Origin of the sequence: Mucilaginibacter sp. OK283 (assembly GCF_900110415.1) — a bacterium.
Classification (GTDB): Bacteria; Bacteroidota; Bacteroidia; order Sphingobacteriales; family Sphingobacteriaceae; genus Mucilaginibacter.
This window is the reverse complement of the sequence record NZ_FODR01000004.1, coordinates 346,029-403,699: the sequence shown is the minus strand read 5'-3', so window position 1 is coordinate 403,699 and position 57,671 is coordinate 346,029. Positions and strand designations below refer to the sequence as shown.

Annotated in this window: 59 protein-coding genes and 1 pseudogene (1 of these 60 only partly in view); 37 read left to right on the top strand and 23 right to left on the bottom strand. The window is 42.7% G+C overall.

All coding sequences use genetic code 11. The features are described 5' to 3' along the window. From BMX56_RS12610 to BMX56_RS12555, 13 genes and pseudogenes are all read left to right on the top strand, one after another. Nucleotides 1-1,215 carry the 3' portion of a hypothetical protein gene (locus tag BMX56_RS12610; RefSeq protein ID WP_090647529.1) on the top strand. It extends 315 nt beyond the left edge of the window, so only the last 1,215 of its 1,530 coding nucleotides appear in the window; its start codon lies beyond the left edge, outside the window; its stop codon occupies nt 1,213-1,215. 341 nt (nt 1,216-1,556) lie between these two features. Further along, a complete protein-coding gene (gene hisG / locus BMX56_RS12605; RefSeq protein WP_090647526.1) occupies nt 1,557-2,408 on the top strand; it encodes an ATP phosphoribosyltransferase in 852 nt (283 codons plus the stop codon). Between the two features lie 88 nt (nt 2,409-2,496). Continuing rightward, nucleotides 2,497-3,792, top strand: coding sequence for a histidinol dehydrogenase (gene hisD / locus BMX56_RS12600; RefSeq protein WP_090647522.1), 1,296 nt, complete (start codon nt 2,497-2,499; stop codon nt 3,790-3,792). Between the two features lie 50 nt (nt 3,793-3,842). Then, on the top strand, nt 3,843-4,955 hold the full coding sequence (gene hisC, locus BMX56_RS12595; RefSeq protein WP_090647519.1) for a histidinol-phosphate transaminase: 1,113 nt from the start codon (nt 3,843-3,845) through the stop codon (nt 4,953-4,955). 19 nt (nt 4,956-4,974) lie between these two features. After that, complete coding sequence (locus BMX56_RS12590) at nt 4,975-6,255, top strand: hypothetical protein (protein ID WP_143065435.1); 1,281 nt, start codon at nt 4,975-4,977, stop codon at nt 6,253-6,255. Then, entirely contained in the window at nt 6,248-7,390 is a 1,143-nt protein-coding gene (gene hisB, locus BMX56_RS12585) for a bifunctional histidinol-phosphatase/imidazoleglycerol-phosphate dehydratase HisB (RefSeq protein WP_090647512.1), read from the top strand. The genes BMX56_RS12590 and hisB overlap by 8 nt, the downstream gene beginning before the upstream one ends. Nucleotides 7,391-7,477: 87 nt before the next feature. Next, on the top strand, nt 7,478-8,068 hold the full coding sequence (gene hisH, locus BMX56_RS12580; protein ID WP_090647509.1) for an imidazole glycerol phosphate synthase subunit HisH: 591 nt from the start codon (nt 7,478-7,480) through the stop codon (nt 8,066-8,068). Nucleotides 8,069-8,073: 5 nt separating this feature from the next. Then, nucleotides 8,074-8,823: a 1-(5-phosphoribosyl)-5-[(5-phosphoribosylamino)methylideneamino]imidazole-4-carboxamide isomerase gene (locus BMX56_RS12575; protein ID WP_090647506.1), complete on the top strand. Its 750-nt coding sequence runs from the start codon at nt 8,074-8,076 to the stop codon at nt 8,821-8,823. A 42-nt stretch (nt 8,824-8,865) separates the two neighbouring features. Then, a pseudogene (locus tag BMX56_RS30510) lies at nt 8,866-9,213 on the top strand (endonuclease domain-containing protein); the annotation flags it as partial. Between the two features lie 9 nt (nt 9,214-9,222). Continuing rightward, on the top strand, nt 9,223-10,008 hold the full coding sequence (hisF, locus tag BMX56_RS12570) for an imidazole glycerol phosphate synthase subunit HisF (RefSeq protein ID WP_255369840.1): 786 nt from the start codon (nt 9,223-9,225) through the stop codon (nt 10,006-10,008). 352 nt (nt 10,009-10,360) lie between these two features. Beyond that, nucleotides 10,361-10,948: a bifunctional phosphoribosyl-AMP cyclohydrolase/phosphoribosyl-ATP diphosphatase HisIE gene (gene hisIE, locus BMX56_RS12565; RefSeq protein WP_090647499.1), complete on the top strand. Its 588-nt coding sequence runs from the start codon at nt 10,361-10,363 to the stop codon at nt 10,946-10,948. A gap of 92 nt (nt 10,949-11,040) precedes the next feature. Beyond that, nucleotides 11,041-11,931 carry a class A beta-lactamase gene (bla, locus tag BMX56_RS12560; protein WP_090647495.1) on the top strand — a complete coding sequence of 297 codons (891 nt, stop codon included), beginning with the start codon at nt 11,041-11,043 and terminating at the stop codon, nt 11,929-11,931. 124 nt (nt 11,932-12,055) lie between these two features. Beyond that, a complete protein-coding gene (locus BMX56_RS12555; protein ID WP_255369828.1) occupies nt 12,056-12,958 on the top strand; it encodes a WD40 repeat domain-containing protein in 903 nt (300 codons plus the stop codon). Between the two features lie 13 nt (nt 12,959-12,971). Here the strand turns inward: BMX56_RS12555 and BMX56_RS12550 are convergent, their stop codons facing one another. Both BMX56_RS12550 and BMX56_RS12545 read right to left on the bottom strand, forming a co-directional pair. Then, nucleotides 12,972-13,733, bottom strand: coding sequence for a C40 family peptidase (locus BMX56_RS12550; protein ID WP_090647491.1), 762 nt, complete (start codon nt 13,731-13,733; stop codon nt 12,972-12,974). Nucleotides 13,734-13,961: 228 nt separating this feature from the next. Then, nucleotides 13,962-14,315, bottom strand: coding sequence for a 4Fe-4S dicluster domain-containing protein (locus BMX56_RS12545; protein WP_090647487.1), 354 nt, complete (start codon nt 14,313-14,315; stop codon nt 13,962-13,964). A gap of 101 nt (nt 14,316-14,416) precedes the next feature. Here BMX56_RS12545 and BMX56_RS12540 point away from each other — a divergent pair, with 101 nt between their 5' ends. The 13 genes from BMX56_RS12540 to BMX56_RS12475 all read left to right on the top strand — a co-directional run bounded on the left by BMX56_RS12540 (nt 14,417) and on the right by BMX56_RS12475 (nt 26,477). Continuing rightward, entirely contained in the window at nt 14,417-15,442 is a 1,026-nt protein-coding gene (locus BMX56_RS12540; RefSeq protein WP_090647482.1) for an acyl-CoA reductase, read from the top strand. 109 nt (nt 15,443-15,551) lie between these two features. After that, on the top strand, nt 15,552-15,755 hold the full coding sequence (locus BMX56_RS12535; protein WP_090647478.1) for a fructose-6-phosphate aldolase: 204 nt from the start codon (nt 15,552-15,554) through the stop codon (nt 15,753-15,755). A 5-nt stretch (nt 15,756-15,760) separates the two neighbouring features. Next, the gene (locus BMX56_RS12530) at nt 15,761-16,441 is read left to right on the top strand and encodes a cell division ATP-binding protein FtsE (protein ID WP_090647474.1); all 681 of its coding nucleotides are present in this window, start codon (nt 15,761-15,763) and stop codon (nt 16,439-16,441) included. A 239-nt stretch (nt 16,442-16,680) separates the two neighbouring features. Continuing rightward, nucleotides 16,681-17,292 carry a nucleotide exchange factor GrpE gene (locus BMX56_RS12525; protein ID WP_255369827.1) on the top strand — a complete coding sequence of 204 codons (612 nt, stop codon included), beginning with the start codon at nt 16,681-16,683 and terminating at the stop codon, nt 17,290-17,292. A gap of 129 nt (nt 17,293-17,421) precedes the next feature. Continuing rightward, nucleotides 17,422-18,591, top strand: a complete 1,170-nt coding sequence (gene dnaJ / locus BMX56_RS12520; protein ID WP_090647470.1) for a molecular chaperone DnaJ — start codon at nt 17,422-17,424, stop codon at nt 18,589-18,591. 152 nt (nt 18,592-18,743) lie between these two features. After that, nucleotides 18,744-19,892 carry a DmpA family aminopeptidase gene (locus BMX56_RS12515; RefSeq protein WP_090647466.1) on the top strand — a complete coding sequence of 383 codons (1,149 nt, stop codon included), beginning with the start codon at nt 18,744-18,746 and terminating at the stop codon, nt 19,890-19,892. Nucleotides 19,893-19,938: 46 nt separating this feature from the next. Continuing rightward, nucleotides 19,939-20,589 carry a hypothetical protein gene (locus BMX56_RS12510; protein WP_090647460.1) on the top strand — a complete coding sequence of 217 codons (651 nt, stop codon included), beginning with the start codon at nt 19,939-19,941 and terminating at the stop codon, nt 20,587-20,589. Then, nucleotides 20,586-21,158 (top strand): hypothetical protein, encoded by a 573-nt coding sequence (locus tag BMX56_RS12505; protein WP_090647454.1) that lies wholly within the window; start codon nt 20,586-20,588, stop codon nt 21,156-21,158. The genes BMX56_RS12510 and BMX56_RS12505 overlap by 4 nt, the downstream gene beginning before the upstream one ends. After that, the gene (locus BMX56_RS12500) at nt 21,155-21,751 is read left to right on the top strand and encodes a hypothetical protein (protein WP_090647450.1); all 597 of its coding nucleotides are present in this window, start codon (nt 21,155-21,157) and stop codon (nt 21,749-21,751) included. Before BMX56_RS12505 ends, BMX56_RS12500 begins: the two co-directional genes overlap by 4 nt. Before the next feature lie 81 nt (nt 21,752-21,832). Beyond that, nucleotides 21,833-22,933, top strand: a complete 1,101-nt coding sequence (locus tag BMX56_RS12495; protein WP_177183795.1) for an exo-alpha-sialidase — start codon at nt 21,833-21,835, stop codon at nt 22,931-22,933. A 201-nt stretch (nt 22,934-23,134) separates the two neighbouring features. Continuing rightward, nucleotides 23,135-24,055: an ABC transporter ATP-binding protein gene (locus BMX56_RS12490; RefSeq protein WP_090647443.1), complete on the top strand. Its 921-nt coding sequence runs from the start codon at nt 23,135-23,137 to the stop codon at nt 24,053-24,055. Next, complete coding sequence (locus tag BMX56_RS12485; RefSeq protein WP_090647438.1) at nt 24,048-25,286, top strand: ABC transporter permease; 1,239 nt, start codon at nt 24,048-24,050, stop codon at nt 25,284-25,286. The genes BMX56_RS12490 and BMX56_RS12485 overlap by 8 nt, the downstream gene beginning before the upstream one ends. 261 nt (nt 25,287-25,547) lie before the next feature. Continuing rightward, nucleotides 25,548-26,477: a Ppx/GppA phosphatase family protein gene (locus tag BMX56_RS12475; protein ID WP_090647433.1), complete on the top strand. Its 930-nt coding sequence runs from the start codon at nt 25,548-25,550 to the stop codon at nt 26,475-26,477. Between the two features lie 258 nt (nt 26,478-26,735). Here BMX56_RS12475 and BMX56_RS12470 read toward each other — a convergent pair whose 3' ends face one another. The 7 genes from BMX56_RS12470 to BMX56_RS12440 form a co-directional block, all read right to left on the bottom strand. After that, a complete protein-coding gene (locus tag BMX56_RS12470) occupies nt 26,736-27,005 on the bottom strand; it encodes a hypothetical protein (protein ID WP_090647432.1) in 270 nt (89 codons plus the stop codon). A gap of 24 nt (nt 27,006-27,029) precedes the next feature. Next, complete coding sequence (locus BMX56_RS12465; RefSeq protein ID WP_090647431.1) at nt 27,030-27,344, bottom strand: hypothetical protein; 315 nt, start codon at nt 27,342-27,344, stop codon at nt 27,030-27,032. Further along, complete coding sequence (locus BMX56_RS12460) at nt 27,341-28,738, bottom strand: radical SAM protein (protein WP_090647424.1); 1,398 nt, start codon at nt 28,736-28,738, stop codon at nt 27,341-27,343. Before BMX56_RS12460 ends, BMX56_RS12465 begins: the two co-directional genes overlap by 4 nt. Beyond that, complete coding sequence (locus tag BMX56_RS12455; RefSeq protein ID WP_090647420.1) at nt 28,731-29,480, bottom strand: prolipoprotein diacylglyceryl transferase; 750 nt, start codon at nt 29,478-29,480, stop codon at nt 28,731-28,733. The genes BMX56_RS12460 and BMX56_RS12455 overlap by 8 nt, the downstream gene beginning before the upstream one ends. 17 nt (nt 29,481-29,497) lie before the next feature. Beyond that, on the bottom strand, nt 29,498-30,217 hold the full coding sequence (locus BMX56_RS12450) for a carboxypeptidase-like regulatory domain-containing protein (protein WP_090647415.1): 720 nt from the start codon (nt 30,215-30,217) through the stop codon (nt 29,498-29,500). A 77-nt stretch (nt 30,218-30,294) separates the two neighbouring features. After that, nucleotides 30,295-31,038 (bottom strand): carboxypeptidase-like regulatory domain-containing protein, encoded by a 744-nt coding sequence (locus BMX56_RS12445; protein ID WP_177183794.1) that lies wholly within the window; start codon nt 31,036-31,038, stop codon nt 30,295-30,297. 62 nt (nt 31,039-31,100) lie between these two features. Next, nucleotides 31,101-31,742: a hypothetical protein gene (locus BMX56_RS12440; RefSeq protein ID WP_090647406.1), complete on the bottom strand. Its 642-nt coding sequence runs from the start codon at nt 31,740-31,742 to the stop codon at nt 31,101-31,103. 64 nt (nt 31,743-31,806) lie between these two features. Here BMX56_RS12440 and BMX56_RS12435 point away from each other — a divergent pair, with 64 nt between their 5' ends. From BMX56_RS12435 to BMX56_RS12415, 5 genes are all read left to right on the top strand, one after another. Then, nucleotides 31,807-33,804, top strand: a complete 1,998-nt coding sequence (locus tag BMX56_RS12435; protein ID WP_090647401.1) for a M1 family metallopeptidase — start codon at nt 31,807-31,809, stop codon at nt 33,802-33,804. 133 nt (nt 33,805-33,937) lie between these two features. Continuing rightward, complete coding sequence (gene mqnC / locus BMX56_RS12430; RefSeq protein WP_090647397.1) at nt 33,938-35,062, top strand: cyclic dehypoxanthinyl futalosine synthase; 1,125 nt, start codon at nt 33,938-33,940, stop codon at nt 35,060-35,062. 95 nt (nt 35,063-35,157) lie between these two features. Then, entirely contained in the window at nt 35,158-35,709 is a 552-nt protein-coding gene (gene scpB, locus BMX56_RS12425) for an SMC-Scp complex subunit ScpB (protein ID WP_090647393.1), read from the top strand. Between the two features lie 140 nt (nt 35,710-35,849). Beyond that, nucleotides 35,850-36,044, top strand: a complete 195-nt coding sequence (locus tag BMX56_RS12420; protein WP_090647388.1) for a hypothetical protein — start codon at nt 35,850-35,852, stop codon at nt 36,042-36,044. 77 nt (nt 36,045-36,121) lie between these two features. Beyond that, a complete protein-coding gene (locus BMX56_RS12415) occupies nt 36,122-37,240 on the top strand; it encodes an N-acetyltransferase (RefSeq protein WP_090647383.1) in 1,119 nt (372 codons plus the stop codon). 28 nt (nt 37,241-37,268) lie between these two features. Here BMX56_RS12415 and BMX56_RS12410 read toward each other — a convergent pair whose 3' ends face one another. Then, nucleotides 37,269-37,610, bottom strand: a complete 342-nt coding sequence (locus BMX56_RS12410; RefSeq protein ID WP_076378169.1) for a helix-turn-helix domain-containing protein — start codon at nt 37,608-37,610, stop codon at nt 37,269-37,271. A gap of 521 nt (nt 37,611-38,131) precedes the next feature. Here BMX56_RS12410 and BMX56_RS12405 point away from each other — a divergent pair. Both BMX56_RS12405 and BMX56_RS12400 read left to right on the top strand, forming a co-directional pair. Then, nucleotides 38,132-38,539, top strand: coding sequence for an Rrf2 family transcriptional regulator (locus BMX56_RS12405; protein ID WP_090647379.1), 408 nt, complete (start codon nt 38,132-38,134; stop codon nt 38,537-38,539). A 54-nt stretch (nt 38,540-38,593) separates the two neighbouring features. Beyond that, the gene (locus BMX56_RS12400; protein ID WP_177183793.1) at nt 38,594-39,238 is read left to right on the top strand and encodes an NAD(P)-dependent oxidoreductase; all 645 of its coding nucleotides are present in this window, start codon (nt 38,594-38,596) and stop codon (nt 39,236-39,238) included. Nucleotides 39,239-39,290: 52 nt separating this feature from the next. Here BMX56_RS12400 and BMX56_RS12395 read toward each other — a convergent pair whose 3' ends face one another. The 3 genes from BMX56_RS12395 to BMX56_RS12385 form a co-directional block, all read right to left on the bottom strand. Next, nucleotides 39,291-40,643: a 3-keto-disaccharide hydrolase gene (locus BMX56_RS12395; RefSeq protein ID WP_090647371.1), complete on the bottom strand. Its 1,353-nt coding sequence runs from the start codon at nt 40,641-40,643 to the stop codon at nt 39,291-39,293. A 117-nt stretch (nt 40,644-40,760) separates the two neighbouring features. After that, a complete protein-coding gene (locus BMX56_RS12390; protein WP_090647367.1) occupies nt 40,761-42,092 on the bottom strand; it encodes a Gfo/Idh/MocA family protein in 1,332 nt (443 codons plus the stop codon). Between the two features lie 408 nt (nt 42,093-42,500). Then, the gene (locus BMX56_RS12385; RefSeq protein WP_090647363.1) at nt 42,501-43,532 is read right to left on the bottom strand and encodes an aldo/keto reductase; all 1,032 of its coding nucleotides are present in this window, start codon (nt 43,530-43,532) and stop codon (nt 42,501-42,503) included. A 272-nt stretch (nt 43,533-43,804) separates the two neighbouring features. On the opposite strand from BMX56_RS12385, the gene BMX56_RS12380 reads away from it, so the two are divergent. The 3 genes from BMX56_RS12380 to BMX56_RS12370 all read left to right on the top strand — a co-directional run bounded on the left by BMX56_RS12380 (nt 43,805) and on the right by BMX56_RS12370 (nt 46,332). Beyond that, complete coding sequence (locus BMX56_RS12380; RefSeq protein ID WP_090647357.1) at nt 43,805-44,029, top strand: CDGSH iron-sulfur domain-containing protein; 225 nt, start codon at nt 43,805-43,807, stop codon at nt 44,027-44,029. A gap of 125 nt (nt 44,030-44,154) precedes the next feature. Further along, nucleotides 44,155-45,408 (top strand): serine hydrolase, encoded by a 1,254-nt coding sequence (locus BMX56_RS12375; protein WP_090647354.1) that lies wholly within the window; start codon nt 44,155-44,157, stop codon nt 45,406-45,408. A 180-nt stretch (nt 45,409-45,588) separates the two neighbouring features. After that, nucleotides 45,589-46,332: an SRPBCC family protein gene (locus BMX56_RS12370; protein WP_090647351.1), complete on the top strand. Its 744-nt coding sequence runs from the start codon at nt 45,589-45,591 to the stop codon at nt 46,330-46,332. A gap of 321 nt (nt 46,333-46,653) precedes the next feature. Here BMX56_RS12370 and rplT read toward each other — a convergent pair whose 3' ends face one another. From rplT to thrS, 4 genes are all read right to left on the bottom strand, one after another. Beyond that, a complete protein-coding gene (gene rplT, locus BMX56_RS12365) occupies nt 46,654-46,998 on the bottom strand; it encodes a 50S ribosomal protein L20 (protein ID WP_076369188.1) in 345 nt (114 codons plus the stop codon). A 79-nt stretch (nt 46,999-47,077) separates the two neighbouring features. Beyond that, entirely contained in the window at nt 47,078-47,278 is a 201-nt protein-coding gene (rpmI, locus tag BMX56_RS12360; RefSeq protein WP_090647347.1) for a 50S ribosomal protein L35, read from the bottom strand. A 124-nt stretch (nt 47,279-47,402) separates the two neighbouring features. Further along, the gene (infC, locus tag BMX56_RS12355) at nt 47,403-47,969 is read right to left on the bottom strand and encodes a translation initiation factor IF-3 (RefSeq protein WP_090647343.1); all 567 of its coding nucleotides are present in this window, start codon (nt 47,967-47,969) and stop codon (nt 47,403-47,405) included. A gap of 1 nt (nt 47,970) precedes the next feature. Next, the gene (gene thrS, locus BMX56_RS12350; RefSeq protein WP_090647338.1) at nt 47,971-49,896 is read right to left on the bottom strand and encodes a threonine--tRNA ligase; all 1,926 of its coding nucleotides are present in this window, start codon (nt 49,894-49,896) and stop codon (nt 47,971-47,973) included. Nucleotides 49,897-50,158: 262 nt separating this feature from the next. Between thrS and BMX56_RS12345 the strand changes: the two genes are divergently transcribed. Continuing rightward, nucleotides 50,159-50,758 carry a hypothetical protein gene (locus BMX56_RS12345; RefSeq protein ID WP_090647333.1) on the top strand — a complete coding sequence of 200 codons (600 nt, stop codon included), beginning with the start codon at nt 50,159-50,161 and terminating at the stop codon, nt 50,756-50,758. Here BMX56_RS12345 and BMX56_RS12340 read toward each other — a convergent pair. From BMX56_RS12340 to BMX56_RS12315, 6 genes are all read right to left on the bottom strand, one after another. Next, nucleotides 50,755-51,294, bottom strand: a complete 540-nt coding sequence (locus tag BMX56_RS12340) for a DinB family protein (protein WP_090647329.1) — start codon at nt 51,292-51,294, stop codon at nt 50,755-50,757. The two genes, BMX56_RS12345 and BMX56_RS12340, sit on opposite strands and share 4 nt — an antisense overlap. A gap of 45 nt (nt 51,295-51,339) precedes the next feature. Beyond that, nucleotides 51,340-52,068 (bottom strand): (Fe-S)-binding protein, encoded by a 729-nt coding sequence (locus BMX56_RS12335; RefSeq protein WP_090647326.1) that lies wholly within the window; start codon nt 52,066-52,068, stop codon nt 51,340-51,342. A gap of 9 nt (nt 52,069-52,077) precedes the next feature. Further along, a complete protein-coding gene (locus tag BMX56_RS12330) occupies nt 52,078-53,400 on the bottom strand; it encodes an MFS transporter (RefSeq protein ID WP_177183792.1) in 1,323 nt (440 codons plus the stop codon). Nucleotides 53,401-53,878: 478 nt separating this feature from the next. Continuing rightward, entirely contained in the window at nt 53,879-56,347 is a 2,469-nt protein-coding gene (locus BMX56_RS12325; protein ID WP_090647317.1) for a glutaminase family protein, read from the bottom strand. 393 nt (nt 56,348-56,740) lie between these two features. Then, entirely contained in the window at nt 56,741-57,202 is a 462-nt protein-coding gene (locus tag BMX56_RS12320) for a DUF4268 domain-containing protein (RefSeq protein WP_090647312.1), read from the bottom strand. 35 nt (nt 57,203-57,237) lie between these two features. Next, nucleotides 57,238-57,579: a hypothetical protein gene (locus tag BMX56_RS12315; protein ID WP_090647309.1), complete on the bottom strand. Its 342-nt coding sequence runs from the start codon at nt 57,577-57,579 to the stop codon at nt 57,238-57,240. Nucleotides 57,580-57,671: the final 92 nt, after the last annotated feature.

The following is a 57,671-nucleotide window of genomic DNA, read 5'->3' as shown; positions in this document are numbered from 1 at the left end:
ATCATGCAGCGTTTTGTGCCCGCAAACTGCGTTTACAAGTGGCTGATGCTGGTAGCCATTATATTAAGTCCGGCGTTATTGCAGGTATACTCCTACTTATGGTCCGAAACGTTATTTATAGTAGAAACCTTGTTTTTCCTGGTGGCTTTCAGGCAGTATTTGCTGAAGCATACGGTTAAAGCTTTGATAGTAGCGGCTTTAATTGCTGCAATAAGCTGCGTTACCCGTTATGCCGCAGTTACCATTGTTGGCACCGGCGGCTTACTTTTATTGCTGGACAGGGTTTTGCCGCTTAAAAAGAAGATCATACATATTATTATATACGGGTGTGTTTGCATTTCGCTATTGGTAAGTAATTTGGTTTTTAATGCTTTTATGTCGGGCACTACTACCGGGCCGCGGGAGCCTTCAATAACCTCATTTGGCAAAAACCTGTATTACTTTGGCAACGTGGTTTGCGACTGGATGGGGCTTACACCTAACCAATACTGGTTATCTGTGCCATTGGCTATTTTAATATTCGGTGGTTTTATAGCTGCCCTGGCTTACAACTATTACCGCAGGCACCTGGATAGTTTTGAAAACCTGGCCATAACTTTTGCTTTGGTGTATGGCTTATTTATAGTGGTGTCGTCAACCTTTTCGCGGTACGAGCGTATTAACCATCGCCTGCTGGCACCTATATACATCCCCGCGCTTTGGGGTTATACCAGCTGGGGACTGCTGCTGCTTAAAAAAATAGTTAATGATAATACCCGCAAAATAGTGGGCGCTATTATGATCGTCCTGATGCTGGGTTTTGTAACCAAAGAGTTTTTTATTGATAAAAACCGCTACGACGACCAGGTAAGGGACGAATACGGCAACCCGGGATATACTGACGAAAGCTGGATGGATTCGCCGTTTGCGGCTTATCTTAAAACCATGGATAAAAGCCAGTTCGACCCGAAGGTTACCATTTATACCGATGCGCATGAGGCGGTTTACTTTTTCTCGGGCATGTCATCCTACCTGGTGCCTCATCGGTTTTTTAAAAAGGATATAGCCAAATTTTACACTTTTAAGCATTATTACCTTATCTGGTTTAAAAGCCTCGAAAACCCGGAACTGATTAACATAAAAGATATCCAAAAGGTAAAACAGCTGAGGCTGATTAAGGATTTTGGGGACGAGGGTGCAATTTATGAGTATGATGAAAGTCAGAACCGGAATTAAACGAATTTGTCGAATTAACAGAATTTCAAAACCAATTCGGTCGTTTTCCAGGTGTAGTTAATAAGTTATCCTCGAAAAGCCACTTTTCAAATTCAATAAATTCCATTAATTCGTTTAATTCCGGTTCTGACACAAATTCACTTTTAATTTTGATTTAAAAAACATCTGTCTATATTTGCGCCAGACTTACCCGTATACTATAAAAAAATGAACGGTATCGCATTACATCATCTTCATCTGCATCACCACCATGTGGTGATCAGCTAAATATGTATGTTTCTACGCGAAATAACAACCTCCGTTTGTACTCTTTTTTATTATAGTTCATAAATTCAATTCTTTTGAAAACACTTAAAATAGCGATCCAGAAATCTGGTCGTCTCAACGAAAAATCTGTCGAATTATTAAAAAATTGCGGCTTAAACTTCGAAAACTACAAAAGTTCACTAATCTCGCCTGTTTCCAATTTCCCTTTAGAGATTCTTTTTCTGCGCGATGATGATATCCCCGAATATGTTCAGGATGGCATTGCCGACCTGGGTATAGTAGGCGAAAATGTGATAGAAGAAACCGAAGTTGAAGTAAGCTATCTGCAGCGTCTTGGCTTTGGCAAATGCTCGCTTAAAATAGCGGTACCAAACAATAATGATATTGCTACCCTTGCCGATTTAAATGGTAAAGCTATAGCTACTACCTACCCTGTGATATTGGGCAAATTCCTGAAAGCCCAGGGTATCGAATCAGATATCCGTACCATTTCGGGCTCGGTTGAAATCTCTCCCGGCCTGGGCTTGTCTGATGCTATTTGCGATTTGGTATCAACCGGCGGTACGCTAAAAAGCAATGGTTTAAAAGCATTTGCCGATGTAATGTCATCAGAAGCCATCCTGATTAGCAGTAAAGCCACTGAAAGCAATGACCTTGTTCAGGAATTGATACAACGCATCCAATCGGTTTTGCGCGCCAAAGAGACTAAGTACGTGGTACTTAACGTTCATAAAGATAACCTTGATACAGTGATTGCTTTATTGCCGGGGGTTAAAAGCCCGTCGGTAGTGCCATTGGCCGAAGCTGATTGGGTTGCAGTACACACCGTTATCCCGGAGCGCGATTTTTGGGACAGGATAAGCCAGCTAAAACAAGCCGGCGCGCAAGGCATTGTAGTAATGCCGATTGAGAAGATAATTCTTTAAGCCCCCCAGCCCCCTAAAGGGGGAGCGAAAGTGGCTGCAACATAAATATTAACCTTTTAAATTCCTCCTTTAGGGGGTTAGGGGCTCTATGAAACTATTTAAGTATTCAGAACTTACTGCAAAAGATATCCAGAAACTGGTTCAGCGTAATGTTGACCCGGCAAATGAGATTCGTGCTGTTGTGGAGGAAGTGATTGCCAACGTGCAGCAGCACGGCGACAGCGCCCTGATTGACTATGCCCAAAAGTTTGATAAGGTAGCGCTAACTAAGCTTTTTTTGGATAAGGCCGAGTTGGAGGAACTGGCTGAAGCTATTACGCCAGAGCAAAAAAATGCCCTGGAAACCGCTTACAGCAATATTTACAAATTCCACCAAACACAGCTAAAAACCGAGGATAAGGTAGAAACCATGCCCGGCGTTACATGCTGGCGCGAGTTAAGGCCGATTGAAAAAGTTGGTTTATATATCCCCGGCGGATCTGCTGTTTTGCCAAGCACATTTTTAATGCTGGGCATCCCGGCGCGCATTGCAGGCTGCCATGAAATTGTTGTTTGCTCGCCTCCGCAAAAAAGCGGCAAGGTAAATGCTTTTATAGCCTATGTGGCGCTATTGTTAGGAATCGATAAAATTTATTTAGTTGGTGGCTCACAGGCCATAGCAGCAATGGCTTACGGTACAGAAAGCATTGCTAAGGTTGATAAGATATTTGGCCCCGGCAACCAGTTTGTAACCAAAGCTAAAACGCTTATTCAGTCTACTACTACTACGGCTATCGATATGCCGGCAGGCCCGTCAGAAGTATTGGTTATTGCAGATGATACCGCTATTCCGGCTTATATAGCTGCCGATTTATTGGCGCAGGCCGAGCATGGTATTGACAGTCAATCGGTGTTGGTTTGCACATCGGCTACCATTGCGGAAGCGACTTTGGCAGAAATAGAAAAACAATTACCCGTATTACCAAGGGCCGAAATTGCCGGTTTAGCGTTGGATAACTCCTACATTGTAGTAACATCCAGCCTGGCCGAAGCCATGGATTTCAGTAACCGGTATGCGCCTGAACACTTAATATTGGCAACACACAGCTGGGAGCAGATAACCGGAAGTATCATTAATGCGGGCTCGGTTTTCCTGGGCAATTTAACGCCAGAGAGCGCCGGAGATTATGCATCGGGTACCAACCATACTTTGCCAACCAGCAGTTACGCAAGGGCTTACTCGGGCGTATCGGTAGATTCTTTTGTAAAAAAAATCACGTTCCAGCACATCACCCGCGAGGGAATTCAAAATATTGGCCACACGGTTGAAATTTTGGCCGAGATGGAAGGATTGCATGCGCACAGGAATGCGGTAAGTGTTAGAAAAAGCCCCCAAACCCCCTAAAGGGGGATTACGTCCTAAAGCTTTAGGTACGCAAATTAAGATTTATTAAAATGAGTGAAGAATTAAAACAACAATACTATAGTGGCCCCGATGGAAACTCCCCCTTTAGGGGGCTGGGGGGCCTACTCAGAGAGAACATCAAAAAGCTTGTCCCCTATTCATCGGCACGTGATGAGTACCAGGGCGAGGCCAGTGTTTTTTTAGATGCAAATGAAAATGCCTACGGTTCACCATTAGCAAAGCAATTTAACCGCTACCCTGATCCTATGCAATACGCCATTAAAATGCGGTTAAGCGAGATCAAGGGCGTACCTGCGCGTAACATATTTATAGGAAACGGCAGCGATGAAGCTATCGATATCCTTTTCCGCAGCTTTTGCAACCCAGGTGTTGATAACGTGATCCTGGTGCCCCCTACGTATGGTATGTACGAGGTATCGGCCAACATCAATGATGTGGAGGCCCGCAAGGTTTTGCTGACCGAAGATTATCAGCTGAACTTAGAAGGCATTGCCGAAGCTATCGACGAGCATACCAAACTGATATTTATATGTTCGCCAAATAACCCAACGGGCAATTCCATTAACCGCGCGGATGTTGAAACATTGCTGGCAAACTTTAATGGTATTGTAGTGGTTGATGAAGCCTACATCAATTTCAGCCGTCAAAAAACTTTTATTCAGGAACTTACCGAATATGCCAATTTAGTGGTGATGCAAACCTTATCCAAAGCATGGGGCCTGGCTGGCCTTCGTGTTGGGATGGCCTTTGCCAGCGAAGAGATTATCGAGGTGATGAATAAAGTTAAACCACCTTACAACGTTAACGAGTCATCGCAGCAACTGGCATTAGAAGCCCTGACAAACGTTGACCAGGTAAATGGCTGGATAAAAGAAACCCTTTTACAACGCGACAGGCTGGTACTCGCTTTAAAGGAATTTGATTTTGTGGTAGATATTTATCCATCAGATGCCAACTTCATTTTGGTGAAAACTACTGATGCCAACGGTATTTATAAATTTTTAGTGGGTAAAGGCATCATCGTACGCAACCGCTCAAAAATTGATTTGTGCGAGGGCAGCTTACGCATTACCGTGGGCACCCCCGAAGAAAACACCATATTATTGGACACCCTACAGAATTTTGGCCCCTCGTTACTTTAATTGAATGAAGATTTATTTAATGCCAAGTACAGCTGGACGATATGGAGGAGGATTAAAAGGAAACCTCGAATATCTTGTTGCGATCATCCAAAACAGATTGGATAGTTCTGGGTTCGCATCTTCGTTCAATGAATTTTGGTTAACATTCTTTTATTCCCCACTATATGTTTTGCCTGGTGTTGTTGGAATTGAGAATGATTTTAAAAAAGTGTTCGAAACTCTTCCATCTTCCTTTTTAAACAGACGTTATAAAAAGATCGATGTTAGTTTAAAAGCGTTTGAGTTTTCCGAGCATTTAGATAAGGCCGATCAAAAAAAATATGAACATCAGTTTGAGGTTGACAACCAATATAAAAACCTATCTGAAATTGATTTAGCACACGTGTTGATTGACAAATATCTTGAAGCGGGCTCAATTGTTAAATCAAAGCTAAAAAAAGACGACCTTTTTGATTTTGAGACATTTAAAAATGTATTACTCTTATTAAAAAGTCAAATCAGCACTAATTTTCTTGAATCAGAAAATATTAAACTTGCAGCAAAATCCAAAGCGGATACCTTAAAGCACGCAATTGATTTAAGAGAGGAAAGATCGGGATCAAATAAGGTTAAAGACAAAAGGATTAGGGATTTCAGGGTATATGATTTCGATTTGGGAGCAAAAGCTCTTTACCCATATGCATATCAGTATTGCGAGATCTTTTTGAACATTTTAAGAAGTAAAAATTTGTTATGCCCTGTGTATCACCATTTATATATCCAGGTTTGCAAAACGATGGATGTATGCCTGGAGCGATCATTTACTCTTGATCATTGGTATATAAATGGCCTTTCAGTGATAGACTATGATAGGTACTTACAGCAAAGTGACGCTGAAAAAGAACAGACTGTATTCGATGTTATTGTAAATGGCTTAAGGGATATTGCTCACATCGATAAACTTGACAGCGAGATCATTGAAAGTACTATACAAGAGATAAAACAAAAGGGCCTGGACACGGAATTAGTATATGAAGTGATTGAAAATAAACGATACAAATTAATAGTCAGCTATTTTTCCCGTAGCATGGAAGAAGAGAGCCCTATTTATTTTACGGTATTAGATAAAACCTCGGGCAAATCGGGAAAGGTACAAATAGGCAAAGCAGAAAACTCCCAAATATACCTTTGGCTGCAGAAGATCACGCTAAGTGGCAGCCAAATTAAAGTTAAATCCAGCAATTCAATTACGGCCGATGTTTATTTAAAAAATAAACTCCGAAGTATGGAATTCAACATAAAAGATATCTTAAATGGATAAATCAAAAAAAATACTCTTTGTTGATCGTGATGGTACCATGATTAACGAAACGCCGGACGAGCAAATCGATTCGTTCGAAAAACTTACTTTTTACCCCGGGGCGTTAACTTACCTGCCCAAAATAGCCAAAGAACTTGATTTTGAACTGGTAATGGTTACCAACCAGGATGGTTTAGGTACCGCCGTTTATCCCGAAGATACTTTTTGGCCGGTGCATAACTTTATCCTCAAAACATTTGAAAGCGAGGGCGTAAAGTTTGCCAACCAAATTATCGACCGCACCTTTGCGGCCGACAAAGCCCCTACCCGTAAACCGGGAACTGCCTTGCTTACGCAATACCTTAACACAGAGAAATACGACCTTAAAAATTCTTTCACCATCGGCGATAGGAAAAACGATGTGCTGCTTGCTAAAAACCTGGGTGCCAAAGCAATCTGGTTAAATAACCAATCTAACTTAGGTGGTGGCGAATTTACCGAAGCAGATCATATTGGCGATACCATCGCATTGGAAACTACCGACTGGCAAAAAATCTACGAATTTCTAAAACTGGGAGAACGCGTGGTTGAGCATCGCCGCAGCACCAAAGAAACTGATATCTACATCAAAATAAACCTGGATGGTACCGGCGAAGCCAAAGTATCAACCGGCCTGCATTTTTTTGACCACATGCTGGATCAGATTGCCCGCCATGGCAGCATCGACCTGGAAGTGATTGCCAAAGGCGATCTGCATATTGATGAACACCACACTGTTGAAGATACGGGCATCGCTTTAGGCGAGATTTTCGCCACTGCTTTAGGCAACAAAATGGGTATTGAACGCTATGGTTTTTGCCTGCCTATGGACGATTGCCTGGCGCAGGCAGCTATTGATTTTGGCGGCCGTAACTGGATAGTTTGGGATGCCGAATTTAAACGCGAAAAAGTTGGAGATGTGCCCACCGAAATGTTTTACCATTTCTTCAAATCATTTAGCGACGCGGCAAAATGCAATTTGAATATAAAAGCCGAAGGACAGAACGAACATCATAAAATAGAAGCTATATTTAAAGCCTTTGCGAAGGCAATAAAAATGGCCGTTAAACGTGATGTAAATAAGATGGTTTTACCATCGACCAAAGGATTACTTTAAGTTGGCAGCAGGCAGTTTTCAGTAGGCAGTGAAAAAGCATTGTCAATTAAAACTGCAGCTCAATGCAAACTAATAACTGCAAACTAAATGATTGGTATAATAAGATACGGCGCCGGTAATATTTTTTCGCTTACAGCGGCGTTGGAGCGGTTGAGCATACCTTACGGCATGATCAATAGCGAAGAAGATTTTGATAAGTACGACCGATATATCATCCCTGGTGTTGGACATGCGGGCGCAGCCATGAGCAAATTGGAGTCGACAGGATTGGTTCCCACGATTAAAGCGCTAAAAAAGCCCACTTTGGGCATTTGTGTGGGAATGCAGTTACTCACCTCCTACTCGGAAGAGGGAGATTCTACCCTGCTTGGCCTGTTCCCTATTAAAACTTTAAGGTTTAAGGACAGCAATTTATACAAGGTACCGCATACCGGCTGGAACCAGGTTTATCCCGAAAAGGAAAACCCATTATTTGAAAATATACCGTCAGGATCACATTTTTACTTTGTACATTCATACTTTATTGAGTATGATAAAGCGTACACTTTACTATCGGCCAATTATAACAATGAATTTTCGGCATCAATTTGGCGGGATAATTTTTATGGCGTACAATTTCACCCCGAAAAATCGGGAGTGTACGGCGAAACACTTTTAACAAACTTTTCAAAAATATAAAAGACATGTACATAATTCCCGCTATCGATATTCTGAATAAAAAAGTAGTTAGGCTACGTGAGGGTGATTACCAACAGGTAACAGAATATGATGTAACGCTCGAAGAAATGATTGAGCGTTACCAAAGCAATGGCACCAACTTTATCCATATTATTGACCTGAACGGCGCTAAAAACGATTTCAGCAACCAGCAATACCTGTTTGATGTGATCCGTAAAACCGACATGAAGGTGCAATACGGTGGCGGTATCCGCAGCATCGAAAAAGTAAAAGAGTTGATTGATTCGGGCGTTCACCGGGTTATTGTGGGCACACAGGCATTAACCAACCCCGAATTTTTGCCCCAATTAGGCAAAGAGATTTGCGGCCGCGACAAGTGTTCCGACCAGGTGGTTATCGCAATAGATGTGTTGGACGAAGTGATCAAATACTCAGGCTGGATGGAAAGCTCACCTATTAAACTGATGGACTACGTTGATAAATGCCTTGCCTTAGGATTTTTCCGTTTTTTATGTACCGATATCAACAAAGACGGCAAACTGGGCGGCGCGGGTATTGAGCTTTACGAAAAACTGCTCGACCATTCGCCTTTCATTAAACTGATAGCATCCGGAGGTGTAAGCTCGATGGATGACGTAGAGAAACTGAGCCGTTTGAAGGTAGAATCGGTAGTTGTAGGTAAAGCGATCTATGAGAACAGGGTAACTATCGAAGATGTAAAAAACTGGAATTTAGAGGCATTGATTTCAATTTAAGCCCCCTAACCCCCTAAAGGGGGAACCATAGTTGCATAAAACATGAAGAAAAAGATGTTTTTGGGCGCTGGTGCTCCTATCTTTAGGAATGCAGAGGAACTTCGTTATCGGATGACTGCTACTGAGGAACTACTTTGGGGATATCTGAAAGGCAAACAATTAGGCGTAAAATTTAGACGCCAACACCCTCTTGGTATTTACGTAGCTGATTTTTATTGCCATCAACATAAGTTGTTAGTTATCGAACTAGACGGCGGCATCCATTTGCAACCAGAGGTAGCTCAAAACGATATTGAACGGCAGCGCAATTTAGAACTTGACGGCCTAAAGGTAATACGATTTACAAATGATCAAATCTTTAATAATCTTAATAAAGTATTGGAACAAATAACCACGCAAATCAAAGGCTCCCCCTTCAGGGGGCGGGGGGGGCTCGCCAAGCGAATTATCCCTTGTTTAGACGTTAAAGACGGTCGCACCGTAAAAGGCGTAAACTTTGTTGACCTGCGCGACGCTGGCGACCCAGTTGAACTGGCCTGGAACTATTCGCGCCAGGGAGCCGACGAACTGGTATTCCTGGATATTACCGCAACTGTTGAGCGCCGTAAAACTATGGTGGACCTGGTGAAAGCCGTGGCCAGGCAAATAAATATCCCTTTTACCATTGGTGGCGGTATTAACGAAATTGCCGATGCCGATGCACTTTTAAACGCCGGTGCAGATAAGATCTCGATCAACTCGGCAGCGGTACGTAATCCGGCTTTAATTGATGAACTGGCCAAGGCATTTGGCGTTCAGTTTGTGGTAATTGCTGTAGACACCCGCGGCATTGGCGACAAAAACATTGTACACCTGAATGGCGGCAGATTACCTACTGAACGCGAAACGTTAGAGTGGATCATGGAAGCCGAAAGCCGTGGTGCCGGCGAAATTTTGCTTACATCAATGGATCATGATGGTACAAAAGCTGGTTTTGATAACAAGCTATTAAAAATTGTGAACGATGCGGTACACATCCCTGTAATAGCCTCGGGCGGGGCAGGTTCGGTACAGCACTTTGTTGACGTATTTGAAAAAACAAATATTGATGCAGCTTTAGCAGCGTCGGTATTTCACTATGGCGAGATATTGATTCCGGATTTGAAAGCGGTATTGAAGAGCAATAATATAGAGGTGAGGATATAGGGTGGCGGGGTTCAGGTGGCGAGGCTCGGGCGTTGTTAGTTTTAAAACAAACGTTTTACCCGAACCACGAACCTGGCAACCGGCAATAACTCTTCTACCCGCGTTAGGGATTGCAGCGGATACCGGCCCGTGATTAAGGCCTGTGCAGTATGAGCGTAAAGCCCGGGCCAAAGGTAACGCCCTTACACTCACACGTGAGGTAGCTGCCTGTGAGGACACAGTCAGCGGGAGAGACGTAGATGCATGGTGTAGAACACACCCCGGCCAGCGCTCAGGGCTCACACGCCCCCGAATTTGATTGAATATAACACGAACCTGGCAACCTGGAGCAGGAACCAGAACAACAGATACAATGAATATAGATTTCAACAAAACAGACGGTTTAGTACCGGTTATTATACAGGACGAGCAAACCTTAGAGGTGCTGATGCTGGGCTACATGAACCAGGAGGCTTATGATAAAACCGTACAGGAAAATATAGTTACATTTTTCTCCCGCTCAAAAAACCGCCTGTGGACCAAGGGCGAAACCAGCAGCAACTTTTTGCATGTAAAAAACATCAGCATTGATTGCGATAATGATACTTTGCTGATTAAAGTTAAAGCTGATGGCCCTACCTGCCATACCGGCTCGCGCAGTTGTTTTAACACCGGCTATAATCAAAACTTTATTTTGGAGCTGGAAAACATTATTGCCGATAGATACGAAAATCCGGTGGAAGGATCATATGTAAATAAGCTGCGGAATAAGGGACTCAACAAAATAGCTCAAAAGGTTGGTGAAGAAGGCGTTGAAACCGTTATAGCCGCTTTGGCCGAAACAGAAACCGACTTGATTAATGAGTCGTCTGACCTGGTTTTTCACCTGTTGGTTTTGCTTCGCGAAAAGGGACTGACGTTGGAAACGATAGCTAAGAACCTGGAAAACAGGCATAAATAGTCATTAGTCATTAGTCATTAGTCATTAGTCATTAGTCATTAGTCATTAGTCATTAGTCATTAGTCATTAGTCATTAGTCATTAGGGAAACTTATGGTGAGGTCTGTTGTTTTTTATATTTTGCTGTTTTGTTTCTTTTTTATTGGCAATGCCAATGCGCAACAAGATAGGCTTAGGGAGAAGATTGCCGAAATTGCGAAGGATGCAAAAGGTACTATTGGGGTTTCGGTATTAAACCTTGAAACGGGTGATACGTTAACATATAACGGCTACCTGCGCCAGCCAATGCAGAGTGTGATGAAGTTCCCGATTGCCATTACCGTTTTGCACGAGATTGACGAAGGGAAATTCACATTAGATCAGCTGGTTCGCCTGGATAAAAGCGATTTATTTAAAACATACAGCCCCTTGCAGGATAAATATCCGGCGGCAAATGTGGATGTTTCGATAAGGGAGTTGCTTAGCTATATGGTATCGTTAAGTGACAATGTTGCCTGCGACAAGCTTTTAAAAGTTTTAGGCGGAACGGATGCGGTAGAGGCCTATATTCACCATATCGGGATCAAAAACTTCTCGATAAAAGCCTCCGAATATCAAATGGCGCAGGCCTGGGATGTGCAGTTTACCGATTGGGTGATGGCCTCCGAGCTTACGCATTTATTGAACGTAGCATTTAAGCCTAATTTCCTTTCGGCGGCCAGCCACACCTATTTATGGAAAATCATGCAGGAAACCTCAACCGGCCCCAACCAGATTAAAGGCTTGCTGCCTGTTGGTACAATAGTATACCATAAAACCGGCCGCTCGGGCACCAACGAAAAAGGGATTTCGGCAGCTACCAACGATACCGGTATTATTACACTACCTAACGGTAATCACCTGGCTATTGCCATTTTGGTTACCAATTCGCCCGTTGATTTAAAAGCCCGCGAATTGGTTATTGCCCGCATAGCAAAGGCCGCCTATGACGAAGCCATAAAATAGATTACGTCAAGGCTAATATCAAAACAACTCATCTCCGTCAAAAATCTTACTTTTGCTTATAGCCCAATATCAACTGCAAATTAAAAATCTTGCTACTTGATACTTGCTACTTGATACTAACATAATGATTGCAGAAAAAATAGCCGAACTTACCGGGCATGGCAACCCCATTTTCACTTTGGAGCTATCACAAAAACCGGGAATACTATTTACCGGCGGCAATGATAAAGGATTGGTGGAGTGGAGCCTGAAAACAAACGCCTTCATTAAAGTGATGTTCCCGGTTAATGCATCAATTTACGCCATTCATTGCCCGGCGGGTTACCCGTTAATGTTTGCGGGCCTGCGCAGCGGCCAGGTGCTGGTTTTTGATTTTATACAGCAAAAGGTTATCAAGTCACTTAATTATCATCTAAAACCGGTGTTTGATATCAAGTCTGTCAATGGTAAAAAAGAGCTGCTGATAGCTTCTGAGGATGGCACAGTGTCGGTATGGGGCCTTGCCACATTGGATATGGTGCACAGCATCAAAGTATCCGCCGATACAGTACGTTGTATAGCGGTTTCGCCCGATGAAAAACAGGTTGCTTTTGGCTGCAGGGATAACGTGGTTAAAATTTACGATTTAGAGGATTACACTTTAGTTAAAGCACTGCATGGGCATACCATGTCGGTTTTTGCCTTGGCTTACAGCACCGATGGCGCTTACTTAGTATCCGGCGGCCGTGATGCACAGGTTAAAATCTGGGATACAATATCGTACCAGCTGGTTAAAAACATCCCGGCACATTTGTTTGCTGTTAACCATATTCTCTTCCACCCTACCCAGCCTTATTTTGCTACAGCCAGCATGGATAAAAGCATTAAAATTTGGGGAGCCGATGATTTTAAACTGTACAAGATCATCAGCCGCGAAAAAGGATACCCAAGCCATCCGCTGTCAATAAATAAACTGGCATGGAATGGAGATCAGCTATTATCAGTAAGTGATGATAAAAATATTTTTATTTGGGATATAAAATTTTAACGTACGCTCCTGCTTAAAAAAACCTCCGGATGCTATGCAAATTGTGTGTGTGACGCTTTAACTCTTCCGAATAAATGCCGTCGTTATCAATAGGGTCTATTTTCACCTTTCCTGAAGCATGAATTATTTGTCCGCCGTTTAATAAAATACCCACATGGGTTACACGTCCTTCGGTATTATTAAAAAAAGCCAGATCGCCCAGACGGGCGTTGTTTAAACTGTCAACTTTTTCGCCTTCAAGGGCTTGTTGACTTGCATCGCGTTTTATTTTTATTTTATTAAGATTAAATACCACCTGTGTAAAGCCCGAGCAATCGATGCCAAAATGAGTACGCCCCCCCCATAAATAAGGCGCGTTTAAAAACGATTTGGCCGTAGTTGCAATATCTTCCTTTTCGCCTATTTCGCCAATGATCTCGAATTTATCATTCCCTATTTTGCAGGTTGTTCCCTTTAAACCGGCAAGTGAGCTGCCTGCAGGCAAATAAAGTATTGAGTTATCAATAATTTTCCAGGCCTGGGTAACCGCCCGGTAAGTTAAAGGCGGAGGCATATTTTGTTGGCTTTTATAGGCTACATGCCCGAACATGGCAAATTGCAGCCTGCCTATCCAGCCCGTATAATTATCAGTTGTTGTAACAATTTTAACCCAGCGTTCGGCCCACTCCTTAATTTCAAAAGTTTCGCCAAATAACACCTGCGATACCTGTTCGCTCCTGTCATCAGGCAAAGCGCGAAGCGGGATTACAGCAAGGTTACAAATACCATATTCCATAGATCAGATTAAATGCAAAAATTAATGTAACTAAGATGCAATAAGCGATCAATAATTACACCGTTTTAATTGGTTTTCAAGATATATTTTAGCTGTGGAGGAGATTAAAGCTAAAATTTACAAGGCTAATTTATTAAATTATTAAACGCCAAATAATTTTATTTAAAAAACAAGCAAAAAAAAGGGATCAGCAAGCTAATCCCTTTTCAAAATATTTTTTTTATAAAATTATTCATTCATATGCAGCCAATCTTTCTTGGCTAACAACTCTTCCTGTGTTTCGCGGATATCTTCATCATCTACGCAGCAATCAACCGGGCATACAGCAGCACATTGTGGTTCGTCATGAAAACCAACGCACTCGGTACACTTATCAGGCACTATATAATATATCTCGTCGGACAGGGCAGCCTGAGTTTCCTCGGCATTTAAAGTATTGCCATCTCCAAAATCAATAATTCCTTTAAGGCCGGTACCGTCGCTAAAGCGCCATGCCGCACCAGCATCATAAATTGCATTATTGGGGCACTCCGGCTCGCAGGCTCCGCAGTTTATGCATTCATCGGTGATTTTAATCGCCATATTTCTAAATATATAATAATCTCAATTAACTTTGCCCGTAATTTACAAGCGCACAAATATAACAAAAAAAGGCTTTAGGGGTTTAAATCCTCACCATATATATGTCAAAATTTAACATAAAAAATTCCATAAACTCATTTTCGACCTTAGGAAAGCAGTTAATTGCACCCGATGCGCAATTAATGGCCATCATTGAAGACGAACGCTACCATAACGCCTGGTTTACGCCCGAAAGTGTTTTGCAAGCCGTAACCGCCATAGGTAAAATGCTTAACGAGGACGATTTGAAAACCTGGCTCGCAAAATACAATCTTGAAAATGACGCCCCGGGCAAAAAAGTGGGCCTTATTTTGGCAGGAAATATCCCGCTGGTTGGTTTTCATGATGTGTTGTGCGTGCTGGCATCCGGCAATCATGCGCTAATCAAAGCATCATCACAGGATGCCCGCCTGATAAAAACTGTTTTAGAACGGTTAGTGGCCATTGATGGCACCTTTGCCAGCCAATTTAGTTTTATAGAGCGTTTGGCGGATTTTGATGCTGTTATAGCCACCGGAAGCAATAATAGCTCGCGCTATTTTGATTACTACTTTGGCAAAGTGCCTAACATCATCCGTAAAAACAGGAATAGTATTGCCCTGCTAACCGGCGATGAAACGGCAGAACAACTGTTTAACCTTGGCCATGACATTTTTGATTATTATGGCTTGGGTTGCCGCAATGTGAGTAAGTTGCTGGTGCCGAAGGATTATAATTTCAATTTCTTTTTTGAATCGATTGAAGATCATAAGGCCATCATCCATCACCACAAGTACAACAACAATTACGATTATAACAAATCCATCTACCTGGTAAACAGCGACAAGCATCTTGATAACGGTTTTTTGATGGTAAAGGAGGATGACAGACTGGCATCGCCACTGGCCGTGCTGTATTTTAGCTATTACGACGATCTTGCCCAGGCGCAGGAACTATTACAAAAACAAAGCGACAATATTCAGTGTATTGTTACCAATGCCACCATTAATGTAGCCAGCCAGGTGGTAAGCTTCGGCCAAAGCCAGCACCCCGCATTATGGGATTATGCCGATGGGATTGATACAATGGAATTTTTGTCAAATCTTTAAAATAACAATACCTTTGGTTTTTGAGGCGAAAGCCGAAAGGTAAAAGGCAAAAGGTTGTACCGGGTGCTTTTACCTTTCTCCTTTTACCTTTAACCTTTCACCTTAAAAAATGTATATTATAAAAGTTAAAGGCGTTGCCAAAATACCCGATTATGTACAGCTGCGGGATGATAAGTTTACGTTGCTGGCTTATTTCAGGGTAGACAGGCCCGATAAATCGTTGGATAAGGTTGGGTTGGCGGATAAGTCGGAATATATTATGAATATTATTAAGGATTTACCTTTCGGGCAGATCCTGAAATTAGAGCTATAAAAAAGATGATTGGGAACTCTATTATAAAGCTAAATGGTGTTGATATTTTTCAGCAGGCACACCTGGTACTGTCAAACGTAAACCTGCATGTTGATAAAGGTGATTTTGTATGGCTTATAGGCTCTACCGGATCGGGCAAAAGCAGCCTGCTTAAAGTTATTTACGGCGACCTGGGCATAAAAGCTGGTACCGGGCATGCCTGCGGGTACGAGTTAAGCAAGCTATCGGGCCGGGATGTGCCCTATTTACGCCGCAAGCTGGGTATAGTTTTCCAGGATTTTCAATTATTGACAGATCGCTCCATAGAGCAAAACCTGCTTTTTGTTATGCGCGCCACCGGCTGGAAAGACAAAAAGTTGATAGCCGAACGTACCCTTGACGTACTGGAAAAAGTTGGCCTGCGTTCTAAACTTAAAAAGATGCCGCATGAGCTATCCGGCGGCGAGCAGCAACGCGTGGTAATTGCCCGCGCCCTGCTTAACAACCCCGAAATTATATTGGCCGACGAACCAACCGGTAACCTTGACCCCGAAACTTCTGAAGAGATTGTACTGCTCCTAAAACAGATCAGCCAATCGGGTACCGCAGTGTTAATTGCCACCCACGATTATCATATCATCCGCACTTTCCCATCGCGCATTATTAAGTGCGAGAATGGTAAGGTTTTGGAGGATGCGGTGATATAGTCTTTTTTTCTGAACCGGAATTAAACGAATTAAAGAATGGCCGGAATTTTAAAATTCTATTAATTCAACAAATTCGTTTAATTCCGGTTCAGATAACCTCCGCTTCAGACAAAAAGAATCAGACAAATAATCCTGTCAGCCTTGCGCATATTGCGCCACTCCTGCCTGTTATAAAACATACCACTGACACCTTGTCGGCTTTACGGCTATGGCAGGATACTTGATTGGCACTATCAGCTATGAAATTTAACGACATGTTGAAGAAAAAGAAGAAAGAAAATATGGATACCCCTGAAAATATTAATGAGCCTACGCAGGAAAATTTAGCCGAAGAACAACAACTGAAAGACCAACAGGCAGAAACTGTTGAGGCTGTTGAAACCGAGGAAATACCAGGCCCTACTGCAGAAGATAAATTAAAGGCCGAACTGGCACAGGCCAATGATAAATATTTACGTTTGTATGCCGAATTTGACAACTTCCGCAGGCGCACCCAAAAAGAACGCGCCGAAGCCCGTGAAACTGAAGGCAAGGACTTAATTATTGCCCTGTTACCCGTTTTAGACGATTTTGAGCGTGCACAACGCTCTATGGAAAAAGCTGTAGACGTGGCCCCGGTTAAAGAAGGTGTAACCCTGATACAAAACAAATTAAAAAACATACTTGCCCAAAAAGGTTTAAAAGAAATGGAATCAATAGGTGCTCCGTTTGATGCCGACCTACAGGAAGCAATTACTAATATACCCGCCCCTACCGATGACCTTAAAGGCAAGGTTATCGACGAAATGGAAAAAGGCTACACCCTTAAAGACAGGGTTATACGCTTTGCCAAAGTAATTGTAGGAGCGTAAATGCATTTCGGATTTGAGATGTTGGATTTCGGATTTATTTATTCGTATCGAACACTCCACTGAAATCAAATCATAATTAAAAAACATTAAATCCGAAATCGAAAATTCGAAATCCGAAATAAAAAAATCATGGCTAAAAGAGATTATTACGATATCCTGGGCGTTTCAAAAGGATCAGATGCTGATGAGATAAAGAAGGCATATCGTAAAATGGCTATTAAATATCACCCGGATAAAAATCAGGGTGACAAAGAGGCGGAAGAAAAATTTAAGGAAGCTGCTGAAGCTTATGAAGTTTTAAGCAGTCCCGAAAAACGCCAGCGTTATGACCAGTTTGGTCATGCGGCCAATGCTTCATCGCCAAATGGCGGCGGTTATGGCGGCGGAGGCATGGATATGAACGACATATTCAGCCAGTTTGGCGATATATTTGGTGGTGGCAGTCCGTTTGAAGGTTTCTTTGGTGGCGGTGGCCGCCAGGGTGGCGGTGCCGGTGGCAGGCGTGTAGCCCGTGGCAGCAACCTGCGTATTAAAGTACGTTTAACACTTGAAGAAATTGCCAACGGCGCCGAAAAGAAAATAAAGGTTAATAAACAAATAGTCTGCAAAACCTGCGATGGCAGCGGCGCAAAAGATAAAGCATCGTTTCAAACCTGTAAAACATGTGGCGGCTCGGGCGCGGTGCGCAGGGTAACCAATACTATTTTGGGCCAGATGCAAACAACCAGCACCTGCCCTACCTGTAACGGCGAAGGCTCAACCATACTGTCAAAATGTAATGTTTGTCATGGTGATGGCGTAGTGCGTGGTGAAGAGTTGATCACAATCAACGTACCTGCCGGTGTAAGCGAAGGCATGCAGTTAAGCATGAGCGGCAAAGGTAACGCGGCCCCACGCGGCGGTGTACCGGGCGATCTGATCATTTTGATCGAGGAGATTCCGCACGAAACTTTAAAACGCGATGGTAACAACGTGATATACGATTTACATGTAAACTTTGTTGATGCAACATTGGGCACCACTGTTGAAGTACCTACCATCGACGGTAAAGCCAAAATAAAAATTGACCCCGGAACTCAAGGTGGCAAAATATTGCGACTGAAAGGCAAAGGCGTACCCGAAGTAAACTCATACCACCGTGGCGACCAACTGGTGCACATCAACATCTGGACACCAAAAATTGTAAGCCGCGAAGAGCGCGAGATACTGGAAAAACTACAAGCAAGCCCCAACTTTAAACCCAATCCGGGCAAAAACGAGAAAAGCTTTTTTGAGCGGATGAAGGAATATTTTGAGTAGTTGATAGTCGGAAAGTCAGTAAAGACGGAAAGTCCGAAAGATTTTGAGAGCCCGGAGTTTTATGACTTCGGGCTTTTTTGTTATTGGCGATTTCTGCTATCGTTTTTTGATGAGTATATTAGAATTTTGGTTCCTGCTTAACAAACATCAAAATGAGATCCCTTGCTCTAACCGTATTTTTTATAACATCCATTGCTACTGCTACCGCCCAGCAACGCGCCCGCGATCTGGGTATCAAATTTAACGGCACTACCGGCCAGTACAATGCTATTACCGATGTTAAAGGTGTTTTGGTGGGCTACAAGACATTAATAAGCGGCGACGGGCCCTTGGTTACCGGCAAAGGCCCGGTGCGCACTGGCGTTACGGTTATTATGCCAAACGGCAAATCTATCGACCCGCTGCCGGCCGGATGGTTTAGTCTTAATGGGGACGGTGAAATGACCGGCACTACCGTAATTGAAGAATATGGGCTTAACTACGGCCCCATCGGCATTACCAATACCAATAGCGTTGGTGTGGTAAGGGATGCTATAGGCGAGTGGAATGTAAAAAACTTCAGCAAAGGCTCGTTGGTTGATTTCTCTTTTGGCTTGCCCGTTGCTGCCGAAACTTTCGATGGCGTATTAAATGATATTAACGGATTTCACGTAAAAAAAGAAGATGTGTTCGAGGCGCTGAATACTGCCCATGGAGGCAAAGTAGAAGAAGGAAACGTTGGCGGCGGCACGGGTATGTCGTTATTCCAGTTTAAGGGCGGTAGTGGAACATCGTCGAGGGTGATTAGTATCGATACGGCTACCTATACCGTTGGGGCCTTTGTACAGGGCAATTTTGGCAGGCGGACAGACTTGATTATATCCGGAGTACCTGTTGGTAGGGAATGGAAAGGCGACTTGCCTGTTATCAATTCCAAACCCAAAGATGGCTCTATCATCATCATCATTGGCACCGATGCCCCTTTATTACCGGCACAGTTAAAACTTGTAGCCAAACGCGCATCATTAGGTGTTGCCCGCTGCGGCGGCGTGGGTCGCAATAGCTCGGGCGATATTTTCCTGGCATTTAGCACAGTACCACCCAAAGATAACGCTAAAGGCACCCTGCAAACCTGGGCCGTATTACCCAAAGAACAAATGGATAAAGTTTTCCAGGCTACCGTTGAAAGCGTGGAAGAAGCTATTGTAAATGCCATGATAGCCGCCAAAGATATGAAGGGCATTAACGGCAATACTGTTTACGCTATACCTCATGACAAACTGATGCAGGTTATAAATAGCTATAGTCATAAAATGCAGTAACAAGTTTATTAATAAAGTTTATTTGCTAATTTAAGGCAACCTTACAATGATGAAACCAACAGTTGGCAAAAGCATTTTTTATATAGCCATAACGCTTGCCTATTTAGCGTGGCTGCCGATCGTTAACGGGGTGAAGATCATGAGGTGGTCTATCAATTTCTATCTCGATGGTACGCTTTCAATCTTATTTTCTGTAGTGCATTGCCTGGTATTTTTTTACTTGCTATGCATTTTAAGATCAAAGCAGGAAAAGCGTTCGATAGTCGTTTCCTTTGCAGTTTTTGTTTGTTTTAGTGCGGTTACTATCCCGTTTTCTTTTACAGGCTTCGGTAACCAGGGTATTGCTATAGCAATAGGTATTTTAGCTTTAGTAATACTACTTAATATGCTTATTCAATCTTTCAGAGTAATTGACGAAAACACCGGTACTGGCTTTAAGCTATTGGGTATAACACTCGCACTTAAAGTTATCGCACAAATGGGGCTGCCTTTTATCTGGGGCTACTTAGCCGATGCATTTTCCTTCAAGTTCGCCTACCTCGGTTACATTCCGCCGGTTTTGGAGGCAGTGGTGCTATTAAGCATCATTTTTATTTTTTACCAATTGCTTAGCGAACAAAAGGAGCAACACTACAAGCTGATACATGCCAGTTTGAGTGAAACGTACACATCTACTCAATTAGATGCAGAAAAATGATGGTAACAGTAAAAAACACTTACTATATGATGGCTGTAAACCTACTTTACACCATTTCGGTTATTTCATCTATTGCATTAAGGTTTAACAATATACGGGTAGGCAAAATACACCTTGTTTCTAATGAAATAGTATACATAATCCCGTTAACCTACCTGGTTTTAGTTTTAAAATACTTAAAGGAAGATACCTCCATCATCACAACGTGCAAAATCTTTATCGGTGTTGACGTTTTTATTTCGTTGTATTTTGTGGTTGTTAAAATCACCGCAAAAAATATATCCTTGTATTATCTTCTTTTTTTATTATCCATTATTGTTGTAATTATTTTTATTATCCAATCTGCCAGGATACAAAACAAGTGGCTGGCATACCCCATGTTTACTTATGGCCTTGCGTTTCTTTTTATCACTTTGCTACAACTGGTGACAAGCATCATCTATTCGTCGATGATGTTCAAATATGTTAGCCTTACCGAGGTATTTATTCCGGGCATAACATTCTATATCCTGTTTAAGGTAGCAAAGTACCTGGCTATCGACAAGGGACTAAATGAGCAAATGATATGAAAGTAAGCGTTAAAATAACCAAGTATATCATTGCCATTAATGCCATTTACTTTATTACAGTCATCGGGGCTCTTCTATTTGAGTTAAACCAACAGCTGCCACCGTTTTATTTCACGATGATTAGGGAGTTACTTTTTGATGCGCAACTTATATACCTGGTTTATGTGTTAAAACAATTTCATGAAAAAAAAGCGTACATCAACACGTTTATAGTTTTCATCGTATTCAACTTTATATTAACCTTTTTGTCTGACGTTACTCCCCCTCATACCAACGGGGCCATGTTGTTGTTTTTCCTATCAATTTTGAAGATGATTATGAACATTGCTCTGATTATTGCTTTTTTTAAATTGCGTAATGATGAACTTAGGCTACCCTTTGCTTTATTTGGGCTTGCTTATTTAAGTTACTTTCTTTTTTATATAACATCCGGCATTCTGATAGTTCTTGTAGCTCAAATCTTCATGCAAATTAGTGGGTTCAGTCTATTGTTTGTACCTGCTTCGTTGTGTTATGCATTGATAGGGATAACCAAATATTTAAAAAACCAGGATGAACTTAACCGCTCAATCTCCGAATTTCGAACACAATAAATGAATATTCCATCAAAATCAAGTTTTAACACTGTGCCTGTTAAATATTTTGCCGCCTTAATTATTTGGTTGATAAGTTTCATGCCAGGCAACACCCAGGCCCAAACCATCCGCAACAACTACAAAACCGAAGCCGGAGTTCCAAAATTAAACATCCAGCGGTCGATGATCTACTCGCCCGATAAGGAATGGCTGTACAACCACCACCCTTCCATCATCCATTTTAACGATAAATTCATAGCGATATGGAGCAACGGCCTCATCGACGAGGATTCGCCGGGTCAGCGGGTGGTTTATGCCACGTCGAAGGATTTTGTACATTGGTCGACACCTGTTGCCCTGGCATCGCCGGGCAAGATTAATGATACACTTACCGTATTAACCGCCGCTGGTTTATACCAATACAAAGGCACCCTGGTGGCCTATTATGGCGAGTACACCAAACACCGTCAAAATACCCACCTATGGGGCAAAACCAGTAAGGATGGTATCCACTGGAGCAACCCTATCGACATGCATGTGCCGCTAATCCCTAATCATGGCCCCGAGGCTACCACAAGCGGCCGGCTTATCATCAGCGGTAACTTTTTGTTTCCTTACACCGATGATCGCCGCGGTATCTCCGGTTGGAAACTCAGCAGTTTTTACCCCGATTCATTATACACCCAGGATAACTCCGCTGCCTTTTATGCTCCCGCAGCCAGGCTTGGCTTGCCCCCGCTTTGCGAAGGTTCGTTTTTCCAGACGGATGATAACGTGCTGCACATGCTGCTACGGGTAACCGGCAAAGGTTGGAAGGGTAAATTATGGCTTACCGAAAGTAAGAATAACGGCACTTCATGGTCGCGCCCGGCAGAAGCTTCTTTTTCTGACAACGACAGCAAATTTCACTTCGGCCGCTTGCCCGATAAGCGTTTTTATTACGTAGGCATTCCCGATACACTACATCATTACGACCGGAACCCGTTGGTGTTATCATTATCAAAAGATGGCCAATCGTTCGATAAAAACTACATCATCGCAAACCAACTTTACCACCTTAAAAAAGAAGGGTTATGGAAAGGCGGCCAATACGGATATCCGCATACTATCATCTACAATGGCTATATGTATGTAATTATATCGCGGCAGAAAGAGGCCATTGAGGTACTCCGGTTTAAAATAAGCACGAATTTGAATTAAACACGAATTTTACGAATTAGGCGAATTATAACGAATTCGAATAAATATGACTTTGGGATTTGTTCGCCGGCATTCGTGTCAATTCGCCTAATTCGTGAAATTCGTATCTATTTAAATTCGTGACAATTCGTGTGCCATGTAACATTATAAATTTCCCCGTATCTAAACCGTACTATTAACATATAAAACCTAAAACAAAACATGTTAAGCATCCGCAATATTGTTAAACAATACGCCGGTCACCGGGCGTTAGACGATGTAAGCCTGGAGGTAGAAAGCGGCCAGGTTTTCGGTCTGCTGGGGCCGAACGGCGCAGGCAAAACTTCCCTTATCCGCATCATTAACCAGATAACCGCGCCGGATTCAGGCGAAGTTTTTTTTAATGGCCAAAAGCTCAACCAATCGCATATAGACCGTATTGGCTACCTTCCCGAAGAACGCGGCCTTTACAAAAAGATGGAAATAGGCGAGCAAATGATTTACCTGGCCCGCCTGAAAGGCCTTAGCCGCGCCGAAGCCCAAAAACGTTTAAAATTTTGGTTTGATAAGCTGGGCATGGAAACCTGGTGGAAAAAGAAGATTGAAGAACTATCAAAGGGGATGCAGCAAAAGGCCCAATTTGTGGCTACCGTACTGCACGAACCCGACCTGATTATCCTGGATGAACCCTTCAGCGGTTTCGACCCGGTAAATGCAGAAATCATTAAAGACGAGATCCTGGAGCTGAACAAAAAAGGTGCTACCATCCTGTTCTCTACCCACCGTATGGAATCTGTAGAGAAATTGTGCCATTCTATAGCGCTCATCAATAAATCGCATAAAATATTAGACGGGAAGGTTAAAGCTATCCGCAACTCCTACCGTAACGATACTTACTTTGTGGAATATACCGGTGTGCCTTTAAGCTTAGACGGCCTGCAGCCATTTGAAGTGATTGGCGATACCCTTACCGACGATGAGCGCAACACCATCAAAATAAAGCTTACCGAAGGCAAAAACTCCAATGATGTGTTGCAATACCTGATCCCTAAAACCCACATCAACATGCTACAGGAGGTAATCCCCAGCATGCACGAAATTTTCATTGAAAAAGTTAACGCAAACTCCCTAAGCCATGAATAAAATACTGCTCATTATACAGCGCGAATACCTTACTCGGGTCCGCAAAAAATCGTTCATTGTGATGACACTGCTTGTGCCCGCCCTGTTTGCGTTAATGTACAAGGTTATTGCCTATGTAGCCGACGATAAAAACGACGTAAAAGCAACACACATTGTACACATTGTTGATAGCGCCGATGTATATAAAGACAAATTAAAAGATAGCCAATACATCAAATTCGACTATTCAAAACACGCTTTAAAAGACCTGAAAGCCGAAGTTAAAGAACAGGAAAACGACCTGGTTTTATATATCCCAACACATTCGCCGGATAAAACGCAGATGTTTGCCAAAAAGAAATCGACCTTATCCATGAGCGATAATATTGAGCGCCAGTTAAATGATATCAATTCCGGCGCGGCTTTGGTTAAAGCTGGTATTGATACTGCAAAACTACATGCCACAAAAAGCAATGTGACAGTAAGCGCCAATGAAATAACCGAAACCGGCGACCAGAGTACCAGCATCGGTGCTACCTACGCGCTTAGCTTCGCGGGCGCAATTTTGATATACATGTCGCTGTTTATTTATGGCGCACAGGTAATGCGGGGTGTTATTGAAGAGAAAACAAGCCGCATCATTGAGGTCATCGTATCCTCGGTAAAACCATTTCAACTCATGATGGGTAAAATCATAGGAGTTGGCTTAGTTGGATTAACGCAGTTTATACTATGGATTGGTTTATCTGCGCTGGTAAGCTATCTTGCTGGCAAAAATGCCGCTGTGGCAAGCCCTGTTTATACTTTTATCCATAATCTGGGTGCCAATGCGGGTTATGAGATTGGGTGCTTTGCTTTCTTTTGGATTAGCGGTTTTTTATTGTATAGTGCCTTATTTGCAGCAGTAGGTTCGGCGGTTGACAGCGAGACAGAAACCCAGCAATTTATGTTCCCGATAACCCTGCCATTGTTATTTACCTATATCCTATCTGTTTCATACCTTTTTCAAAAACCAGATAGCCCACTGGCGGTTTGGCTTTCCATGATCCCGCTGACCGCACCCGTGGCCATGATGGTACGGGTTCCGTTTGGCGTTCCACCCTGGCAACTTGGCATTTCGATGGTAATGATGATAGCCGGCTTTATTTTTACCACCTGGGTTGCATCACGAATATACCGTGTTGGTATTTTAATGTATGGTAAAAAAGTAAACTTTAAAGAGTTGGGTAAATGGTTTTTTTATAAGGAATAATTGGTTCATTGGTTCATTGGTTCATTGGTTCATTGGTTCATTGGTTCATTGGTTCATTGGTTCATTGGTTCATTGGTTCATTGGTTCATTGGTTCATTGGTTCATTGGTTCATTGGTTCATTGGTTCATTGGAACGCGGGCATAGCGGGCAAAAAGCAGTCGACTGCACCAGCAACTGCACTTTACAGAGTCAGCCACCAGAAAAGACCAATGAACTAATGAACAAGTGAACCAATGAACTAAAATATCTATTTTAGCAACATGAGTAAACGCGTTGCCGTGATGGATTTGGGTACCAACACCTTCCATTTATTGATTGCCGATGGCGAGATACACAATTATAAGGAGATTGTACACTACCATGAAGCCGTAAAGCTTGGCGAAGGAGGTATTAACAAGGGCTATATTTTGCCCGAAGCCTACCAGCGAGGTATCAATACTATGCAACAGTTTGCTACAGAAATAAAGGCAAAGGGCGCTACCAGTGCCCGCGCCATCGCAACATCTGCCCTGCGCAGCGCTTCAAACGGAAAAGATTTTATCAGCGAGGTTAAAGCCCAAACAGGCATAGTCATCGAAATTATCGATGGCGAACAGGAAGCGGGTTTTATTTACCAGGGCGTAAAGATCAGCGGATGCTTATCGGCACAAAATTCGCTCATTATTGACATCGGCGGCGGCAGTGTTGAATTTATTTTAGGAAATGCCGATGGTATAATATGGAAACAAAGCTTTGAAATTGGCGCAGCCCGGCTGATGGATTTGTTTCATCGAACAGATCCTATCCCACCGGCATCCATAGAAGCCTTAAACCAATACCTCGACGAAAAACTGGCCGATTTGTTCGAAGCCGTAAAGAACATACAAATTGACACCCTCATCGGCTCGTCTGGCGCTTTTGAAACGTTTGCCGAAGTGATAGAAGTTGAAAAAGGGCATAATTTTGACTTAAAAATCACCCAAAATTACAATTTTGATGAAGACGAATTACTAACCATCATTGGTAAATTTGTAGCATCCAGCCATAAAGAGCGGGCCGCCAATAAAGGCATTATCCCGGTTAGGGTTGATATGATAGTTGCCGCATCGCTCATTACCCGATTTATTATGACTAAACTTGGTATTGGTAAGGTAAGTATGTGCAGTAATTCGCTTAAGGAAGGGGTTTTGGCCGGGATGTTGGAGGAATAATTGGGTACTATGCATAACCAACAAAGTGTGTGTACCGGTCAGGACGAGACACCCTGAAACACCCTGGTACACCCTGAAACACCCTGGTAGGGGGTGGCACACCACCTGTGTTAGTCTAAGAATCAATGACAAATGTTTAAGCCGTTATTGTTACATCTGTGGCATTTTCCAAAATATTTTAAAATGCAAAATCAACTAATCAATCAATATATATCCCTGGAACAAATGTTTCACTAACTGGCATAAGATATAGGTAAGTTAGCTTGAAAAAACCGCCAAACAGGTTGAAAAACCTATCAGCAAAACCACTAATGCGCTTAATAAAAATTCTTTACGATAAACAAAAATGGCTGCTATTAAGCATATTATAATTTGGACGGCTATAAAGAACGCTTCACCAATAATAATAAGTTCTTCTTTGTTAACGCCGAAGTATATAGTATAACCAGCCAGCACTGCAAGGTTAATACCGATGATGATTAATTTTTGATCCTGTTTAGGCTGTTGCTTTTTGTTTAGTTCTTCCATTAATAGTTTAAATTATTTATTACACTAAAGTCCTTTAAAGCCAACCGTAACACAGGTAGAAAACCCAATAATTAAGACTAATAAACCGGCCAGCAGCCAAAACCAGCTTCGCTTACCAAGGGCGGCACAAATGCATACAACCACATGGATAAATAGCAGGAAAGCTTCAATTAAAGCTCCGCCAGATACAGTAAGGCATGGTATGGAGTAAACAGCAAGTGCTAAAATATTGTATCCAACTATTTTCATCCCCTCACTTTGTTTATTGGACTCAGGTCTTTCATTAGTATTAAAACCACCTGGTTGAGTGGTGTCATTAAGGTCGTTATCTTCTATCATACCGTAATTTCATTTCGTAACTGTTCTAAATATTCCCGTTTATCATCCCGGTAAAAAATATTCATGGTTTCAAAGGGGATAATCTGCATATCCTTGTTTACAATGTGCACGCATGATTTTTTGATGGCGCGTACATCAAAATTATGGGCATCGATGAATTGCATAATAATTACCCTGAACAGGTTATCGTAACTCAGGCTTGGCGCGTCAATTTCGGGCAGGCAGCATAATATCGAATGCAGATGCTCTTTAGCTTTATCAACCGAGTTGCCGGTGCTGAACATATTCAGCAAATGGCCTTTCAGCTGTTCGTCCTGTTCATATACAATGGTATTTTTGGAGTTATCCAGCAAATCGTCCGGGTTTATCATCCGGGTGAGCGGGAATACCTGGTCGCCCAGTTTTAAGGCGTAGGCCATTACCAGCGCGTCGGGGTTGCAGGGTACCGGGATCAGGTCGTTTTTACTGAAGATATTGGTTTGCTCCAGTATAGCGGTACGCACCTCGGTTAGCGTGTACCGATCTGTTTGCTCATTAAAATTCTCCAACCGCCCAGCCTGCTGTGTTGGCTGGAACGTTACCCCGCGGATGCAGGGTTGTTTCAGGGCATATTCAATAATTTGGCCTATCTCGTCGGTATTCAACCCTTTTTGCAGAGTTACTACCAGTGTGGTCGAGAGGTTATATTTATTCAGATGCTCGATAGCCTTTGAGCGTACCTCGCGCAAATCCTCCCCGCGCAATTGCTCCAAAACTTCTTTTTTAAAGGAATCAAATTGCAGGTATATCTCAAAATCGGGCGTGTAAGTGGCCAGCCGCTTTACAAAGTTCTCGTCCTTGGCTATGCGGATGCCGTTGGTGTTCAGCATCAGGTGTTTAATGGGCTTTGTTTTGGCTATGTCCAATATCTCAAAAAACTGGGGATGCACTGTTGGCTCTCCGCCGCTTATCTGTACCACATCGGGTTTGCCCTCGTTCTCTACAATTACATCCAGCATCTGCTCAATTTCCTGCAAGGTACGATGACGGCCATAGCTTGGCGACGACATGGCATAGCAGGTTTGGCAGCTTAAATTGCACCTGTCGGTAACTTCAACCACGGTAAGGCAGGAGTGTTGTTCATGATCCTGGCACAGGCCGCAATCATAAGGGCAGCCGTAATGCGTTTTGGCGTTGAATTTGAGCGGCATTTCGCTACGTTTGGCATAGTTGCGGCAGTTTTTATAATACTCGATGTCGGTGGCTATCAGTACTTTTTCGAAACCATGCTGGCGGCAGTTTTTAAGCATGTACACCTTATCGTCCTCAAACACAATTTTGGCATCAACCCGGCGCAAACAAGTGGAGCAAATGCTCAGGGTAAAATCATAATAAATATAAGGGCGTTCAGGCATCGGTTTTTATCAGTTTAGATGGGTGTATAAATACTTTATAATAATACAAAATACCTGCCAAACAAACTAACTGAATTACCGAAAGCCCAAAACTAAAAAAGTAATCGGGCTTAATAAACTCGTCCAGAAATCTGAATACCAGGTAACTTGCCATAAAAACCTTAAACTTTGAACCATCGGTAAATTGATGTCGCCGTTCAATCAATTTCAAACTGAGCCAAAGCAAAATCCAAAATACAATCTCGTAAAGGTTTGTGGGATGCCTGCGGATACCATCGCCAAAATTGATAGCCCAGGGCAGGTTTGAGGCTATACCGTAAGTACCATCTTCCAATCCCGCCAGGAAGCAACCGGTTCGGCCGATAATCATGGCCAGTATCAGCGGGTAAACCATCAAATCGCCGGATGATACGGTTACTCCTATTTTCTTCTTGGCAAACTCCACTCCTATCAATCCGCCAAGCATTCCGCCCACAATGGTTTTATTGCCCATAAAGTAAATCAGGTTGAACTTTGATAGCAGCGCTGGGTTCTCCAAAACGCCAACCACATGCGAGCCTACAAAAGCCCCGAAGGCCGCACCTATAAAGACAATAAGCCGGTTTTCAGTGCTAATCTGGTCGTGGGTATTCCGGCGCAGCCAGGCATAGTAGCGATAGCCTAAAAAATAAGCCAGCGTTTCACACACAAAATGTACGGGAATGGAAGATTTGCCTATGGGGATATTTAAGGGGAAGTGCAACGTGATTTAGTAAGGCACTAAAATATTCTTTTTATTTTATTCCATACCCGCTGGGCGAATGAATATCGAACACAAACTCCGCCGGCTACAATATTAGCTGAATTAGCAATTGTCGAATCTTCTTCCATTGTAACGTTATATAAATTACGGGGCACATCTTTAATCTTAAACTTTTGGGGTTTAAAACCTATAAATGAAAAAATAAGGCTGTCTGCCGATGATGGCACTATTAACTTAAAATTGCCATCCATATCAGTTGACGTTGTGAGGGTTTTATCGTTCAAATAAACCGAAGTGCCCGGTAGCGGCAAGCCTCCATCTTTTACTATAACCTTCCCTTTTAAAAGAACCTCCCCCACGGTATCAGCCGCTAAGCTATTTTGTCGACCCAGTTTTTTGTTCTGATGTCTCTCAGTTTCATGTTGTACACCAGCCTCGGCCCTGGCAAATGGAATTAAGCTCATGAGCGATGCCGCAACCAGCAACCTTTTCCATCGTATGGTATAATTATTATTGCCAATATCGTTATTCAAAAGTGACAACTGTTGCTTATCAAACCTGCCGCAAACATTAGGTTTTTTATCCAGGTAGCTAATAATATCAGCATCGTTCATTTTTGTAAAATCGGTTACGGTTTTACAGCAGTGCAGACAATAGCGTCCGTCGATAACGGGTTTCATTTGCGCCCATTGCTCGTGGCAGGGCTTATGAATGCTGATACTTTTTATTGCCGTCATCGGTTATTTCGATTATTAGGTTACAACTAAGTTAACAATTACTCCTCAAACAGATCTTGCGCCAACGGTATTTCCCATCAATTAAATATCTTCCGTATCGGCCTTTTTATACATTTATAATAAATACGTTTAATAATGGGCGTCCTGGTTACCACTACCTCGCCCAGCATGCCATATTGTTCGGTAGTAAGTTTTACCTGGTAATTTTCATCTGCACAAATGTCAACCAGCAATGGTTTATATCCTATAAATAAAACCTGTACTTGTTTTGTGTCCGCCGGTATGGTAAGCCTGAATTTGCCGGCTGTATCGGTTGTAGCGCGTGTTAAGCCCGATGGTGTTTTGACACTAACACCCGGTATAGATAAGTTTTGGTCGTCATATATGTGCCCGGTGATTACCCGGGTTTTAGCGGCATCGGTTGTTGCTACTACCTTACCCAACATAATACTGCCCGCATCGCCGGTTGGTTTAGGAGTTTGCACCGTTGTAGCCGGTTTATTTTGCGCCACAGCTTTAAATGATAAGGCAAAACTTGCAATACCCATTATTACAGCCAGCCTTTTCCACCCGCTGGTTGCCGTTGCCGGGATATCGGCACTAAACTGATGATTGAGGTTAGTTAACTGCTGCTCGTTAAACCTGCCGCAAACATTGCCTGTATTGCTTAGGTAAGCAATAACCTGGCTATTGGTCATGGTTGTAAAATCGGTAACAGTTTTACAGCACTGGGCGCAATGCCTGCCACTTTCGGCAGGCATCATTTGCTGCCACGATTGGTGACAAGGTTTAGGTATGTTGATGTTCTGGATATTCGACATATCGGGAGAGTTTTTTAACAGGATACAATTTTTATCGCCATTCCATAAATGTTGTAAATTTTTTAATTGCCACCGAAAACCCATTTTGTTTTATCCCAGGCACGGTATAAAACACGACGAATGGTAATACCTTGAACTGAAACACCACCCACAACCTCGTGTCGCACATAATCTTCGGTACCGATCTGTTTCACACTAACGGCTTGAATGGGTGCGTCGGTATTAATCTTCACATTGGTATGCGTTTGGGCTTTTGGAAGGCCCGCGCCATGCCGTTTCGATTTAGTCGGCGCATACTCCATTTTATATTTTTTTTGCGCATTTGCCCTGGCAAAAGGTATAGCCATCAAAACAGCAGCTACAAGGCCCATCCTTTTAAAAAAGATAAATGGAGTCGGCTTTTTTTGAAGTTGTTGATTTATCCGGATCAATTGCCTATCCTCAAACCGCCCGCACACATTTTGCTGCCTGCTCAGGTAACCAATTACCTGGGCTTCCGTCATCGCCGAAAAATCAATAACCGTTTTACAACAACTTTGGCAGTGCCGGCCACCGTCAACCGGTACCATCTGTTGCCATAGTTCGTGACAAGGTTTGGTGATATTAATACTTTGGGTTCGCGCCATTTCAATCCTTTTGTTACAGGATGCGGTTAATTGAACTTTTCCATAAAGGCCCTGTACTTTTTTTAAAATTTCCTGCATCTTTTTTATTGCCAAATAAAATTCCCGCCGATCCTTTGTATATTGCTGCCTTTAACTGATCCTCATGAAAATTAAATTTTTAGGCTTCGGCCTATTCGTCCTTTTTGCTGTAAATTCCCAGGCGCAAAAACCAAAAATTAACCCCGGCGATACCACATCCAACTACAACCCGGCGGCATTATTTTCGCCGCAGTTTTATACCGATAAGGGCAACGAGTTCCACTCGGCCAATGGCGAACCCGGCGCCAAATATTGGCAAAACCGCGCCGACTATACCATTAACGTAGCGCTGGATACCGCTGCCAAAACCATTAGCGGCACAGTAACCATTAATTATGTAAACAATAGCCCCGACGCCCTGCAATACCTGTGGCTTCAGCTGGATCAAAACACCTATAAAAAAGAAGCCCGCTCTAACTTTTTTACCGGCCGGGTGCCGGCACCAAACCAGCATACTACAGGTTATACCATAGAATCAGTCGCTTTAGATTATGGCGATGTAGTTAAGCCTGTGCCTTTTATCATAACAGACACGCGCATGCAAGTGCGTTTACCGCATGCTTTGGGCAAGGGTGCTTTAAAACTGCGCATCAAATATCACTATACCATTCCGGGTGACTTTGGTAACCGCACCGATTATGTAAACACCAAAAACGGAACAATTTACGAAATAGCCCAATGGTTTCCGCGTATGTGCGTGTATGATGATAGCCGGGGCTGGGATACCCTGCCATTTTTGGGTGCGGGCGAGTTTTATTTAGATTATGGCGATTTTGATTACCAGGTTACTGTACCATGGGATATGATTGTAGCCGGTTCGGGCGAGTTATTAAACCCAAAAGAAGTTTTAACCGCCAAACAAATAGCCCGCCTTGATGCCGCGCGCGCAAGCGATAAAACGGTAATGATACGCACCCTTGCTGAGGTTACCGACCCGGCAAGCCGCCCTGTTAACAAAGGCACGCTTACCTGGCATTACAAGATGATAAACACCCGCGATGTAGCATTTGGTGCATCAAAAGCCTATGTTTGGGATGCGGCAAGGGTTAATTTGCCCGGTGGCAAAAAATCATTGGCCATGTCGGTTTACCCGCTCGAGAGTGTTGGCCCCAATGCCTGGGACCGCGCGACTGAGTACCTCAAAAAATCGATAGAGTATTTTTCAGAAAAGTGGTTTGTGTACCCCTACCCTGTTGCCATTAACGAGGCCGGTATTGCAGGCGGCATGGAGTATCCGGGTATTGTGTTTGACGGCATTACCGATAAAGGCAATGAGTTATATTGGGTAACCGCGCACGAGATAGGCCACAACTGGTTCCCGATGATAGTAGGATCGGACGAGCGCCGTTTTGGCTGGATGGATGAAGGCTTTAACACCTTTATAGACATTTACGCATCGGAAGAATTTAACAAAGGCGAATACGCCCCTAAGCGCGATGGTGAATATGCGCCCGGTGGTGGTAACCCCGCCGATGAGATCATCCCGATTTTGAACGACCCCGCTTCACCATCTATCATGACGGCTGCAGATGCAACGCCCGAAAAATATCGCCATCCGCTGGTGTATTTTAAGCCTGCATTTGGCCTGGTTTTGCTGCGCGAACAGATACTGGGTAAGGATAGGTTTGATTATGCCTTCCGCAACTACATCAGCAAATGGGCATTTAAACACCCGCAGCCCGACGACTTTTTCCGCTCGATGGAAAGCGGCGCCGGCGAAGATCTGTCCTGGTTTTGGAAAGGCTGGTTTTATAACAACTGGGTGAGCGACATTGCCATTACAGCAGCCCAAAACGTAGGCAGTAATGCTACCAAGGGCGTAAAAATGACCGTTGTGAGTAAAGAGCAGCTACCAATGCCATTTACTGTGGAGTTAAAATATAAAGACGGCAGCAAAAAGCGCCACTACCTCCCTGTTGAAACCTGGATGCAGCGCAAAGTAGTAACGGTAATACTCCCCGACGACAAAGACGTTGAAAGCGTTACCATCGACCCGGATAATGCACTACCTGATTTGAACAGGGGAAATAATAGTGTAAAGGTGAGCCCCCCAACCCCCTAAAGGGGGAGTTTCTGATTTGCAATTAACCTCGTTTATTATTGCTCCCCCTTCAGGGGGCTGGGGGGCTTCTCATTAATTTGTCAATCTTATCTCAACGTTAAACAATTAATAAGGTAAAGCTTATCTTTGCTATATGAACACAGCCGATCTGTTGCAACGCGCTTTGCGGTTTGATTTTTTGACCCAGGAAGAAGGGGTTTATCTATATAATAATGCGCCTACTGCCGATTTAATGTACACTGCCAACGAACTGCGTAAAAAGCAGGTTCCGCATGGTAAGGTTACCTGGCAAATTGATCGTAATGTTAACACTACTAATGTATGTATAGCCAATTGCAAGTTTTGTAACTTTTTTCGCAGGCCCGGCCACGAGGATAGCTACATTACCGATATTGAAACCTACAAAAAGAAAATAGAAGAAACTTTCCGTTACGGCGGCGATCAGCTACTGCTGCAGGGCGGCCACCACCCCGACTTAGGGCTAAAATTTTATACCGATCTGTTCAGCGAACTGAAACAATTATATCCAAAGTTAAAACTGCACTCTTTAGGCCCGCCAGAGATAGCGCACGTAGCCAAGCTGGAGAATATGAGCCATATAGATGTGCTCAGGGCGATGAAAGAGTCGGGGTTAGATTCACTGCCTGGCGCAGGCGCCGAGATCTTGAACGACCGTGTACGCCGCCTGATATCAAAAGGCAAATGCGGCGGCAAGGAGTGGCTGGATGTAATGCGTGCAGCCCATCAGCTTAACCTGCCTACATCCGCAACCATGATGTTTGGCCATATTGAAACCATCGAAGAACGTTTTGAGCACCTGGTTTGGATCCGCGAGGTACAATCTGAAAAACCGGAAGGTCATTATGGCTTCGTGGCGTTTATACCCTGGCCTTTCCAGGACGATGGCACGCTGCTACGTAAAGTTCGTGGCATCACCAATAATGTAACCGGCGATGAATACATCCGCATGATAGCGTTAAGCCGTATTATGCTGCCTAATATTAAAAATATTCAGGCCTCATGGCTTACTGTTGGTAAACAGGTTGCCCAATTGTGCTTACACGCAGGTGCTAATGATTTTGGATCAATCATGATTGAAGAAAACGTAGTATCGGCCGCAGGCGCACCGCACAGGTTTACCGCCAAAGGCATCCAGGATTCAATCAAAGAAGCTGGTTTTGAACCCCAACTGCGCACCCAAAAATACGACTGGCGCGATATACCGGTTGAAATAGAGGAACAAGTTATTGATTATTAATTGGTGAATTGTGAGTGGTGAGTAGTGAATGGGCAGCAGAATATTAACCTAATCAACCACTCACCACTCACCACTCACTACTCACCACTCACCAAATGATCCATCATATAGAGGCACTCATCTTCGCATCTGAACAAGGTATACGGCTGGAAGAGATCATGTATTGCCTTCAGGCTGCTTTTGAGCGCGATTTTACGGCCGATGAAGTTAGCGAGAGCCTAAAAGCCATCGAACTAAAATATAGCGACGATAACCTGGCTATCGAACTGGTAAAAGTGGGCAATGGCTACCAGTTTTTCACCAAAAAAAAATACCACCCGGTTATCAACCTGTTGCAATTACAACGATCTAAAAAAAGATTGAGCCAGGCCGCTTTGGAAACCCTTGCCATTATTGCCTATAAACAGCCGGTAACCAAAACAGATGTAGAGCAAATACGCGGTGTAAACTGCGATTACTCGATCCAAAAATTGCTCGAAAAAGAGCTAATAGCTATAACCGGGAAGTCGGAAGCGTTGGGAAAACCTATATTATATAGCACCAGCGGCCTTTTTATGGATTATTTTGGAATTAACAGCATACAGGAATTACCTCAGATTAAGGATTTTACAAGCACATCGGTAGCCATTGGCGAACAAACAGAATAATTTTTATTTCATGTTTTTAATAAAAATGATTTTGATTATTTTTACTATTGAAATGGGAAATAAAAGCTTCTAAAAAAATTCCTGCTTTTTGCCCGATTTAAAGTATTATTGACAAAGTTTTACAAATAAAATCCATTACAATGGGAGCGCCAAAAAAACCAACCACTAAGAAGATCGACAATTCTGATGACGACCTTGATGACGACGACGATCTGAGTCTCGACTCAAAAAAGAAAAAAGTTGAGGACGATGATGATGATTTTGACGGCCCTTTAGATGACGATCTGGGCAGAGGTTATGATTCATTTGATGACGACGATGACGACGATTTTTAATCGTTAACCATACATAGTTCCATTTGCAAAGCATTCAGCACATGCCCTGAATGCTTTTTTTTATATTTAGTCTTCCTATGATTATAACCCAAGTAAAAGATAAAGCATCAAAAAAAGCATTTTTAAACCTTGCACGTACGTTATACAAGAATGACAAAAACTGGGTTTGCCCACTGGATAATGATATTGAAGCGGTATTTGATCCGGCTAAAAACAATTTTCACCAGGATGGCAAGTGTACCCGCTGGATTCTTAAAGATGATAACGGCAAGGTGATAGGCCGTGTTGCTGCCTTCATCAATAATAAAAAGGCCTATCATTATGAGCAGCCAACGGGTGGCATGGGCTTTTTTGAATGCGTCAACGATAAAAAGGCAGCTTTCCTGCTATTTGACACCGCAAAAAAATGGTTGCAGGATAATGGCATGCAAGCCATGGACGGGCCCATTAATTTTGGCGAGAATGATAATTTTTGGGGATTGCTGGTAGAGGGCTTCACCCACCCCTCCTACGGCATGAACTATAATTTTCCGTACTACCGGACATTTTTTGAAGATTACGGTTTTAAAACACTGTATGAGCAAATTACCAATCACCTGGATGTAAACAAGCCTTTTTCTGAGCGCTTTACAAAAATTGCCAATTGGGTTATTAAAAAGCCGGGGTACGATTTCAGGCATTTCGAGATAAAAAAGATGGAAAAGTTTGCGGCCGATTTTATCGAGATTTATAACGATGCCTGGCGGGATTTTGAAAACTTTGTTCCAATTACCCAGGCCACCATTGCCGAAAGCTTTAAAAAAATGAAGCCCCTAATGGACGAAAAATTGATCTGGTTTGCGTACATTGATGATGAACCGGCTTCATTTATTATAATTTTGCCCGATGCCAACCAGATGCTTAAGCCACTAAACGGCAAACTCGACCTGATTGGTAAGCTTAAATTTTTATATTACCGTTGGAAAGGCGTATCGCGTATGCGGGCGATAGTGATGGGCACCAAACAAAAATACCAGAAACACGGGCTCGAATCGGCCATATTCATCAAACTTAAAGAGTATGTTTTACCTTTAAAGCAATACGATGAACTGGAATTGTCGTGGGTTGGGGATTTTAATGAGAAAATGATTGCCATTCATGCGGCTGTTGGAGCTACATTTGGCAAAAAACACTTAACAATGCGTTGCACATTTTAAACAAGCCCGGTTGCACCCGGGCTTAAATTTATGCGGTAGCTTTTGAGTGCCTAAGCTCTTCAAACAGCTCAATCACCTTTTTTTGCAGATCGATAACTTCGGTTTCACGATCCATTAAGCGTTTGTTAACTGTTTCCAATTCGTTAACAAATTTTTGATCCTGTTCGGCATCGTTGAATGTAAGTAGCTGAACCACCGACATTTCGAACAAAGTTGCTATTTGCTCAAGCCTTGATAAGTTAATATCCGTTATCCCGGTTTCAATTTTTGAGAATGCGGGAATGGAAATATCTAACCGCTTTGCAACATCCTCCTGGCTCCACCCTTTTTGATGACGTAATAGTCTGATTTTTTTTCCAAGTGTCTTCATTTAATTCGAATAATAATAAAGGTTTCGCAAAAGTTAATTACCTTACAATAATATTTATTATCACGCTAATTATCAACTAATTTGCACAATATTTTATTTAAAAGCGCAACCCGATAAAACAAATCACAATTATCTGCGTTACAGGGCACTAAACGAGTTTCAATCTGCCTTTTTAAGTATAGCCGAGCGCAAACTATTAAATTTTCAAACTTGTAAAATAGTCGGGATTCTTTATAGCGAAACATTCTTTTACATTTTTTTTGTGGTGCCCTACCTGGTTTTGTACAAATAACATCCGGAACAATTATAAGCCTGGTATCATGCAGGCAACGAGGTGGCAACCCAATTCGTCGATAAACAAATATTACGGAGCGTTCTAATATTGAGCGGTAGAGTTGGCCAAAGCTATAACCCTGTTATTTTTTTTGTGCCTAAAACTGTAATTTTAAAAATAACAGTTAAAACCTATTGCAATTATCGATTACAGTCGTATCTTTATACTGTAATAATTTTAATTACAGATGAACGGGCAATTTCAAATAGCGATACACATTCTCACCCTACTCAATGCGCAGCCGGGCGAGTTATTGTCGTCTGATTATATTGCCGGCAGCATCAATATCAACCCTGTATTGGTACGTAAAGAGATTAGCAACCTGCGTAAATACGGATTAATAGCCAGTAAGGAAGGTAAGGCCGGCGGATATAGCCTTAGCCTGCCGCCCGATAAAATTCGCTTCAGTGATGTGTACAGGGCCGTAAAAGTTGCACCAGCCCTGGGCCAAGCAAAAAATAAGCCTAACCCGGCGTGCTCCATAGGTAAGCAAATAAGCCAGCACCTGGATGATTTGGCCGAAGAGGTTGATACCACCATATTTAACAAATTAAAAACAATGACACTGGCTGATTTCAGCAGCAAATTCGAGTAAAAAAATTTAAACAAAACTGTAACAAATTAAATTACAATAAAAATCACAACAATTATGAAATTAGCACTAATAGGCGCTACAGGCTTTGTAGGCAAAGCTGTATTAAACGAAGCGTTACAACGCGGATATGAGGTAACTGCTATAGCCCGTAACCCTCAGGCAGCTGGTATTAATAACGATAAGCTTAAGACGGTAACAGCTGATATTTGGGATACCGATAATTTGGCAGCGGCCCTTAAAGGCCATGACGCAGTAGTTAGCGCTTTTAACGCCGGCTGGACAAATCCAAACCTTTATAATGATTTCTTAAAAGGCAGCGAAGCGATACAACAGGCTGTAAAACAATCGGGCGTTAAGCGCTTATTGGTTGTTGGCGGCGCAGGTAGTTTATACGTGGCACCGGGTTTACAATTGGTTGATAGCCCTCAATTCCCTGCCGAGTGGAAAGCAGGTGCTACAGCGGCCCGCGATTACCTGAACATACTGAAAAAAGAAGATGAATTGGATTGGACATTTTTAAGCCCCGCCATTAACCTGCACCCCGGCGAGCGCACAGGCAAATTCCGTACCGGTACCGATGAACCATTATTTAACGAGAAGGGCCAACACGAAATCACGGTTGAAGACCTGGCCGTTGCTATTTTAAATGAACTGGAAAACAACGAATTTGTAAAAAGAAGGTTTACAGTAGGGTATTAAGCATAATCCCGTCTCAAGTCTCGCCTTTGGAGGGAGACTTGAGACGGTTTTTCTATAGGGCCCTAACTTTTATACTCCTGAAAAACACCTCATTACCATGATCCTGTAATAATAAGTGTCCTTGAGGGGCTTCGCCAAAATTTTTCCATATGGTATATTTACTAATGGCAACCAGGTCTTTAAATGCTTTTGAACCACGCTCGTATTCTAATACTTTAACTCCGTTCAGGTAATGCTCAACGTGATTATTAGGATAAACCACTACCCTACCAATGTTCCATGCTCCTATCGGGTGTACAAAGCGCTCCGGTTTATTTGCCTTAATAAGGTCATATAATGAAGCCAGCGTTCTGTCGCCGTCGCGGCCAAGTTTGGCATCGGGGTGTAGTTTATCATCCAATACCTGGTACTCCAGGCCTATTGCTGATCCTGTAGTGACTTCACTCAGGGTAACAAAGTATTTAACACCGCTGTTGGCCCCCGGAGTCAGCTTAAACTCAAACGACAAATCAAAGGCACTGTAATTATCATCTGTAACCACATCGCCGCCGCCCGATTCTTCTTTACCGGCAGATGGCAGCACATGCATGGTTCCGTTGGCTACCTCCCAGCCATGGTTAGGGAAAGTTTTGAGGGTTGCACCACGCCAGCCGGCACTGGTTTTACCATCATATAACAGCTTCCAACCGGCGGCTTTTTCGGCAGCGGTGATACTGTTGGGTTGCAGGTTTACCACATACACATTTTTAGGAAACGGCTTTGATTTTAGATTGGTAGTTTGCAGGTTAAAGTTTTTGAAATATACTTTTTTACCGGCTTGTTTTTCGTCGCTAACCGCGTGAACCTGTAAGGCAATGAAGCCTTTAGTGTCTATGGTATCCACCACATCAGCAGTTGGGATTCCGTTTACCCAGGTTTTCATTTCGTTACCAATGCACTCAATGCGGATGTGATTGTACTCGCCCACTTTAAAGGCATCTTTGGCAGCGGCATTCAAATCAAGTGGGTATAGCCAATCGCGGCGGCCTTCGTCGTAAATACCACCTGTCCATTTACGGTCCGACGGATCAATCTCAAACTGGCGGCCATAAACCAGCCCCTTGCCATCATGACCGGCAGGGTTATAATGGCTACGTGTTTGCACACCAGAGTTGCTCAGTTTGCTTTCTATTTTGGCATCCAACTCTAAAATAAAATCGCCGTATTCTTTTTCGGTAACCAAAAAGGTGTTGCCAGAGTTCAAAACGGTGGTGCCCACAATAGCCCCGTCTTCTACCTTATAATCCGCAGTACCGGCAAGGCGTTTCCAGCCTTTAAGCGTTTTGCCATCAAATATTTTGGTTTGCGCCTGGGTTAATGACGCCGTTGCAAGTAAAAGAGCTAAAGGATAGATGTATTTTTTCATGTTATGATATTTTATTCAAATTATTAAACTATGCAGCCCCCTCTAAATCTCCCCCGGAAGGGGAGACTTAAGAGCACTTTTTTAAGTCCTCCCTACCGGGGAGGGTTTGGGTGGGCTTTACACCTTCACCTCCCAGCCTTTTTCATATTCCCGGCTCCAAAGCTTTTGGGCTTCAGGGTCGTTCAGGATATGGCCGTTAGTTGGATTAATGTGCAGCACGCGGTCAACGCGGTATGATATATTGCCTAACTGCGGCAAAAGGGTCGATTTAAAACCAATTTCGATGGGGCAGTTCAGCGCCGCTACTCCCCTGATGCCATCGATAAAGTTTTTCAGATGAAAGCCGTCAAGCGCCTCGGTAGGGCTAACTTTGTTGGTGCCATCAACTTTGGTATCGTCTTTAACTTCCTTTACCAGCTTGTTATCGCCATCGTAAACCTGGTAGCCATTGCCGCTGCCGTAAAACAGGGTACCTTTATCGCCATAAAACACCACCCCGCGGCTTAATTGTTCAATGTTAAAACCATTACTACTGCGGCTTTCCCATTCTGCAGCCGTGTTGTTGGGGAAATTATACAGGATATTTTGCGTATCGGGCGTTTGCCAATCGTCATTAAAATGGAAGCGGCCGCCGGTGGATACTACTTTGTTAGGATAATCAACCCCCAAACCCCAGCGGATCACATCCAGTTCGTGGGTACCGTTGTTCAACGCCTCGCCGGTTCCCCAGTTCCAAAACCAGTGCCAGTTATAGTGAATCAGGTTATCCTGGTAGGGCTTCCGTGGGGCCGGGCCCTGCCACAAATCGTAGTTTAAATTCGCGGGCACGGGCACTTGCTTGCCATGCCCAATGCTTAGCCTGTGGTTGGTATACCAGCCTTTGGCATAATAGGTACGGCCAATAACGCCGTCATGCAGTTCTTTCACCATAGCTTGTACATTGGAAAAAGAGCGCCGCTGACTACCCATTTGCACCAGGCGATTGTATTTTTTTGCGGCCTCAACAGCCATCTCGCCCTCGTGTGGGTTATGGCTGCAGGGCTTTTCTACATAAACATGTTTGCCAGCCTGGCAGGCCATGATGGTTGCCGGGGCATGCCAATGATCGGGCGGGGCAACAACAACTGCATCGATATCCTTTATTTCCAGCATTTTGCGGATATCGGTAATTCCCTTTGGCCGTTTGCCTGTTATTTTATAAATCTCGTCAATGGTTCTATCCACTACTTTGGAGTCCACATCGCAGATATATCCTATCTCTACATTAGGAATTTTAGCATAGCTCTGTGCCAGGTAAAGGCCGCGGCTATTGGTGCCCATAGAGCCTAAAACTACTTTTTCGTTGGGCGAGCCTTTGAAAAAACCGGCCGCCTTTGAAAGTTGGGGCGCAAGTAAAAAACTTGTACCGGCAACTGACGTATTCTGAATGAACTGTCTTCGGTTAAGCATAGGTAACAGCTAAATTGGTTTACTGTAATTGCCCATGGGGCAGGCGGGCAAATTAGTTAAGTTTTGTAAAGCTTCGAAGAAAACAGACTGTTTTTTTTGAATACCATTGTAATTTAGCTGTTACGTCAATACGTTGCTAACCTAATCGGCCTACCTGAAAAACAAAAAAACAAGCCGGCAGGTAGCCTTGCTTGTCTTTTTAAATGATAAATGTTCAGGTGTGTTAAATTATTAACTATTAACTGTCTACTTTGTAAAATTAGACATCCCCTGTTGTTATAAGGTTAGTAGAAACACGGTATTTGAGTAATTCCTACACGTGTTTTTACGTAAAAAAACGCGTGACTTTCACATCTATAGCTACAGGTTTAAAACCTGCCGCTATAGATGCTTAAATAGATAATTATATTAGTATTGTATTGGCGGAGGTATGAGTTTTGGATTTTGGCGCTGGTGCCAATACGGATATATTGGAGTCAAATCGCTGGCGGCATCCAGCTTTTTAACCTGGTCAGTAGTCAAATTCCAGCCAATGGCACCCAGGTTCTGTTTTAGCTGTTCCTGGTTACGTGCGCCTATGATGATATTGGCAACGGTTGGCCGTTGCAACAGCCAGTTAATTGAAACTTGTGCTACAGATTTACCTGTTTCTTCGGCCACTTCATCCAAAACATCAACAATATTGTACAAGCGATCGAAGTTGGTTGCCGGGCCATGAGCGCCACCTTGTACGGTTCTGGAATCTGCCGGTATGGGTTGCCCCCTCCTGAATTTACCGCTCACTTTGCCCGATGCCAACGGGCTCCAAACTATGGTACTCACATTTTGATCAATAGCTAAAGGCATCAGCTCCCATTCAAATTCCCGGTCTAACAACGAATAATAAGCCTGGTTGGCAATGTACCTGCTCCAGCCATAACGTTCAGATACCGACAGCGATTTCATTAAATGCCAGCCCGAAAAGTTTGAACAGGCAATATAACGTACCTTGCCGCTGGTTACCAGGTCATCAAGCGCGCGCAAGGTTTCTTCCACCGGGGTTGTGGCATCAAAGCTATGCATGTGGTAAATATCTATATGGTCGGTTTGCAGGCGTTTAAGGCTATCTTCTGCCTGCTTTATTAAATGCAGGCGCGATGAACCATAATCGTTAACACCATCGCCCATAGGAAGTGTGGCCTTTGTGCTGATGAGTACCTCGTTACGCAGCCCTTCCAATGCCTTGCCTAATATCTCTTCCGATAAACCCTTTGAGTATATATTCGCGGTATCAAAAAAATTGACGCCGGCATCAAGGCATAAATTAATTAGTTCTTTGGCATCATCAACCTGTGTATTGCCCCAGGCTTTAAAAAATTCGTTGCCGCCGCCAAACGTGGCCGTTCCGAAACTTAATACGGGCACCCTCAATCCAGATGCTCCTAATTGTCTGTATTCCATAGTGTAATTTTAAGCAGAAAGTTTAAAGCAAAAGGCCGTAAGCCTTTATCGCATATAACAAAACTAAAACATCTGTCTCTGTAGCGCGGATATTGCGCATCATCATTTTGTCATTTGTGGCCAGCAAAAATAAAAGGCCAGGTTATGCGCTGTCTTTGTCTTGATTCTTGACTCCTGATTCTATTCGCAGCCCCAATCAGGAACCCTTCTAAATAGCAAATAGCACCTTTAAAGGCCATTGCATTGGTTAACTTTGCGCCAAAATTTAACTTATGGCAACAACTAAACTTACTATTAATAACAATGGATCTGTAAAAATCGATGGCGATTTTGAAATTGTAGATATGCAGGGCAATAACTATGGCTTACAGGGCAGAACAATCGTTTCTATCTGCCGTTGTGGTTTATCGGCCAACAAACCATTTTGTGATGGGTCGCATAAAGGTCATTTTGAGCATGATGCAATCGCTTTTGATTTACCCCCTAAAAAGGTATAATTCGTTTAATAACGGGCGCCGCTGCTGCACCGGCAAATTATCGGTTTTTTATAACAAATGGCTCCTACGGGGCCATTTGTGTTATTATGCCGGTAAACTTGTTTACATAGCGTATATTTATCATAATGAAACAATATTGCATCCTGTTAATAATGATTGTAACCGGTTTAAAAACCTTAGCCCAACAACCAGATACCGTCTTCCTAAAAAATCTGCTGCAATCTCACCCGGAGTTGTTTAAAGGCATCCTCAACCATCCAACACAAAACGAAGTACAGATCCTGTATACGCAGATTGATCGCGATAAAAACAACGTACCACATTTTAAATCATTCAGTTACCGGCTTAATCCAAAGCGATATTTTTATCCGGCAAGTACTGTAAAGCTGCCAACCTGCATTTTCGCGCTCGAAAAAATTAACGAGCTTAAAATTAAAGCCTTTACAAAAAGTTCGGCAATGATAACCGACAGTGCTTTTGCAGGACAAACTAAAGTTAAAACAGATACATCGTCGGCCAATGGCTTGCCATCGATAGAAAACTACATAAAAAAGATACTGCTGGTAAGCGATAACGATGCCTATAACCGGCTGTATGAGTTTGTTGGACGCGAAGAGATTAACCAAAAACTAAAAAAATACCAGCTTAACAATACCCGCATTATTGGCCGGTTGGCGATAAATGATACCGGCGAGGGTACCAAACACACCAACCCTATTGATTTTTACAATGGCGATAAGCTGGTTTACCAAAAACCAGCCTTGTTTGATGGCAATGACTACCCCATGCAGCTGGATAACATGGTTCAAGGAAAAGGCTACCTGGATAAGAATGATAAACTGGTAATGCAACCTTTTGACTTTAGCCAGAAAAACGTTTATACCATTGCAGATCAGCAGATGGTTTTAAAACGGTTGCTTTTCCCCGAAACGTTCGACAAAGCGCAACGCTTCAATTTAACACCGGCAGATTATCGGCTTATCTACAAGTATATGAGCATGTTCCCCACAGAAAGTACTAAACCCACCTATAACCGGCCACAAAATTATCCTGTAATGAGCAAACTGTTGTTTTATGGTGCCGATAGTACCGCTGTGCCCGATGCAAACATCAGAATTTTTAATAAATACGGTGACAGCTATGGTTATAACATTGACAACGCTTATATAGTCGACTTTAAAAATAACGTGGAGTTTTTACTTACAGCTGTTGTGCAATCAAACGAAGATGGTATTTACAATGACAACAAGTACGAGTACGCCACGGTATGCCTCCCTTTTCTAAAAAACCTTGGGCAGGTAATTTATCAACATGAATTGCATCGGCCTAAAAAAAACAAACACGAATTGCCGCGAATGGTATCGAATTACACGAATTGAAAAATTGAATTAGACACAAATTGCCGCAGATTGTATCGAATTACACGAATTGAAAAAGTGGTTTGTGTTTTTTATTCGTGTAATTCGATACCATTCGTGACAATTCGTGTTATAAAATACAATTCAACAAAACTTACCTCGCCATCCTGCGTTTAGTTTTAGTACCATTAAAACAAGCGCATGGCAACTACCATAATTGAATACAAAGATAATTTCCCCATACTTTATGGCGATGACAGGATAAACCTGAACTGGCCGGAACGTTATACATCTATCATTGGTGGTGTAAAACTTGGCTGGTCGGGTTTTAAAAACATTTTCTCGAGCCCGTTTTCAAGTGTTTTAAAAATTGGCGCGGGTGGTTACCTGTTAAACCGGGGCCTCACAGGGCATTGTGAGCTTTATAAGCGCATTGGCAAACTTTCTACCAGCCCTATAAACGTTAATATCCGGTCGTCATTCACAGTAAACCAGCCAAGGCACAAGGTTTACAATTTTTGGCGAAAGCTGGATAACCTGCCGCTGTTTATGAAACACCTGGAAAGCGTGGAAATGATTGACTCTAAATATTCTTATTGGGTTTTAAAACTACCTGCCGATATGGCAACCGTAAGCTGGCATGCCGAAATTGTGAAGGATGAGCCAAACGAAATGATAGGCTGGAGTTCGCTACCCGATTCGGCCATTAATAATGCGGGCAAGGTACGTTTCCAGGATACGGTTGACGGCACAGGCACCGTAGTTGACATTGTGATTAGTTACCAACCACCCGCAGGAGGCATAGGCGCAGGTATAGCGCAGGTATTGAACCCATTATTTAAAAACATGGTTGATAAAGATGTACAAAACTTTAAACAGTATATGGATATTGATAACGGATTCGAAGCATCTTTTGATACGCCGGAGGTTATTATTATATCTTAAAGACTGTCTAAATTTGATTTATCAATGGTTTTATATTTCTCATGAAGCACATATGCATGCGTCATTATAAGGTACTAAGCAATCCCCTGCATGCGAAGTCCCAAATAGTTCGGGATTGCTTCGTACCTCGCAATGACGGTAGTTTAAGACCTCCGTTCAACTATATTCTTTGCACGTCATAACGATTTTTTCAGTTTACCTTAAAGATACAATGACGGTCTGCTTTTTTAATTTTAGACAGCTTCTTAAAAGCATTAAAAAAAGCCGCCTTGCAATATGCAAGGCGGCTTTTAAATTCAATGGCAACGCCGGTGAATGTTATTATTTTACTGCATCAATAACGGCTTTGAAAGCATCAGGATGATTCATTGCTAAATCGGCCAATACTTTACGGTTTAAACCGATTTCTTTTGCTGCTAATTTACCTATTAATTGAGAGTAAGAAATTCCGTGCTGGCGGGCACCGGCGTTGATACGCTGGATCCATAAAGCCCTGAACTCTCTTTTCTTGGTTTTACGGTCACGATAAGCGTACTGTAAACCTTTTTCTACTGTGTTTTTTGCAACGGTATAAACCTTGCTGCGTGAACCCCAATAACCTTTGGCGAGGTTCATGATCCTTTTCCGGCGTCTTCTCGACGCTACTGCGTTAACTGAACGTGGCATGTTGTTTGATTTTGGTAGTGAGTGCCTGCCTTTACAGCCGAACTTAAAACTCTAATACCTGGTTAAAAAAAATTGTGAATTACTTTCCGATGCAAAGCATGCGTTTAACATTTCCACTATCAGCTTTAGAAACTAAGCTGGTGTGGCCAAGGTTACGCTTACGTTTAGTCGACATCTTAGTTAAGATGTGGCTTTTGAATGCATTCTTCCGAGTGATTTTACCTGTTCCAGTAAGCTTAAAGCGCTTTTTAGCACTGGAATTGGTTTTCATTTTTGGCATAACTATTTAATTATATGTGCAGATGTGCAGATATGCAAATGTGCAAATCATTACACCCGCGGGTTTGATCTTTAATGCTTTTTTCATCTGCACATCTGCACATCTGAAATTCGCACATTTAAAATTATTTTTTAGCAGCTTTAGGCGCAAGGGTTAAAAACATCCTTTTACCTTCAAGCTTTGGTAATTGCTCCACTTTACCTACATCCTCCAATGCCTGCGCAAAACGAAGTAGTAATATCTCGCCCTGCTCCTTGTAAACAATGGCGCGGCCTTTAAAGTGTACGTAAGCTCTTACCTTTTCGCCGGCTTCCAAAAACTTAATGGCATGCTTTAATTTAAATTCAAAGTCATGGTCATCAGTGTTTGGCCCGAAACGGATCTCCTTTATAACAGTTTGCTTGGCATTGCTCTTTATCTCTTTAAGCTTTTTCTTCTGCTCGTAAATGAACTTGTTATAGTCCGTTACTTTACAAACCGGAGGTACGGCGTTTGGAGATATTTCAACCAGGTCAAGTTCCTGCTCCTGCGCTATAGCAAGGGCATCTCTTAATGAAAAAATACCTTGCTCTACGTTATCACCTACAAGGCGAACTTCCTGAGCCCTAATGAATTGATTGATGTTGTGTTCAGCTTCTTTTTTCTTAAAAGGAAGCCTTGGTCCTCTATTGAAAGGTTTGTTTAATGCCAAGTTATACTTTTATTTCTTTAATTATTTGTTCTTTAAAATCTTCTATGCTCATACTTCCCAAGTCGCCCAAACCATGTTTCCTTACAGAAACCATGCCTTCGGCAGCTTCTTTTTCACCCACTATCAACATATAAGGGATCTTTTTGACTTCAGCATCGCGTATCTTACGCCCTATCTTCTCGTCCCTGAAATCAATCAGCCCGCAAATATCGGAATCTTTTAACACATCAGAAAGTTTTTTTGCATATTCCTCGTATTTTTCTGATATCGGCAGAATAATAAACTGCTCCGGGGATAACCACAGCGGGAAATTACCTGCGCAATGCTCAATTAACACAGCAATAAAGCGTTCCATCGATCCAAATGGCGCCCTGTGGATCATTACCGGGCGATGTTTTAAGTTGTCACTGCCGGTGTATTCCAGTTCAAAACGTTCAGGCAGGTTATAATCGACCTGGATGGTACCCAATTGCCATTTACGGCCCAGGGCATCACGCACCATAAAATCGAGTTTAGGGCCATAAAACGCCGCTTCGCCATATTCTACAACAGTGGTAAGGCCTTTCTCATCTGCCGCTTCAATAATAGCCGACTCAGCCAGCGCCCAGTTCTCGTCGGTACCGATGTATTTGGCTTTATTATCCGGATCACGTAACGATACCTGGGCGGTATAGTTTTCGAAGCCCAGCGCCTTGAACACGTACAATACCAGGTCAATTACTTTTTTAAATTCATCCTTTACCTGGTCGGGACGACAAAATAAGTGGGCATCATCCTGTGTAAAGCCACGCACACGGGTTAAGCCATGCAGCTCGCCGCTTTGCTCATATCGGTATACAGTACCAAACTCGGCCAAACGAACAGGAAGATCTTTGTACGAACGTGGTTTTGTTTTATATATCTCGCAGTGGTGCGGGCAGTTCATCGGTTTTAAAAAGAACTCCTCCCCTTCCTGCGGGGTTTTTATAGGCTGAAACGAATCGGCGCCATATTTTTCATAGTGACCAGATGTTACATACAGGTTTTTATGGCCGATATGTGGTGTAATTACCTGTTCGTAACCTGCTTTAACCTGTGCTTTTTGCAAAAAGTTTTGCAGGCGTTCGCGCAAAGCGGTTCCTTTTGGCAACCACAACGGCAAGCCCATACCCACTTTTTCGGAAAAAGCGAACAGTTCCAGCTCTTTACCTAATTTCCTGTGATCGCGCTTTTTGGCTTCTTCAATCATGTGCAGGTATTCGGTAAGCTCGCTGGCTTTAGGGAAAGTTACAGCATATATACGGGTTAATTGCTTGCGTGTTTCGTCGCCGCGCCAGTAAGCACCGGCAACGCTGATGAGTTTAACAGCTTTTATAAAACCGGTGTTGGGGATATGCGGCCCGCGGCACAAGTCGGTAAAGTTACCTTGTGTGTAAAATGTAATGGCGCCATCGGGCAGATCTTTGATGAGGTCGAGTTTATACTCATCCCCTTTATCAGTAAAATACTCAATAGCATCGGCTTTACTAACGGGTTTGCGAATGTACTCCTCTTTGGTTTTGGCTAACTCAATAATTTTATCTTCGATCTTTTTGAACTCATCTGACGAAAATTCACGATCACCAAAGTCTACATCATAATAAAACCCGGTTTCGATAGCCGGACCGATACCAAATTTGGTACCCGGATAAAGCGCCTCCAAAGCCTCGGCCAATAAGTGGGCTGATGAATGCCAGAAGGTTGATTTACCTGAAGCATCGTTCCAGGTTAATAATTTAACGTGCGAGTCTTTTTCGATAGGGCGGCTGGAATCCCAAACCTCGCCATCAACTTCGGCTGCTAAAACGTTACGTGCTAATCCTTCGGAGATCGACAACGCGATCTGGGCGGAAGTGATCCCCTTGTCGTACTGACGAACGGAACCATCGGGAAGTGTAATACTAATCATCTACAACTATGATTTAAAGTTTATAAAATTACGTTTGCACAATCACCTACAAAGTGATTGTATATTTTGAGGTGCAAAAATAGGATTATTTTTAGGATTTCGGAATTGGGAATTTCGATTTCGGATTTGAACAAAGTGGTAAGTAAACACATATGCGCCACATAGCATCAAGATATCAACTATTATTTTTTTAGATTGAATTTTTGATTATTTTCAAATCGTTTAATCAACTTCATTTCCATAACCTTTATCACACCAAACAATGATCATCTACGGCACCAAAGCTACCCTTCGAAAAACCGATTTTATTGCAGATGCATGCCCGGCCTGCGGCGCAGGTAATGTAATGCAGATGAACGTATTTCAACGGTACGCTCATGTGTACTGGATACCGTTTTTCCCAATCGGTAAAACCGGTGTTTCGCAATGTACCAATTGCAAACAGGTGTTAAAATTCGACCAGATGACACCTTCGCTCAAAATGAGCTATTACAATATTAAAAAGCATACTGCGATACCTGTGTGGACATTTTCTGGTGTTTTTATTATCGCACTGATAGCAGTAGGCGTAACTATTTCCAGCAGGCAAACGGCAAAAAAGGTGAGCAGTATGATTACTTCGCTCAAAAAGGATGATATCCTTCAAATTAAATTAAAGGATAACGCATACACCCTGATTAAGGTTAACAGGGTTGTTGGTGATAGTATATATTGCGTTGCCAATAAGTATCAAACAAATCTGGAATCGGATATTGATAATTTAAAAAGTAAGGAGTTTGAAACCGAAGAAGATGGCATAAGTACCGCCGATTTGAAACTAATGGATAAAAAAGAGCAGATATTGGATGTTGAAAGAAATTAGAACCTTTCGCAGAGATATTTTTCTTTAATAATGTTGATGTGATGTAGTTCATGACCTGCAATATGATACGCTAAGGCCCTCACAGTGGCATCATTTGCTGTGCCTGTGCCATGTCCCATTCTGTTAAATGCGTCTTCGGGCAGCCCATTAAACAGGGCTATGGTTGATCGCCTTACCGCATCGTATTCTTCAAAAATATTATCGAGTTCCCGGTTGTCCGCATCAGAGTATTCAGCATAAGCATCCTGATCAAATCCAATAAGGCCATTTTTTTCGTTACGCGCAAACCTAAGTGCCCTGTAGGCATAAATGCGCTCATCGTCAATAATATGCACCAGCACCTGCTTTATACTCCATTTTCCTGGCGCGTACCTGTAGTACAAAACTTCATTTGGTAATGCATATATTAATTGTTTTATGCTATCGAAGCAATCTTGCAGGTGCTTTAACAGTAAGCCATCTGCCGGCACCAGCTTCATGTACATGATAGCATATGGCGGATATTCGTTTACCTGTGGAGGGTTTATTATTCTCATAATAAATTATCAGTTAGCTAAAAACCATCAAAACCAATCCAAAATTCAAACATTCCCCCACCCCAACGCCAATACATCAGCAAGGTGAATTGTGCGGATAGGCAAGCTATTTTTATCGATATAGGTTTGCAGCTGCATTAAACAAGACGCATCTGTCGAAATGATGTATTCTGCACCGGCGGCTAAAGCATTATCTACTTTTTGCTGCGCCATAGCTGTAGAGATAGCCTCAAACTTAACGGCAAATGTACCGCCGAAGCCGCAACAGGTTTCGTTATCTTTTAGTTCAAGCAGTTCCAGTCCTAATACTTTGGAGAGGAGTTGCCGTGGCTCGGTTCTGATCTTGCACTCGCGCAGGGCGGCGCAGCTATCGTGGTAAACGGCTTTGCCGTCCAGTTCGGCACCGAAGTAATCAAACTGGAGGATGTTTACCAGGAAATCCGACAGCTCATAAATATTACCCTGTATGGCCCGGCATTTATTGTGCAGGGCTGTATTGGTAAATAAATCGTTATAGTAATTTTTCACCATGCCTGTGCACGAGGCCGAAGGTGTAACGATCACGCTATCTTCCGAAAAATCATTCAGGAATTTACTGCCCACTGCTTTGGCATCATCCCAAAAACCGGCGTTAAATGCCGGTTGCCCGCAGCAGGTTTGGTTTGGGTTAAAACTCACCTTACAACCTGCCTTTTCAAGCACTTTTATGGTATTAAAAGCAGTATCAGGAAATAATTGATCTACAAAACATGGTACAAACAGCTCTATCTTCATCGGCACAAATTATTCGGCGCTAAATTCCGTATTATTTTTATTGTTTTTTTCGGCTTTCAGCAAAGAAAACAATAAAAACAATCCAACGATAAAAAATAATCCTAACACCAATACTGAATTGCGCGGACTGCCGGTTAATTCTTCAATAAAACCGAAGCTAAACACCCCGGCAACTATAGCCAGCTTTTCGGTAACATCATAAAAGCTGAAGAATGATGCCGTATCGGGAATATTTTCCGGAAGGTATTTTGAATAGGTAGACCTTGACATAGATTGTATGCCCCCCATTACCAGCCCCACAACAACGGCAACCAAATAAAACTGGGTATCGGTAGTTGTAAAATATGCGGCTACACATACACCTATCCAGATAATTACTGTACCGATAAGTACCCGCACGTTACCAAAAATGCCCGACAGCCTCGACATTAAAGTAGCGCCGCCTATGGCCACCAGTTGTATAATCAGGATGATTGAAATGAGTGCTGCCGTACCCATATGCAGCACTTTTGCAGCAAAACCCGTTGCCACAAGCATAACAGTTTGTAACCCCATGGAGTAAAAGAAAAACGCGGGCAAAAATCTTTTTAGCAGTGGCATGCCTTTCACTTTTTTCCACACGTTGCCTAATTCAATAAAACCTCCTTTGATAATATTGTGCTCATGGCTCACCGCATTCGGGCTACCTTTGGGCAATACAGAAAAAGGGATCAGAGCGAAACCTATCCACCACAAACCTACCAGCAGAAATGATAACCTTGCCGGGAAGCTTTTATCTAATATTCCAAACCAATCTGGTTTTAATACAAAAAGAAAACAGATTAGCTGCAATAACACGCTGCCAATGTAACCATAGGTAAAACCTTTGGCACTCACGTTATCCTGCATATCAATGGTAGCTATCTCCGGCAAATAAGAATTGTAGAACACAAAACCACCGCTATAACCAATGGCCGCCAGTGCAAAGGCGATAATGCCCATCTCCAAAGTATCTTTTGTAAAAAAAAACAAACTACAGCAGGATAACGCGCCGATACAGGTAAAAAACTGCATAAATATTTTCTTGTTGCCCTTGTAATCGGCAATAGAGGATAATATGGGCAGCAGCAAAACCATCACCATATAGGCAGCAGCAAGGGCATAATCTGACAATGCCGTATTCACGAAGCTTTTACCGAAGAAGATTACCCTATCGCCATTTTTAGCGTTAGCTGTGATGGCCACATAATATGCCGGAAAAATTGTTGAGGTGATGACCAGGTTATAGGCCGAGTTGGCCCAATCAAAAAATGCCCAGGCCCGGATGGTTTTCTTGTTATTTTTGGTTTCCATTGATAAGATAAAAGTAGCGAAAAAGAATTGAGATACAAGCCCACGCTAACTGCGACGCCTTCATTTAGCTCCTTAAATAACAATGCGCCCCAGCAGAGCAGACTTTACAGCGTAAACGCTTCTAAATATTGAGCAGCAATGATGTGTTATTTAATAATAGCTAATGGAATAAGCTTATGATGCCAAAAAGGCGTAAGCATCAAACAATGCCTTGTGTTCGTTGCCCGGTCACGGCAACCATTATATGCGCTTAAATTTGCGCAAAGCACCATTTTAGTGTTAACAATGAATAAAATATAAATTATTGATTATCAAATATTTATAAATAAAATACGTAAAATGTGTTAAGTTATGTTAACCCAATTTCCACGCGTATGCCCTGTTAGAATTAAAACTGGCTAAAAAAAAAGCCCTTTGCCAAAGTAGCAAAAGGCTTTATTTTTTAAGCCCTTCCTTCCGGGGAGGGTTTGGGTGGGGCTTATTTCACCGTTGGTTTCCACTTTTCCTGTAGTTCCTTGATAAAGTATCCGCCTACAACGCTGCGCGCCTGGAAACCTACCTGTTTGCCATCGGTGGTTTCGTGCCAATCGCTTAGGGGTACGCGGGTTGGGGTTTCCATGGCGTATTTGTAAACCGGGGCAACAAGGGTCTTAAAATCGTCGTTGCTTTTGGCCAGGGTGGCTGTCCATATAATCCAGTCGCTTTTGGTATAAGTTTTACGGCTATCCAGTGGTAAGCCAAATTCGTTTTGTTTGCTGAGATAAAATTTAACCTCGCGGTCATAAACCGATTGCGGGAACAGGTTTAAGCCAAGAATTTTATCCCAAACAATATTATATTTCTGGCTCCAGGTTTCAGGTTTTTCAAACACCAACGAGTAATGGTCGCCGGCATCGGCCAGTTTCATCCATTTAGCAACCATTTCTTTAGCTATTGCCCTGTACTTAGTACCTGTAGCTTTATCGCCCATTAAATCGGCCAGGTGAGCGTAACAGCCCACTCCTACTATGGCTTTGGCAGATAAGTTTGCGTTGCGCGCCAGGTGACCGGCAAAATCATCGGTACACAACTGGTTGGCCGGGTCGCCGCCTTCGCGAACCAGGTAGTTAGTCCATGCGGTTAAGGTTTTCCAATGCTTTTTAGCATAAGCAGGGTTATTGCCATTTGCTTTAACAATGGCCGCTGTAAGCGCCAGCATATTGCCCGACTCTTCAACCGGCATACCTTCGCCATAAGTTTGGCCGTTTGCCAGCGGGTAGGTACCTAAATCATGCGCCGCAAAATCATGCGGAAATTTACCGGTTTCGCTGAAATAGAAAATACCATTCAGCATACCTTCCATCAGTTTTGGATTGTAAATGAGGAATAATGGCGCCGAAGGATAAGTTACGTCAACAGTGTTAATAGATCCATTACTAAAATTCTCTTTCGATAAAAATAAGAGTTCGCCCTGCGGACTTTTTACCAATATATGAGCGCTTATTGCCTGGCGATAAGCCAACACGCAAAGTTTAGCATATTTATCACCACCTGCTTTTAGAGCATCGTGATACATCAGTGCGTTAAAAGTCGCGCAGTTTTTAGTAATCACGGGGTAATCGGCTGCTGCTTTAGCCAGCAGCTGGTCAATAGTTTTAATTTGCGCGTTTTGCCAGTATGGTTTTAAGTTTACATGAAAGTACTGAACGGGCGTGATATCATCGTAGCCCAATTCAACAAAATGTTCAACCGCTGTTTTACCCACTTTACCAAATGGCACTATGGTATTCAGTACCACGTCTGTACCTTCTTTAACGGTTGATTTACTATCGTTTTTAAAAAACGAAGTAACGGCTTCGTCGCCTGTGCTGATGTACTGTGTGGCAGTTGCCGATTTTGGCGCCGCAACATACATGTATCCCCAATCTATCCGTAAATCATCGCCCCGTTTTTGTAAAATAGGCTGCTCAATAGTCCCTGCTTTTAATACCGACAAAGTGCTTGTTTCATACTTTTGGGTTGTAACAGGCTGTGATGGTTTGTTCCGGGCAATATCCGCAGATGCGCCTAAATAAACCTGCACGTTGTGTGCCTGGCCGTTATTTGATTTTACACTGTAAGTAATGTACGATATTGGCCGTGCCATCAAATCAAGGTTATTCATTAACAAGGGTGATGTAAACGTTACTTGCAAATCAATTTTGCCGCATTTAAATGCGTACATGGTTTGGGTTGCCGTAACCTCAACATGGGTTTGTTTAGCTACCTGAATATCGGCATGTTGTGTAGGTTTTAGTTCATCTGCAAAGCCAGCATCAAGGGCAGCACCGCCACCGGTATTGGTGCAATGTAAAGCCAATATGTTTTCGCCTTCTTTTAGTTTACCGGCTACATCACCCTTAAGCGACATCAATTGCAAATCGCCATTGGCGCCGCTGCTTACGTTTATTTTTTCGCCGTTAAGGTATACTTCGGCTTCATCATCATGGTGAAGTTTCAGGAATAATTTATTAATGTCTGCTTTGTGAAAGGTAAACACCCGGCGCACCCAAATGTCGCGGCTTGTCCATACGGTTTTACCTTGTTTGGGGTCGTCGCTAAAAGGCGCAGTACCCGTTTTCCATGCTGTATCGTCAAATTTTCCGTCGGCCCAGTTATCTGATGGCTTTGTTTCGGTATACTTTACTTCGTAAGGTTTTTCATCGCCGCCGGGTACCAGGGTTTTGTAGTGTACCGGTTCCTTACCCATAAAACGGTAAACCTCGCCATCCACCTTTATCAGGCCCAACAAGGATTGATCTTTTCCTGTCCAGTGGTGAGTTGTTGATTCATTTAAATCATCGGTAGACGACCAGATGCTGAAATAAGGATTGTGCGTAATAAGCGGATAGGCCGGCGCCTTAACATCCTGCGCCCGGGCAAACAGCCCCAATAGTGAAATACAAACGGTTAATGGAAACCTCTTCATGTGTTTTAGTAGTGTTATTATATAGATTGATAAGTACCAACGGTAAATATTTGGTTTTCTTTTTCAATTAATAAACGCTTTTACCAGAAAGCGTCAAATAGACGATTAATTGATACGAATTGTAGAAAACGAATGTGCAGATATGCAGATTTCAGATGTGCAGATGAAGAATTATTTGAGGATGTGAAAATTTGAAGATTTGAAAATGAACTAAGTCATAATGCTCCTTTACTTCATTAATCGAAATTCAGACAAAATTCTGTCAATCTTTAATTCGATAAATTCAGTTTTTTTAACTACGGCATTGGCTGAAATCAAACCGTCATCTCATTTAATATCATCTGAAATTTAAAATCTGCAGATCTGAAATCTGCACATCTGCACATCCGACACCTACTTGAACAAATCGAAACTATAACTTGCGGTGCTCCAGAAATCGTCTAAGGCGATGATTCTGGGTTTGAAAAAGGAGATTAGTGCGGGCCAGTCGTTTTGGTTAAATACGCTTACGTTGGGCAGGGTTTTGATGATACGGCTTACCGTTTTATGATTATCATCGGTAGTGTGCAGCAGCCATTCCCACTCCTCGCCTATGCTGGCGTCAAATACCAATTTAAGTTCTTTAAACTGATCAAAAATCAGTTCTTGTATGCCCAAATCGGGGTGCGAAATTTCGACGCTAATAAATGCCGATCTTTTATCGGCCTGCATTTTAAAATGCAGGTGCTTGATGCCTGTTTTATAATTAACCCAGTTTATGCGCAAACCATCGGCCGATGGCTGCGGTGCAATATATTGGCCAAAAGCTGTCCAGAATGCCTGTTTAATTTGTGATGCCTGATCGCGCGAGTACAATAGTTGTTATATTTATTATACGGCGAATTTATAGATTATTTTGCGCTTTGTATAAACGCTACCACCTGAGCCTGTTCATTTGCTGAAAGCGGCCCGCCGGTATAGTCCCACTTTAATTTGTTATTATCGTAGGTCAGCCGCCCTAAAAAAGCCGGGTTAAGTACATCTTCTACCAGCGGTAGGCTGTCCCCTATTTCGGGCGCTATTTCCTGCAGCTCCAGTAAGTGGGCCACGCCATGGCTGTCGCCTTTATATAAGGCGTAAACGCCCGTAAAATCAAGGCTGTTGTTTGATGACTGGGTTTGTACCGGCTCAATGATAATACTTATAGGGATTCCGTTGTCTTTATTGATTTGATAGCTTACTGTACGTGGCATAGTTTAGTTTTTGTTTATTAGTTGTATTACAAGTTAGCGCGGAAATTGTTCGGGCCGATAAGGCATCAAAAGAAACTAAATTGGGGGACCTG

Excerpts from the sequence above, each read along its gene's own strand:
- hisD (WP_090647522.1), top strand. The coding sequence starts at position 2,497 with ATGAAACTATTTAAGTATTCAGAACTTACTGCAAAAGATATCCAGAAA.
- hisC (WP_090647519.1), top strand. The coding sequence starts at position 3,843 with ATGAGTGAAGAATTAAAACAACAATACTATAGTGGCCCCGATGGAAAC.
- BMX56_RS12590 (WP_143065435.1), top strand. The coding sequence starts at position 4,975 with ATGCCAAGTACAGCTGGACGATATGGAGGAGGATTAAAAGGAAACCTC.
- hisB (WP_090647512.1), top strand. The coding sequence starts at position 6,248 with ATGGATAAATCAAAAAAAATACTCTTTGTTGATCGTGATGGTACCATG.
- hisH (WP_090647509.1), top strand. The coding sequence starts at position 7,478 with ATGATTGGTATAATAAGATACGGCGCCGGTAATATTTTTTCGCTTACA.
- BMX56_RS12575 (WP_090647506.1), top strand. The coding sequence starts at position 8,074 with ATGTACATAATTCCCGCTATCGATATTCTGAATAAAAAAGTAGTTAGG.
- hisIE (WP_090647499.1), top strand. The coding sequence starts at position 10,361 with ATGAATATAGATTTCAACAAAACAGACGGTTTAGTACCGGTTATTATA.
- bla (WP_090647495.1), top strand. The coding sequence starts at position 11,041 with ATGGTGAGGTCTGTTGTTTTTTATATTTTGCTGTTTTGTTTCTTTTTT.
- BMX56_RS12555 (WP_255369828.1), top strand. The coding sequence starts at position 12,056 with ATGATTGCAGAAAAAATAGCCGAACTTACCGGGCATGGCAACCCCATT.
- BMX56_RS12550 (WP_090647491.1), bottom strand. The coding sequence starts at position 13,733 with ATGGAATATGGTATTTGTAACCTTGCTGTAATCCCGCTTCGCGCTTTG.
- BMX56_RS12545 (WP_090647487.1), bottom strand. The coding sequence starts at position 14,315 with ATGGCGATTAAAATCACCGATGAATGCATAAACTGCGGAGCCTGCGAG.
- BMX56_RS12540 (WP_090647482.1), top strand. The coding sequence starts at position 14,417 with ATGTCAAAATTTAACATAAAAAATTCCATAAACTCATTTTCGACCTTA.
- BMX56_RS12535 (WP_090647478.1), top strand. The coding sequence starts at position 15,552 with ATGTATATTATAAAAGTTAAAGGCGTTGCCAAAATACCCGATTATGTA.
- BMX56_RS12530 (WP_090647474.1), top strand. The coding sequence starts at position 15,761 with ATGATTGGGAACTCTATTATAAAGCTAAATGGTGTTGATATTTTTCAG.
- BMX56_RS12525 (WP_255369827.1), top strand. The coding sequence starts at position 16,681 with ATGAAATTTAACGACATGTTGAAGAAAAAGAAGAAAGAAAATATGGAT.
- dnaJ (WP_090647470.1), top strand. The coding sequence starts at position 17,422 with ATGGCTAAAAGAGATTATTACGATATCCTGGGCGTTTCAAAAGGATCA.
- BMX56_RS12515 (WP_090647466.1), top strand. The coding sequence starts at position 18,744 with ATGAGATCCCTTGCTCTAACCGTATTTTTTATAACATCCATTGCTACT.
- BMX56_RS12510 (WP_090647460.1), top strand. The coding sequence starts at position 19,939 with ATGATGAAACCAACAGTTGGCAAAAGCATTTTTTATATAGCCATAACG.
- BMX56_RS12505 (WP_090647454.1), top strand. The coding sequence starts at position 20,586 with ATGATGGTAACAGTAAAAAACACTTACTATATGATGGCTGTAAACCTA.
- BMX56_RS12500 (WP_090647450.1), top strand. The coding sequence starts at position 21,155 with ATGAAAGTAAGCGTTAAAATAACCAAGTATATCATTGCCATTAATGCC.
- BMX56_RS12495 (WP_177183795.1), top strand. The coding sequence starts at position 21,833 with ATGCCAGGCAACACCCAGGCCCAAACCATCCGCAACAACTACAAAACC.
- BMX56_RS12490 (WP_090647443.1), top strand. The coding sequence starts at position 23,135 with ATGTTAAGCATCCGCAATATTGTTAAACAATACGCCGGTCACCGGGCG.
- BMX56_RS12485 (WP_090647438.1), top strand. The coding sequence starts at position 24,048 with ATGAATAAAATACTGCTCATTATACAGCGCGAATACCTTACTCGGGTC.
- BMX56_RS12475 (WP_090647433.1), top strand. The coding sequence starts at position 25,548 with ATGAGTAAACGCGTTGCCGTGATGGATTTGGGTACCAACACCTTCCAT.
- BMX56_RS12470 (WP_090647432.1), bottom strand. The coding sequence starts at position 27,005 with ATGGAAGAACTAAACAAAAAGCAACAGCCTAAACAGGATCAAAAATTA.
- BMX56_RS12465 (WP_090647431.1), bottom strand. The coding sequence starts at position 27,344 with ATGATAGAAGATAACGACCTTAATGACACCACTCAACCAGGTGGTTTT.
- BMX56_RS12460 (WP_090647424.1), bottom strand. The coding sequence starts at position 28,738 with ATGCCTGAACGCCCTTATATTTATTATGATTTTACCCTGAGCATTTGC.
- BMX56_RS12450 (WP_090647415.1), bottom strand. The coding sequence starts at position 30,217 with ATGACGGCAATAAAAAGTATCAGCATTCATAAGCCCTGCCACGAGCAA.
- BMX56_RS12445 (WP_177183794.1), bottom strand. The coding sequence starts at position 31,038 with ATGTCGAATATCCAGAACATCAACATACCTAAACCTTGTCACCAATCG.
- BMX56_RS12440 (WP_090647406.1), bottom strand. The coding sequence starts at position 31,742 with ATGCAGGAAATTTTAAAAAAAGTACAGGGCCTTTATGGAAAAGTTCAA.
- BMX56_RS12435 (WP_090647401.1), top strand. The coding sequence starts at position 31,807 with ATGAAAATTAAATTTTTAGGCTTCGGCCTATTCGTCCTTTTTGCTGTA.
- mqnC (WP_090647397.1), top strand. The coding sequence starts at position 33,938 with ATGAACACAGCCGATCTGTTGCAACGCGCTTTGCGGTTTGATTTTTTG.
- scpB (WP_090647393.1), top strand. The coding sequence starts at position 35,158 with ATGATCCATCATATAGAGGCACTCATCTTCGCATCTGAACAAGGTATA.
- BMX56_RS12420 (WP_090647388.1), top strand. The coding sequence starts at position 35,850 with ATGGGAGCGCCAAAAAAACCAACCACTAAGAAGATCGACAATTCTGAT.
- BMX56_RS12415 (WP_090647383.1), top strand. The coding sequence starts at position 36,122 with ATGATTATAACCCAAGTAAAAGATAAAGCATCAAAAAAAGCATTTTTA.
- BMX56_RS12410 (WP_076378169.1), bottom strand. The coding sequence starts at position 37,610 with ATGAAGACACTTGGAAAAAAAATCAGACTATTACGTCATCAAAAAGGG.
- BMX56_RS12405 (WP_090647379.1), top strand. The coding sequence starts at position 38,132 with ATGAACGGGCAATTTCAAATAGCGATACACATTCTCACCCTACTCAAT.
- BMX56_RS12400 (WP_177183793.1), top strand. The coding sequence starts at position 38,594 with ATGAAATTAGCACTAATAGGCGCTACAGGCTTTGTAGGCAAAGCTGTA.
- BMX56_RS12395 (WP_090647371.1), bottom strand. The coding sequence starts at position 40,643 with ATGAAAAAATACATCTATCCTTTAGCTCTTTTACTTGCAACGGCGTCA.
- BMX56_RS12390 (WP_090647367.1), bottom strand. The coding sequence starts at position 42,092 with ATGCTTAACCGAAGACAGTTCATTCAGAATACGTCAGTTGCCGGTACA.
- BMX56_RS12385 (WP_090647363.1), bottom strand. The coding sequence starts at position 43,532 with ATGGAATACAGACAATTAGGAGCATCTGGATTGAGGGTGCCCGTATTA.
- BMX56_RS12380 (WP_090647357.1), top strand. The coding sequence starts at position 43,805 with ATGGCAACAACTAAACTTACTATTAATAACAATGGATCTGTAAAAATC.
- BMX56_RS12375 (WP_090647354.1), top strand. The coding sequence starts at position 44,155 with ATGAAACAATATTGCATCCTGTTAATAATGATTGTAACCGGTTTAAAA.
- BMX56_RS12370 (WP_090647351.1), top strand. The coding sequence starts at position 45,589 with ATGGCAACTACCATAATTGAATACAAAGATAATTTCCCCATACTTTAT.
- rplT (WP_076369188.1), bottom strand. The coding sequence starts at position 46,998 with ATGCCACGTTCAGTTAACGCAGTAGCGTCGAGAAGACGCCGGAAAAGG.
- rpmI (WP_090647347.1), bottom strand. The coding sequence starts at position 47,278 with ATGCCAAAAATGAAAACCAATTCCAGTGCTAAAAAGCGCTTTAAGCTT.
- thrS (WP_090647338.1), bottom strand. The coding sequence starts at position 49,896 with ATGATTAGTATTACACTTCCCGATGGTTCCGTTCGTCAGTACGACAAG.
- BMX56_RS12345 (WP_090647333.1), top strand. The coding sequence starts at position 50,159 with ATGATCATCTACGGCACCAAAGCTACCCTTCGAAAAACCGATTTTATT.
- BMX56_RS12340 (WP_090647329.1), bottom strand. The coding sequence starts at position 51,294 with ATGAGAATAATAAACCCTCCACAGGTAAACGAATATCCGCCATATGCT.
- BMX56_RS12335 (WP_090647326.1), bottom strand. The coding sequence starts at position 52,068 with ATGAAGATAGAGCTGTTTGTACCATGTTTTGTAGATCAATTATTTCCT.
- BMX56_RS12330 (WP_177183792.1), bottom strand. The coding sequence starts at position 53,400 with ATGGAAACCAAAAATAACAAGAAAACCATCCGGGCCTGGGCATTTTTT.
- BMX56_RS12325 (WP_090647317.1), bottom strand. The coding sequence starts at position 56,347 with ATGAAGAGGTTTCCATTAACCGTTTGTATTTCACTATTGGGGCTGTTT.
- BMX56_RS12315 (WP_090647309.1), bottom strand. The coding sequence starts at position 57,579 with ATGCCACGTACAGTAAGCTATCAAATCAATAAAGACAACGGAATCCCT.